54 protein-coding genes, 1 tRNA gene and 4 pseudogenes (2 of these 59 running past the window's edge) are annotated in these 55,172 nt (G+C 70.0%); 27 read left to right on the top strand and 32 right to left on the bottom strand.

Annotated features, from left to right (window positions below):
- A protein-coding gene (locus IG78_RS0110470; RefSeq protein ID WP_030561495.1) for a fibronectin type III domain-containing protein crosses the window boundary here: on the top strand, positions 1-211 show its end. It extends 509 nt beyond the left edge of the window; only the last 211 of its 720 coding nucleotides appear in the window; the start codon falls outside the window, past its left edge; the stop codon is at positions 209-211.
- 117 nt (positions 212-328) lie between these two features.
- Here the strand turns inward: IG78_RS0110470 and IG78_RS0110475 are convergent, their stop codons facing one another.
- From IG78_RS0110475 to dnaK, 4 genes are all read right to left on the bottom strand, one after another.
- Positions 329-784, bottom strand: coding sequence for a heat shock protein transcriptional repressor HspR (locus tag IG78_RS0110475; protein ID WP_030561497.1), 456 nt, complete (start codon positions 782-784; stop codon positions 329-331).
- 4 nt (positions 785-788) lie between these two features.
- Positions 789-1,979, bottom strand: coding sequence for a molecular chaperone DnaJ (gene dnaJ, locus IG78_RS0110480; RefSeq protein WP_030561499.1), 1,191 nt, complete (start codon positions 1,977-1,979; stop codon positions 789-791).
- Positions 1,980-2,063: 84 nt separating this feature from the next.
- Complete coding sequence (gene grpE, locus IG78_RS0110490; protein WP_030561501.1) at positions 2,064-2,795, bottom strand: nucleotide exchange factor GrpE; 732 nt, start codon at positions 2,793-2,795, stop codon at positions 2,064-2,066.
- The gene (gene dnaK, locus IG78_RS0110495; RefSeq protein WP_030561503.1) at positions 2,795-4,666 is read right to left on the bottom strand and encodes a molecular chaperone DnaK; all 1,872 of its coding nucleotides are present in this window, start codon (positions 4,664-4,666) and stop codon (positions 2,795-2,797) included. Before dnaK ends, grpE begins: the two co-directional genes overlap by 1 nt.
- A 317-nt stretch (positions 4,667-4,983) precedes the next feature.
- Between dnaK and IG78_RS0110500 the strand changes: the two genes are divergently transcribed.
- Positions 4,984-7,266 carry a (Fe-S)-binding protein gene (locus IG78_RS0110500; protein WP_030561505.1) on the top strand — a complete coding sequence of 761 codons (2,283 nt, stop codon included), beginning with the start codon at positions 4,984-4,986 and terminating at the stop codon, positions 7,264-7,266.
- Between the two features lie 424 nt (positions 7,267-7,690).
- Here IG78_RS0110500 and IG78_RS43950 read toward each other — a convergent pair whose 3' ends face one another.
- Together IG78_RS43950 and IG78_RS47845 are read right to left on the bottom strand one after the other, a co-directional pair.
- Positions 7,691-8,164, bottom strand: coding sequence for a hypothetical protein (locus IG78_RS43950; RefSeq protein WP_051852509.1), 474 nt, complete (start codon positions 8,162-8,164; stop codon positions 7,691-7,693).
- A 240-nt stretch (positions 8,165-8,404) separates the two neighbouring features.
- Positions 8,405-9,064 (bottom strand): sensor domain-containing protein, encoded by a 660-nt coding sequence (locus IG78_RS47845; RefSeq protein WP_107054856.1) that lies wholly within the window; start codon positions 9,062-9,064, stop codon positions 8,405-8,407.
- A 587-nt stretch (positions 9,065-9,651) separates the two neighbouring features.
- On the opposite strand from IG78_RS47845, the gene IG78_RS0110515 reads away from it, so the two are divergent.
- Entirely contained in the window at positions 9,652-10,761 is a 1,110-nt protein-coding gene (locus tag IG78_RS0110515; RefSeq protein ID WP_030561512.1) for a Yip1 family protein, read from the top strand.
- Positions 10,762-10,885: 124 nt separating this feature from the next.
- Here the strand turns inward: IG78_RS0110515 and IG78_RS0110520 are convergent, their stop codons facing one another.
- Both IG78_RS0110520 and dcd read right to left on the bottom strand, forming a co-directional pair.
- The gene (locus tag IG78_RS0110520) at positions 10,886-11,383 is read right to left on the bottom strand and encodes a phosphoribosyltransferase (protein ID WP_030561514.1); all 498 of its coding nucleotides are present in this window, start codon (positions 11,381-11,383) and stop codon (positions 10,886-10,888) included.
- A gap of 8 nt (positions 11,384-11,391) precedes the next feature.
- On the bottom strand, positions 11,392-11,967 hold the full coding sequence (dcd, locus tag IG78_RS0110525; RefSeq protein WP_030561515.1) for a dCTP deaminase: 576 nt from the start codon (positions 11,965-11,967) through the stop codon (positions 11,392-11,394).
- Positions 11,968-12,664: 697 nt separating this feature from the next.
- Between dcd and IG78_RS0110535 the strand changes: the two genes are divergently transcribed.
- Positions 12,665-12,738: transfer RNA gene (locus IG78_RS0110535), tRNA-Gly, on the top strand.
- 49 nt (positions 12,739-12,787) lie between these two features.
- On the opposite strand, the pseudogene IG78_RS41890 reads toward IG78_RS0110535, so the two are convergent.
- The 10 genes and pseudogenes from IG78_RS41890 to IG78_RS0110580 form a co-directional block, all read right to left on the bottom strand.
- A pseudogene (locus IG78_RS41890) lies at positions 12,788-13,971 on the bottom strand (tyrosine-type recombinase/integrase).
- Positions 13,972-14,007: 36 nt separating this feature from the next.
- Positions 14,008-14,178, bottom strand: a pseudogene (locus tag IG78_RS45540) (excisionase family DNA-binding protein); the annotation flags it as partial.
- Positions 14,171-15,465: pseudogene (locus IG78_RS41895) on the bottom strand (replication initiator). The pseudogenes IG78_RS45540 and IG78_RS41895, both read right to left, overlap by 8 nt.
- A gap of 162 nt (positions 15,466-15,627) precedes the next feature.
- On the bottom strand, positions 15,628-15,873 hold the full coding sequence (locus tag IG78_RS0110550; protein ID WP_030561517.1) for a hypothetical protein: 246 nt from the start codon (positions 15,871-15,873) through the stop codon (positions 15,628-15,630).
- Between the two features lie 25 nt (positions 15,874-15,898).
- A complete protein-coding gene (locus IG78_RS0110555; RefSeq protein WP_030561518.1) occupies positions 15,899-16,093 on the bottom strand; it encodes a hypothetical protein in 195 nt (64 codons plus the stop codon).
- 14 nt (positions 16,094-16,107) lie between these two features.
- A complete protein-coding gene (locus IG78_RS0110560) occupies positions 16,108-16,299 on the bottom strand; it encodes a mobile element transfer protein (protein WP_030561519.1) in 192 nt (63 codons plus the stop codon).
- 30 nt (positions 16,300-16,329) lie between these two features.
- A complete protein-coding gene (locus IG78_RS0110565) occupies positions 16,330-16,986 on the bottom strand; it encodes a DUF2637 domain-containing protein (protein ID WP_030561520.1) in 657 nt (218 codons plus the stop codon).
- 85 nt (positions 16,987-17,071) lie between these two features.
- Positions 17,072-18,448, bottom strand: coding sequence for an FtsK/SpoIIIE domain-containing protein (locus IG78_RS0110570; protein ID WP_030561521.1), 1,377 nt, complete (start codon positions 18,446-18,448; stop codon positions 17,072-17,074).
- Entirely contained in the window at positions 18,448-18,804 is a 357-nt protein-coding gene (locus IG78_RS0110575) for an SCO3933 family regulatory protein (RefSeq protein WP_030561522.1), read from the bottom strand. Before IG78_RS0110575 ends, IG78_RS0110570 begins: the two co-directional genes overlap by 1 nt.
- Before the next feature lie 164 nt (positions 18,805-18,968).
- On the bottom strand, positions 18,969-19,751 hold the full coding sequence (locus IG78_RS0110580) for a GntR family transcriptional regulator (RefSeq protein ID WP_030561524.1): 783 nt from the start codon (positions 19,749-19,751) through the stop codon (positions 18,969-18,971).
- 110 nt (positions 19,752-19,861) lie between these two features.
- Here IG78_RS0110580 and IG78_RS0110585 point away from each other — a divergent pair, with 110 nt between their 5' ends.
- Genes IG78_RS0110585 through IG78_RS51180 form a run of 3 tightly spaced genes read left to right on the top strand, consistent with a single transcriptional unit; the run spans position 19,862 to position 21,127 of the window.
- Positions 19,862-20,269, top strand: a complete 408-nt coding sequence (locus IG78_RS0110585) for an NUDIX hydrolase (RefSeq protein ID WP_030561526.1) — start codon at positions 19,862-19,864, stop codon at positions 20,267-20,269.
- Between the two features lie 46 nt (positions 20,270-20,315).
- Entirely contained in the window at positions 20,316-20,747 is a 432-nt protein-coding gene (locus IG78_RS0110590; RefSeq protein ID WP_030561528.1) for an ATP-binding protein, read from the top strand.
- Positions 20,738-21,127: a hypothetical protein gene (locus tag IG78_RS51180; RefSeq protein WP_078965001.1), complete on the top strand. Its 390-nt coding sequence runs from the start codon at positions 20,738-20,740 to the stop codon at positions 21,125-21,127. The genes IG78_RS0110590 and IG78_RS51180 overlap by 10 nt, the downstream gene beginning before the upstream one ends.
- A gap of 486 nt (positions 21,128-21,613) precedes the next feature.
- Here the strand turns inward: IG78_RS51180 and IG78_RS45550 are convergent, their stop codons facing one another.
- The 3 genes from IG78_RS45550 to IG78_RS0110605 all read right to left on the bottom strand — a co-directional run bounded on the left by IG78_RS45550 (position 21,614) and on the right by IG78_RS0110605 (position 26,043).
- On the bottom strand, positions 21,614-23,566 hold the full coding sequence (locus IG78_RS45550; protein ID WP_159398250.1) for an SEL1-like repeat protein: 1,953 nt from the start codon (positions 23,564-23,566) through the stop codon (positions 21,614-21,616).
- Positions 23,567-25,102: 1,536 nt separating this feature from the next.
- Positions 25,103-25,771: a hypothetical protein gene (locus tag IG78_RS0110600; protein WP_030561532.1), complete on the bottom strand. Its 669-nt coding sequence runs from the start codon at positions 25,769-25,771 to the stop codon at positions 25,103-25,105.
- On the bottom strand, positions 25,768-26,043 hold the full coding sequence (locus tag IG78_RS0110605) for a hypothetical protein (protein ID WP_030561534.1): 276 nt from the start codon (positions 26,041-26,043) through the stop codon (positions 25,768-25,770). The genes IG78_RS0110600 and IG78_RS0110605 overlap by 4 nt, the downstream gene beginning before the upstream one ends.
- Before the next feature lie 342 nt (positions 26,044-26,385).
- Between IG78_RS0110605 and IG78_RS0110610 the strand changes: the two genes are divergently transcribed.
- The 4 genes from IG78_RS0110610 to IG78_RS0110625 all read left to right on the top strand — a co-directional run bounded on the left by IG78_RS0110610 (position 26,386) and on the right by IG78_RS0110625 (position 30,318).
- Positions 26,386-26,808, top strand: coding sequence for a DUF5994 family protein (locus IG78_RS0110610; RefSeq protein WP_030561536.1), 423 nt, complete (start codon positions 26,386-26,388; stop codon positions 26,806-26,808).
- Between the two features lie 48 nt (positions 26,809-26,856).
- A complete protein-coding gene (locus IG78_RS0110615; protein WP_030561538.1) occupies positions 26,857-27,513 on the top strand; it encodes an asparagine synthase-related protein in 657 nt (218 codons plus the stop codon).
- 220 nt (positions 27,514-27,733) lie between these two features.
- A complete protein-coding gene (gene phoA / locus IG78_RS0110620; RefSeq protein ID WP_030561539.1) occupies positions 27,734-29,116 on the top strand; it encodes an alkaline phosphatase in 1,383 nt (460 codons plus the stop codon).
- Between the two features lie 80 nt (positions 29,117-29,196).
- A complete protein-coding gene (locus IG78_RS0110625; RefSeq protein ID WP_030561541.1) occupies positions 29,197-30,318 on the top strand; it encodes an EstA family serine hydrolase in 1,122 nt (373 codons plus the stop codon).
- Between the two features lie 63 nt (positions 30,319-30,381).
- Here the strand turns inward: IG78_RS0110625 and IG78_RS0110630 are convergent, their stop codons facing one another.
- Complete coding sequence (locus tag IG78_RS0110630) at positions 30,382-31,680, bottom strand: PucR family transcriptional regulator (RefSeq protein WP_030561543.1); 1,299 nt, start codon at positions 31,678-31,680, stop codon at positions 30,382-30,384.
- Between the two features lie 294 nt (positions 31,681-31,974).
- On the opposite strand from IG78_RS0110630, the gene IG78_RS0110635 reads away from it, so the two are divergent.
- Entirely contained in the window at positions 31,975-32,874 is a 900-nt protein-coding gene (locus IG78_RS0110635) for a DUF4394 domain-containing protein (protein WP_078964999.1), read from the top strand.
- Positions 32,875-32,992: 118 nt separating this feature from the next.
- Positions 32,993-33,583, top strand: a complete 591-nt coding sequence (locus tag IG78_RS0110640; protein ID WP_030561546.1) for a tellurite resistance TerB family protein — start codon at positions 32,993-32,995, stop codon at positions 33,581-33,583.
- A 556-nt stretch (positions 33,584-34,139) separates the two neighbouring features.
- Here IG78_RS0110640 and IG78_RS41900 read toward each other — a convergent pair.
- Positions 34,140-34,373: pseudogene (locus IG78_RS41900) on the bottom strand (hypothetical protein); the annotation flags it as partial.
- 109 nt (positions 34,374-34,482) lie between these two features.
- Between IG78_RS41900 and IG78_RS0110655 the strand changes: the two are divergent.
- The 4 genes from IG78_RS0110655 to IG78_RS41905 all read left to right on the top strand — a co-directional run bounded on the left by IG78_RS0110655 (position 34,483) and on the right by IG78_RS41905 (position 39,728).
- Positions 34,483-35,340, top strand: coding sequence for a DUF72 domain-containing protein (locus tag IG78_RS0110655; protein ID WP_030561548.1), 858 nt, complete (start codon positions 34,483-34,485; stop codon positions 35,338-35,340).
- 151 nt (positions 35,341-35,491) lie between these two features.
- Entirely contained in the window at positions 35,492-37,090 is a 1,599-nt protein-coding gene (locus IG78_RS0110660) for an outer membrane protein assembly factor BamB family protein (RefSeq protein ID WP_078964998.1), read from the top strand.
- 143 nt (positions 37,091-37,233) lie between these two features.
- Positions 37,234-38,895 carry an outer membrane protein assembly factor BamB family protein gene (locus IG78_RS0110665; protein ID WP_225882032.1) on the top strand — a complete coding sequence of 554 codons (1,662 nt, stop codon included), beginning with the start codon at positions 37,234-37,236 and terminating at the stop codon, positions 38,893-38,895.
- Positions 38,896-38,969: 74 nt separating this feature from the next.
- Positions 38,970-39,728 (top strand): hypothetical protein, encoded by a 759-nt coding sequence (locus IG78_RS41905; RefSeq protein WP_051852512.1) that lies wholly within the window; start codon positions 38,970-38,972, stop codon positions 39,726-39,728.
- Here the strand turns inward: IG78_RS41905 and IG78_RS0110680 are convergent.
- Entirely contained in the window at positions 39,685-40,116 is a 432-nt protein-coding gene (locus tag IG78_RS0110680; RefSeq protein ID WP_030561552.1) for a pyridoxamine 5'-phosphate oxidase family protein, read from the bottom strand. The genes IG78_RS41905 and IG78_RS0110680 overlap by 44 nt on opposite strands.
- A 148-nt stretch (positions 40,117-40,264) precedes the next feature.
- On the opposite strand from IG78_RS0110680, the gene IG78_RS0110685 reads away from it, so the two are divergent.
- Both IG78_RS0110685 and IG78_RS0110690 read left to right on the top strand, forming a co-directional pair.
- Entirely contained in the window at positions 40,265-40,630 is a 366-nt protein-coding gene (locus tag IG78_RS0110685) for a PH domain-containing protein (protein ID WP_030561553.1), read from the top strand.
- A gap of 76 nt (positions 40,631-40,706) precedes the next feature.
- Positions 40,707-41,039 (top strand): putative quinol monooxygenase, encoded by a 333-nt coding sequence (locus tag IG78_RS0110690; RefSeq protein ID WP_030561555.1) that lies wholly within the window; start codon positions 40,707-40,709, stop codon positions 41,037-41,039.
- Between the two features lie 70 nt (positions 41,040-41,109).
- Here the strand turns inward: IG78_RS0110690 and IG78_RS0110695 are convergent, their stop codons facing one another.
- Positions 41,110-41,487: a nuclear transport factor 2 family protein gene (locus tag IG78_RS0110695; protein ID WP_030561557.1), complete on the bottom strand. Its 378-nt coding sequence runs from the start codon at positions 41,485-41,487 to the stop codon at positions 41,110-41,112.
- Positions 41,488-41,885: 398 nt separating this feature from the next.
- Between IG78_RS0110695 and IG78_RS0110700 the strand changes: the two genes are divergently transcribed.
- Positions 41,886-42,887 carry an SGNH/GDSL hydrolase family protein gene (locus IG78_RS0110700; RefSeq protein ID WP_030561559.1) on the top strand — a complete coding sequence of 334 codons (1,002 nt, stop codon included), beginning with the start codon at positions 41,886-41,888 and terminating at the stop codon, positions 42,885-42,887.
- An 18-nt stretch (positions 42,888-42,905) separates the two neighbouring features.
- Here IG78_RS0110700 and IG78_RS0110705 read toward each other — a convergent pair whose 3' ends face one another.
- The gene (locus tag IG78_RS0110705; RefSeq protein ID WP_225882031.1) at positions 42,906-43,859 is read right to left on the bottom strand and encodes a CU044_5270 family protein; all 954 of its coding nucleotides are present in this window, start codon (positions 43,857-43,859) and stop codon (positions 42,906-42,908) included.
- Positions 43,852-44,478, bottom strand: a complete 627-nt coding sequence (locus tag IG78_RS0110710; protein WP_078964997.1) for an RNA polymerase sigma factor — start codon at positions 44,476-44,478, stop codon at positions 43,852-43,854. Before IG78_RS0110710 ends, IG78_RS0110705 begins: the two co-directional genes overlap by 8 nt.
- Positions 44,479-44,594: 116 nt before the next feature.
- Here IG78_RS0110710 and ctaD point away from each other — a divergent pair, with 116 nt between their 5' ends.
- Positions 44,595-46,229, top strand: a complete 1,635-nt coding sequence (gene ctaD / locus IG78_RS0110715; RefSeq protein WP_169749685.1) for an aa3-type cytochrome oxidase subunit I — start codon at positions 44,595-44,597, stop codon at positions 46,227-46,229.
- Positions 46,226-46,570: a hypothetical protein gene (locus IG78_RS0110720; RefSeq protein WP_030561570.1), complete on the top strand. Its 345-nt coding sequence runs from the start codon at positions 46,226-46,228 to the stop codon at positions 46,568-46,570. Before ctaD ends, IG78_RS0110720 begins: the two co-directional genes overlap by 4 nt.
- Here the strand turns inward: IG78_RS0110720 and IG78_RS0110725 are convergent.
- Positions 46,567-47,553 (bottom strand): esterase/lipase family protein, encoded by a 987-nt coding sequence (locus IG78_RS0110725; protein ID WP_051852514.1) that lies wholly within the window; start codon positions 47,551-47,553, stop codon positions 46,567-46,569. The two genes, IG78_RS0110720 and IG78_RS0110725, sit on opposite strands and share 4 nt — an antisense overlap.
- Before the next feature lie 203 nt (positions 47,554-47,756).
- Here IG78_RS0110725 and IG78_RS0110730 point away from each other — a divergent pair, with 203 nt between their 5' ends.
- Positions 47,757-48,419, top strand: coding sequence for a TetR/AcrR family transcriptional regulator (locus IG78_RS0110730; RefSeq protein ID WP_030561574.1), 663 nt, complete (start codon positions 47,757-47,759; stop codon positions 48,417-48,419).
- 138 nt (positions 48,420-48,557) lie between these two features.
- Here IG78_RS0110730 and IG78_RS0110735 read toward each other — a convergent pair whose 3' ends face one another.
- Together IG78_RS0110735 and IG78_RS0110740 are read right to left on the bottom strand one after the other, a co-directional pair.
- A complete protein-coding gene (locus IG78_RS0110735; RefSeq protein ID WP_030561576.1) occupies positions 48,558-49,430 on the bottom strand; it encodes an LLM class flavin-dependent oxidoreductase in 873 nt (290 codons plus the stop codon).
- Positions 49,431-49,536: 106 nt separating this feature from the next.
- Entirely contained in the window at positions 49,537-49,956 is a 420-nt protein-coding gene (locus IG78_RS0110740) for an ankyrin repeat domain-containing protein (protein ID WP_030561578.1), read from the bottom strand.
- Between the two features lie 220 nt (positions 49,957-50,176).
- Between IG78_RS0110740 and IG78_RS0110745 the strand changes: the two genes are divergently transcribed.
- Entirely contained in the window at positions 50,177-50,665 is a 489-nt protein-coding gene (locus IG78_RS0110745) for a cupin domain-containing protein (protein ID WP_030561580.1), read from the top strand.
- A complete protein-coding gene (locus IG78_RS0110750) occupies positions 50,658-51,434 on the top strand; it encodes an SDR family NAD(P)-dependent oxidoreductase (RefSeq protein ID WP_030561582.1) in 777 nt (258 codons plus the stop codon). Before IG78_RS0110745 ends, IG78_RS0110750 begins: the two co-directional genes overlap by 8 nt.
- A gap of 254 nt (positions 51,435-51,688) precedes the next feature.
- Here the strand turns inward: IG78_RS0110750 and IG78_RS0110755 are convergent, their stop codons facing one another.
- Positions 51,689-53,278 carry an MFS transporter gene (locus IG78_RS0110755; RefSeq protein WP_051852515.1) on the bottom strand — a complete coding sequence of 530 codons (1,590 nt, stop codon included), beginning with the start codon at positions 53,276-53,278 and terminating at the stop codon, positions 51,689-51,691.
- A 156-nt stretch (positions 53,279-53,434) separates the two neighbouring features.
- On the opposite strand from IG78_RS0110755, the gene IG78_RS0110760 reads away from it, so the two are divergent.
- Together IG78_RS0110760 and IG78_RS41910 are read left to right on the top strand one after the other, a co-directional pair.
- Positions 53,435-54,247 carry a TetR/AcrR family transcriptional regulator gene (locus tag IG78_RS0110760; protein WP_078964995.1) on the top strand — a complete coding sequence of 271 codons (813 nt, stop codon included), beginning with the start codon at positions 53,435-53,437 and terminating at the stop codon, positions 54,245-54,247.
- A 131-nt stretch (positions 54,248-54,378) separates the two neighbouring features.
- Positions 54,379-54,864, top strand: coding sequence for a DUF7144 family membrane protein (locus IG78_RS41910; protein ID WP_063760722.1), 486 nt, complete (start codon positions 54,379-54,381; stop codon positions 54,862-54,864).
- Here IG78_RS41910 and IG78_RS0110770 read toward each other — a convergent pair.
- On the bottom strand, positions 54,861-55,172 hold the 3' end of the coding sequence (locus tag IG78_RS0110770) for a LysR family transcriptional regulator (RefSeq protein ID WP_030561589.1). It continues 597 nt past the right edge of the window; the window shows 312 of its 909 coding nt (coding positions 598-909); the start codon falls outside the window, past its right edge; the stop codon is at positions 54,861-54,863. The genes IG78_RS41910 and IG78_RS0110770 overlap by 4 nt on opposite strands.

The following is a 55,172-nucleotide window of genomic DNA, read 5'->3' on the forward strand; positions in this document are numbered from 1 at the left end:
GCGCGGCGGCGGCACGGACGCCGTGTCGTACACGGTGTACCGGTCCACGTCCCCCACCAACCCGGCGACGAAGGTGGGTACGACCGGCACGACGTCGTTCCGCGACCTCGGGCCGCTGGAGGAGGACCGGCCCTACATGTACTACGTGACCGGTACCGACGCTGCCGGGAACGAGTCCGAGGCGTCGCAGATCGAGACCGTGCACAACTAGTCCGCACGCGACAGGGCCGGGAGCTCCCGCGAGGGATCTCCCGGCCCGTGCGTCATCGCCTCAGGGGGTGCGCCGCCTCAGGGGCTGCGCCGCCTCAGGAGCGCGCGCCCGCTCCGCTCACGGCTCCGTCGATCTCTTCGGCCGCCACACCACGAGCGCGCTCGCCTGCTGGACGTCCTGATAGGGCACCAGGTCCCTGCGGTACGAGGCGTGCACCGCGGCCTCGCGCTGCTGCATCGCCGCCGCGGCGCCCTCGACGGCCGACGACAGCTCGGCCACCCTGGACTGCAGCGCCGCGACCTGGTTCTCCAGCTCGATGATGCGCTTGATGCCCGCCAGGTTGATGCCTTCCTCCTGCGACAACTGCTGCACGGTGCGCAGCAGTTCGATGTCGCGGGCGGAATACCGCCGGCCCCGGCCCGCGGTGCGGTCGGGCGAGACCAGGCCCAGGCGGTCGTACTGCCTGAGGGTCTGCGGATGCAGGCCGGAGAGCTGGGCCGCCACCGAGATGACGTACACCGGGGTCTCGTCCGTCAGTTGATACGGGTTGCGTCGGCGGCCGTCCCGCTCCATGAGGTCACGCTCCCTTCGCGGCCTTGAACAGTTCTGCCCGCGGATCGGTGTCCGCAGTCGCGTCGCGGTACGCCTCAAGGGCTTCCTGCGCGGCGGGCGACAGCGTGGTCGGCACCGCGACCTCCACCGTCACGAGCAGGTCGCCGCGGGTGCCGTCCTTGCGGATCGCGCCCTTGCCGCGAGCGCGCATGGTGCGGCCGTTGGGCGTGCCCGGGGGCAGCTTCAGGGTGACGGAGGGGCCGCCCAGGGTGGGCACCTTGACCTCGCCGCCGAGCGCCGCTTCCGCGTACGTCACCGGCACGGTCACCGTCAGGTTGTCGCCCTTGCGGCCGAAGACCGGGTGGGCGTCGACGTGCACGACCACGTACAGGTCACCGGCCGGGCCGCCCCGCTCGCCGGGTCCGCCCTTGCCGCGCAGCCGGATCCGCTGGCTGTCGGAGACGCCCGCGGGGATGCGCACCTGCATCGTGCGCGAGGACTTCGCGCGGCCCGAGCCCTTGCACACCTCGCAGGGGTCCTGCGCGATGAGGCCGCGGCCCTTGCAGTCCACGCAGGGGTCGGTCAGCGAGAAGCCGCCGCCACCGCCGCGCGAGACCTGGCCCGTGCCCACGCACGTCGGGCAGACGCGCGGCGTGCCGTTCTTGTCGCCGGTGCCCGAGCACGCCTTGCACGGGGCCTGCGACGACATGCGCAGCGGAACCGTCGCGCCGTCCACCGCCTCCGTGAAGCTCAGGGTGACCTCGGACTCGACGTCCTGGCCGCGGCGCGGCTGGGTGCGGCTCCCCGCGGTCGCGCCGCCGCGGTTGAACAGGCCCCCGAAGACGTCACCGAGGCCGCCCCCGAAGCCGCCCGCGCCGGCCGTACCCCCGCCCGGGGCGCCGCCTCCGAAGAGGTCCCCCAGGTCGAAGTTGAACGATCCGCCGCCGGCGCCTCCGGGGCCCGGCCTGAATCCGCCGTTGCCGAAGAGCGCGCGCGCCTCGTCGTACTCCTTGCGCTTCTTCGGGTCGCCGAGGATGTCGTTCGCCTCGGAGATCTCCTTGAAGCGCTCCTCGGCCTTGGCGTTGCCCGTGTTGGCGTCCGGGTGGTTCTCGCGGGCGAGCTTCCGGTACGCCTTCTTGATCTCGGCTTCGGTGGCGTCCTTGGGGACGCCGAGGACCTTGTAGTAGTCCTTCTCGATGAAGTCCTTGGTGCTCATCCCCGACGCCCCTCCTTCCTTGTCATCCGGCGGGCGCCGGCGCCGAGGTCGCCCTCGGCGCCGGAGCCGCCGTCCGTCTCGGCGTCAGCCCTCGTCCGGGCCACCGCTCTCCTTGCCGTCCTTGCCGTCCGTGCTCTCGGGGGCGCCGTCGGCCTTGTCCTCCGGCTCCGCGGGCGTGCTCTCGCCGTCCTCGGACGCCTCGGACTTCACCGTCTGCGCACCGGGCTGCGGCTCGGCGACCGCGACCCGCGCGGGACGCACGATCCGCTCGCCGATGCGATACCCCGGCTGGAGAATCGCGACGCACGTCGTCTCCGTGACGTCCGGCGCATAGCTGTGCATCAGCGCTTCGTGGATCGTCGGGTCGAAGGGCTCGCCCTCCTTGCCGAACTGCTGCAGACCCATCTTGGCGACGACGGTCTCGAGCGACTCGGCGACCGACTTGAAGCCACCGACCAGCTCGCCGTGCTCCCTCGCGCGGCCGACGTCGTCGAGCGTGGGGAGCAGCTCGGTCAGGAGGTTCGCCGCGGCGATCTCCTTGACCGTCACCTTGTCGCGCTCGACGCGCCGACGGTAGTTCTGGTACTCGGCCTGCAGCCGCTGGAGGTCTGCGGTGCGCTCGTTGAGCGCCGTGCGGACCTGGTCCAACTGGGCGGTCAGGCCCGCTGCCTGGCTTGCGTCCCCGGCCGGGGCCGCCGGGCCCTCCTCGGTGGAGGGCCCGTCGGCCTGCGCCGCCTTCTCGTCAGGGGTGGCGCCGGCGGAGGGGACGTCGGGCTGCTCGGCGCCGTCGCCGAAACCCGGGGTCTCCTCCGTCATCAGGCAGCGCCGCCCTTCGCGTCACCGGGCTTCTCGTCGTCGACGATCTCGGCGTCGACGACGTCGTCGTCCTTGGACATGTTCGGGGCCTCGGCGCCGGGAGCGGCACCCTCGGCACCGGCGGCGCCCTGCGCGGCCTGGGCGTCGGCGTACATGGCCTGGCCCAGCTTCTGGGAGACGGCCGCGACCTTCTCCGTGGCCGTGCGGATCTCCGCGGTGTCCTCGCCCTTGAGCTTCTCCTTCAGCTCGCCGACGGCGGTCTCGACCTCGGTCTTGACGTCGGCAGGGACCTTGTCCTCGTTGTCCTTGAGGAACTTCTCCGTCTGGTAGACGAGCTGCTCGCCCTGGTTGCGGGACTCGGCGGCCTCGCGGCGGGCGTGGTCCTCGTCCGCGTACTTCTCGGCCTCTTCGCGCATCCGGTTGACCTCGTCCTTCGGCAGCGAGGAGCCACCGGTGACGGTCATCTTCTGCTCCTTGCCCGTGCCGAGGTCCTTCGCGGTCACGTGCATGATGCCGTTGGCGTCGATGTCGAAGGAGACCTCGATCTGCGGGACGCCGCGGGGCGCCGGGGGCAGACCGGTCAGCTCGAACATGCCGAGCTTCTTGTTGTACGCCGCGATCTCGCGCTCGCCCTGGTAGACCTGGATCTGGACGGACGGCTGGTTGTCCTCGGCCGTCGTGAAGATCTCGGAGCGCTTCGTCGGAATCGTGGTGTTCCGCTCGATCAGCTTGGTCATGATGCCGCCCTTGGTCTCGATGCCGAGGGACAGCGGGGTCACGTCGAGGAGCAGGACGTCCTTGACCTCACCCTTGAGGACACCGGCCTGGAGCGAGGCGCCGATGGCGACGACCTCGTCCGGGTTCACACCCTTGTTGGCCTCCTTGCCGCCGGTCAGCTCCTTGACGAGCTCGGCGACGGCCGGCATGCGGGTGGAGCCACCGACGAGAACGACGTGGTCGATCTCGGAGAGGGCGATGCCCGCGTCCTTGATGACGTTGTGGAACGGCGTCTTGCAGCGCTCCAGGAGGTCGGACGTGAGCTGCTGGAACTGGGCGCGCGTGAGCTTCTCGTCCAGGTGCAGCGGGCCCTCGGCGGAGGCCGTGATGTAGGGCAGGTTGATCGTGGTCTCGGTCGAGGACGAGAGCTCGATCTTCGCCTTCTCGGCGGCCTCGCGCAGGCGCTGGAGCGCCATCTTGTCCTTGCCCAGGTCCACGCCGTGGCCGTTGTTGAACTGCTTGACCAGGTAGTCGACGACGCGCTGGTCCCAGTCGTCACCACCGAGGTGGTTGTCGCCGTTGGTGGCCTTCACCTCGACGACGCCGTCGCCGATCTCCAGGAGCGAGACGTCGAAGGTGCCGCCACCGAGGTCGAAGACGAGAATCGTCTGGTCGTCCTTGTCGAGGCCGTAGGCCAGGGCGGCGGCGGTGGGCTCGTTGACGATGCGCAGGACGTTCAGACCCGCGATCTCACCGGCCTCCTTGGTGGCCTGGCGCTCGGAGTCGTTGAAGTACGCCGGGACGGTGATGACGGCGTCCGCGACCTTCTCACCCAGATACGACTCGGCGTCGCGCTTCAGCTTCTGCAGGATGAAGGCGCTGATCTGCTGGGGGTTGAAGTTCTTGTCATCGATGTCCACCTTCCAGTCAGTGCCCATGTGGCGCTTGACGGAGCGGATGGTCCTGTCGACGTTGGTGACCGCCTGGCGCTTGGCCACCTCGCCGACAAGCACCTCACCGTTCTTCGCGAAGGCGACGACGGACGGCGTGGTCCTGGCACCCTCGGCGTTGGTGATGACGGTGGGCTCGCCGCCCTCCAGAACGCTGACGACGGAGTTAGTCGTGCCCAGGTCGATGCCGACCGCACGTGCCATTTCGATGCCTCCAGATAACTTCTTGAGTGGAACTGACTCAAGGGTGCCTCACTCGTCCCGCCGAGTCAACAGAGCTGAGTCACCTCGACTCAACTCTTATCCGCTCCTTACGCGCAAGGCCGGGGCGCGCCCGTGCATCGCCCGCACATCGCCCACGTAATCCCACCTGCCAGGGCCCTGAGCGACGCAGATCACCGCTCGGCTGGCTACAGTGCGGCGAGGTAAGTGGGTAGTCTCGGACGGACTGCATAAGTTACCGCTTAGTAATAGCCTGACCGCTTGGATTGCCCACCCTCGCAGGCCCGAGGAGCCCCGAAATGCAACTCGCCGCGATCATCGTGTCGCTGGTCCTCATCGCAGTCGGCGTCGCCCTGTTCGGGCGTGCCATCGTGCAGATCTTCCGCTTCATGATGCTCGGCAGGCCGGTGCCCGCCGGGACGAGGAGCAACGATCCCGTACTGCGGACCCTCACCGTGGCCAGGGAGTTCCTGGGCCATACGCGGATGAACAAGTGGGGTGTCGTCGGCGTCGCGCACTGGTTCGTGGCGGTGGGCTTCTTCTCCCTGCTGCTCACGATCGTGAACGCCATCGGCCAGCTCTTCAAGGCCGACTGGATGCTGCCGCTCATCGGCGACTGGGCGCCCTACAACGTCTTCGTCGAGTTCCTCGGCACGATGACCGTGCTCGGCATCCTGACGCTCATCGTCATCCGCCAGTTGAACAGGCCGGACCGGCCGGGCCGCAAGTCCCGCTTCGCGGGTTCCAACACCGGCCAGGCGTACTTCGTCGAGTCGGTCATCCTCGTCGTCGGCGTCTGCATCTTCACACTGCACGCCCTGGAGGGCGCCCAGCACCATGTGGACGGCTACGAGGCCTCGTTCTTCCTCTCGTACCCCCTGGTCTCGGCGTTCCAGGACCTGGACGTCTCCACCCTGCAGAACCTGACCTACTTCTTCGCGGGCCTGAAGATCGCCACGTCCTTCATCTGGATGATCACGGTGGCCCTGAAGACCGACATGGGCGTGGCCTGGCACCGCTTCCTGGCGTTCCCCAACATCTGGTTCAAGCGCAAGGCCGACGGCTCCGCCTCGCTCGGCGCGCTGCTCCCGATGACGTCAGAGGGCAAGGAGATCGACTGGGAGGACCCGGACGAGGACACCGTCTTCGGCGTCAGCCAGGTCGAGCAGTTCTCCTGGAAGGGCCTCCTTGACTTCTCCACCTGCACCGAGTGCGGCCGCTGCCAGTCGCAGTGCCCCGCCTGGAACACCGGCAAGCCGCTCTCCCCGAAGCTCCTGATCATGTCGCTGCGCGACCACGCGCACGCCAAGGCCCCGTACCTGCTCGCGGGCGGCGGCAAGTCGATGGAGGGCGAGGAGAAGGCGACGGCCGAACAGCTCGCCGACGTCCCCGCCACCGCCCTCGCGGAGGCCGAGCGCCCCCTCGTCGGCACCCTCGAAGAGGGCGGTGTCATCGACCCGGACGTCCTGTGGTCCTGCACCACCTGCGGCGCCTGCGTCGAGCAGTGCCCGGTCGACATCGAGCACATCGACCACATCGTCGACATGCGCCGCTACCAGGTGATGATCGAGAGTGCCTTCCCCTCCGAGGCGGGCACGATGCTCAAGAACCTGGAGAAGAAGGGCAACCCCTGGGGTCTGGCGAAGAAGCAGCGCCTGGAGTGGACGAAGGAAGTCGACTTCGAGGTGCCGGTCGTCGGCAAGGACATCGAGGATCTCACCGAGGTCGAGTACCTCTACTGGGTCGGCTGCGCGGGCGCCCTTGAGGACCGCGCGAAGAAGACGACGAAGGCCTTCGCGGAACTCCTGCACATGGCGGGCGTCACGTTCGCCATCATGGGCGGCGACGAGAAGTGCACCGGTGACTCGGCCCGCCGCCTCGGCAACGAGCCGCTGTTCCAGCAGTTGGGCGCGGAGAACGTGATGTCCCTCAACGCCGCCTTCGGCGAGGAGACGGACGACGACGGCAAGGTCACCGACGAGTCGAGGAAGCCGAAGTCCGCGAAGAAGATCGTCGCGACCTGCCCGCACTGCCTCAACACCCTCGGCAACGAGTATCCGCAGCTCGGCGGCGACTACGAGGTCATCCACCACACCCAGTTGCTCCAGCACCTCATCGACGAGGGCAAGCTGGTCCCGGTGACCCCGGTCGAGGGCCTCATCACCTACCACGACCCGTGCTACCTGGGCCGCCACAACAAGATCTACACGCCCCCGCGCGAGATCATGGACAAGGTCCCCGGCCTGCGCCAGCAGGAGATGCACCGCCACAAGGAGCGCGGCTTCTGCTGCGGTGCCGGTGGCGCGCGGATGTGGATGGAGGAGCGCATCGGCAAGCGCATCAACACGGAGCGGGTCGACGAGGCGCTGTCCCTCAACCCGGACATCGTGTCGACTGCCTGCCCGTTCTGCCTCGTCATGCTCACCGACTCCGTCAACGGCAAGAAGAACGAAGGCGCCGCCAAGGAGTCCCTCCAGGTCGTCGACGTCGCCCAGCTCCTGCTGGACTCCGTCAAGACGCCGGTGGACCCGGCGGGCCAGGAGGAGCCGGCGGACGCGCCGGAGCCGGAACCGGCGAAGTAACCCGCCGGTGCGTAAGCGTTCGGGGGCCGGTTCCGCCTGGGGGCGGCACCGGCCCTTCGCGTTCGGTTTCTCGGCTGCGGGTCTCACCGTGGCGGCGCTCAGGTGAGTTCCAGCCCGTCCGGCGCTTGAGGACGAGCGCGCAGCGCGAAGAGCAGCACCCCGAGCAGCACAATCCCAGCCCGTCCGGCGCTTGAGGACGAGCGCACAGCGCGAAGAGCAGCACCCCGAGCAGCACAATCCCAGCCCGTCCGGCGCTTGAGGACGAGCGCGCAGCGCGAAGAGCAGCACCCCGAGCAGCACAATTCCAGCCCGTCCGGCGTTTGAGGACGAGCGCGCAGCGCGATGGGCGGCACCCCGTTTCCCCGGACGGAAAAGTCACCCGTGACGGGGCCCAGGGCGGAGCTCCCCCGGGCGCAGCCAAGGCTCACGGCTCCACCACCCGGAGGGCCTCGGCCGTGCGGAGCAGCGCGCTCAGGTGCGCGGTGTCGCACAGGACGCCGGGAGCCGACGGCGGCACCACCCACCGGGTGAGCATCGACACCGGGCGCCCGAGCCGCGGCACACCGAGGAAGGTGTTGGTGCTGAGCCGCTCCTCGGCCCCGTTCCAGGGGGAGCCGGTGCCGATGAGGACGTAGTAGGGCCCGAGCCCGCTGCGGATGTCACGGATGACAGGACCGGCGAGCCAACCCCCGAGGAACTCGGCCACGGTCCGGGGTTCGCTGCTGTTGACGGCGGCGTGTATGCGCTCGGCGGGTACGCGGATGGCGTCGAAGCGGCGCCCCAGGGGAAGCAGGGCCATGCCCCGTTCCGCCCACGCGGCATGCACCGCGTCCGGCAGCGGGTCGGCTCCCGCGAGCCAGGCGGTGAGCAGTTGCTTGTTCTCGTTGAGCGTGGTCATCGAGGAGCCCCCGGCTTCATGGTGATCGCTGTCACACCCATGACGGTAGAGGAGACGTGGCGCACGCCCGACCACGCCGCCGCCCCCGCGTGCGAACGGACCACAGGCCCGCCCTCCCGGAACGGACCACGGGCCCGCGCCTGCCCGGCGCGGGCCCGTACCCATATCCCCCGTGCTTCCCCCGTGTTCCCCCGTGCCCCCGTGCTCCCCCGTAACCGCCCGGCGAAGCCGAGCGGGGCCTCAGTACAGCTTGTTCACCGCCGTACGCGTCGTCTCCTTGAAGGCGGCCACCGGCGGGGAGCCCCAGTTGCTCTCCCAGGTCACGATGGTGACCACGGCACCGTCGCGTCCCACCGATGACAGGATGTTCTGGTACCCGTGGAAGCCCTGGTACCCGGCGCCGTGCACATGGGCGCCCTCCTCGACGTCGACCCGGCCGTGGTCCCAGTACGTCACGTCCCTATCGGGATACTCCGCCTCCAGGGTGGCCTCGCAGCGGGCGAGCGCCGCGTCGACGCGCTCCGCGAAGGCGGCGGCCTCGGCCTCGCTCGGCAGGACGACGACCACCTGCTCCGCGCTCGCGGTCTCGGGAGTGCTGTACGAGGCCGACCAGAGATCGTTCTCCGGGAACGGGAAGGAGCCGTCCACGCAGCGCGGGGAGCCCGGCATGCCCGCGGCCGGGCCGCCCGTCCCGTACCACGCCGAGAACGGGTCCGGCGGCATGTCGGACGGCTCCAGGAACCCGGGCTGCTCGGCCCGCGCTCCCGCACCCCCGCCCGCGGACACCTCTCCCGCGAGAGCTGACGGCGCCCCAAGTGCCGCCACCGCCGCCACCGCCACCGCCACCAGGACGGTTCCCCCTGTCACGGCCCGTCGGCGGCCCCGGCGTCCCTTGTCCATCGTGATCCCCCCTGTTAGCTGCACTCGACGCCCGCCCCCGGGCAAACGCTCTTGCCCAGAGCATGTGCCGCAGCGCCTCCGTCACTCGCCGACCTGCCTCATCCGGCCGGATTTCAACGGAAGTTACGCCGAATACGCCCCCTTGCAGATCTCGGCGCCCTCAAGGTCACAACACGCAAACTCCCCACCTCCACCACGCAACCTTCACACCCCGCCCCGGCAAGCTCCGCCTCGCGGGGGCGACCAGGGTGGCCGCCCCCCGTCCGCAGCCGTCACCTACGTGAGCGGCAAGAAGCACGCGGGCGCCGTCGTCGTCACGTACGGCAAGGCGGGTGGGGCCGGTCGCAGCGTGGCGTCGCCGACCGACCCCTGCCGCCCCCAAGGACCGCCGCCCCCGCGACACCCCCGCGCGGGGGCCGGCCCACACCCCCGAGGCCGACCGTGCGCCTGCGCGGCGGCGACAGCGGACGCTGACCTGGGGCTGTCCCCTCCGGGTCCCCCTAGGGGTTGTCACAGGTCGGCCGCAAAGCCGCTCTCCTCCACAGGAGGGACGACCCCGCCCCGCCAGACCGGGTACGTTCGATTCCGTGGCTGGATTCAGGAGCGGACGCGGCGGCCGGGACAACCGCGCACAGCAAGGACCCCGACAGGGACCGCACCAGGGAGGGCACCCGGGCCAGGGCGGCGGTCAGCAGGGACCCCGGCAGGACCCGTACGGGCAGCAGGCCCCCCAGGGCGGCCAGGCCCCGTACGGGTACCCGCCCGTGTACGGGGGCCCGGGCCCCGGCCAGTACGGCGGCGGCCCGCAGAGGAACCCCCAGGGCGGCGGTCAGCACTACGGGAGCGCCCAGCAGTGGCCCCAGCCTCCGGGCGGCCACGGCGAACCGGAGTACTTCGGTCCCCAGGGCGGCCAGGGTGGTCAGGGAGGTCAGGGAGGTCACCCCGGCGGCCACGCGGGTCCCGGAGGTCCCGGCGGCCACGGAGGCCACGGTGGTCCCGTCGGCGGTCACGGCGGCCCCGGTCATGGCCACGGCGGCGGGCACGACCCGTACGCCGCCAACAACCCCGGCAACACCCAGGCCTTCTCCCTGGGCGAGGACCCGTACAACGACGGGGACACCTACCACGCGGGCCAGGCCCCGCCAGGACCCATCGGCCCGAAGCTGCACTGGAAGGACCTGCTGCGCGGCATCGTGCTGCGCCCGGTACCGACCTTCATGCAGATGCGGGACTACGCGATGTGGGTCCCGGCCGTCGTCGTCACGTTCCTCTACGGCCTGCTCGCCGTCTTCGGCTTCGACGAGGCCCGCGAGGACGTACTGAACGCCACGCTGTCCACGGCGGTCCCCTACGTCCTCACCACGGGCGTCGCGATCTCCCTCAGCGCGTTCATCCTCGGCATCGTCACGCACTCGCTCGCCCGGCAGTTCGGCGGCAACGGCGCCTGGCAGCCGACGGTCGGCCTCTCCATGCTGATCATGGCGATCACGGACGCGCCGCGCGTCATCGTCGCCCTGTTCCTCGGCGGCGGCAACAGCTTCGTCCAGCTCCTCGGCTGGGCCACCTGGCTGGCCGCGGGCGCGCTGCTCACCCTCATGGTGAGCAAGTCGCACGACCTGCCGTGGCCGCGGGCGCTCGGCGCGTCGGCGATCCAGCTCCTGGCGATCCTGTCGATCATCAAGCTCGGTACGTTCTGAGGCACGCGGGCGGCGCGCACGCTCCCGTGCACGAGCCTCCCGTACACGAGCCTCCCGTACACGAGTAGGGCCCCGGCGAGCACAAGCTCACCGGGGCCCGACGCATGAACGCGTCGATGTACGGTCAGGCGTCGAGAACCTGTCCCTGCCGCCGTACGACGGGCGGTTCGACGCTCCATGGGAAGTTGATCCACTCATCGGTGCGCTTCCACACGTACTCGCACTTCACGAGCGAGTGGGACTTCTCATAGATGACGGCGGAGCGCACCTCGGCGACGGCGTCGAGGCAGAAGTCGTGCACCAGCTTCAGCGTCTTGCCGGTGTCGGCGACGTCGTCGGCGATGAGCACCTTCTTGTCGGTGAAGTCGATGGCGTTGGGCACCGGGGCGAGCATGACGGGCATGTCCAGGGTGGTCCCGACCCCGGTGTAGAACTCCACGTTCACCAGGTGGATGTTCTTGCAGTCGAGGGCGTACGCGAGTCCGCCCGCGACGAAGACACCGCCGCGCGCGATGCTGAGCACGACGTCGGGCTCGTACCCGTCGTCGGCGATGGTCTGCGCCAGCTCGCGGATCGCACCGCCGAACTTCTCGTACGTCAGGTTCTCGCGCACGTCACTCATGGGGGATGTCACACCTGGGTCCGATGGAAGTTGAGGAAGGAACGGGAGGCGGTGGGGCCGCGCTGGTTCTGGTAGCGGGACCCGTACCGCTCGGACCCGTAGGGGGCCTCGGCGGCGGAGGTCAGCCGGAACATGCAGAGCTGCCCGATCTTCATCCCCGGCCACAGCTTGATGGGCAGGGTGGCGAGGTTGGACAGCTCAAGGGTCACGTGGCCACTGAACCCCGGGTCGATGAATCCGGCGGTGGAGTGGGTCACGAGCCCGAGCCTGCCGAGGCTCGACTTGCCTTCGAGGCGGCTGGCGAGGTCGTCGGGGAGCGTGATGACCTCGTACGTGGAGGCGAGCACGAACTCCCCCGGGTGGAGGATGAACGGCTCGTCCCCCTCCGGCTCGACGAGCCGGGTCAGATCCGCCTGTTCGACGGACGGATCGATATGCGGGTAGCGGTGGTTCTCGAACACCCGGAAGTAGCGGTCGAGGCGCACGTCGATGCTCGACGGCTGCACCATGGATTCGTCGTACGGATCGATCCGCACCCGTCCGGCGTCGATCTCGGCCCGGATGTCCTTGTCTGAGAGAAGCACGCACCGAGGATACGCAGAGCGCGCGGGACCGCCCCAATCGGACGGTCCCCGCGCGCCCCGGCCACGGCGCGCCGCACGCGCCGCGCTTTCCTCAATCGTCCGCTACAGACTTCTGCTACCGCTTCGCCAAGGTCACCGGCACGGCGTGCCGGAGCCGGGCGCAGCGGGGACACCGGATGAGCCGGCCGGGGCCGAGCCGGTCGGCCTGCTGCATCGGGAACGAAGCGGTGCTGAACACGTGCCCTTCGGCACAACGGACGACGGTGCGCTCCATCAAGTCCACGATTCCCTTTCCCCAGAGCCGTAAAGAGAGCCGTCCACCCGCGAACGGGGGCCGCATCCGACCGACGGCGAAAGCCACATTACGGGATGAAAGGGACGCCATTCCAGGCGGCACTCCGTCCACGCGAACCCCCCGCACGAGCCTCGCGCGAGCCCCTCACGAAACCCCCACGCGGCACCCGGACACCCCCGGACACGCACACCGGGCACGCACCCCGGGCACACCGGGCAGCCCCCGAGTCACCCCCGAGGCGGCCCCCACCGTACGCCCCAACTCCCTTCGCCCGCAGTCACCCAGACCCCACGCAGCGCAGCCGGGCGCGGGGGCGGGGGCGGGGGCGGGGGCGGGGGCGGCCTGGGCCTGCGATGGGGTAGAGTGTGCGGCGGTACGAAACCGGTTCAACCGGGGTACTGCGCGGGTGTAGTTTAATGGTAGAACATCAGCTTCCCAAGCTGAGAGCGCGAGTTCGATTCTCGTCACCCGCTCCACAGTTAAGGCCCAGGTCAACGACCCGGGCCTTTTTGCTGTCCTCGTTGATCACTCGCTGCGTGCCAGATCCGTGCCAGAAGGGTGCTCGCCCGCTTGGTCGGGGTCGTCGACGGAGGCCGCTCGTCGGACCCGACGCACGGTGTCGTCCAGCCCTGCGGCGACCTCCCGCTGTCGGTCGTCGTCGGAGTGCTGATAGATCAACGCGGCTTTCTCGGACGACTGTCCGGCGCGGACCATGGTGTCTTTGAGCGTGGCCCCCGACCTGGTCGACAGCGTGTGCCCGGTGTGACGAAGGTCGTAGAACCGGAACCCCTCCGGCAGACCGTCGACAAGCTGCCGAGCCTTGCGCCACTTCCGCCCGAAGGTACTGCGCCGGAACGGGGCCCCGCGCTCGCCGACGAAGACCAGCCCATTGGGGCCCGGCTCGACGTACGACTCCATATGCCAGCGCAGCTAACGCCGGAGGAACGCGGGCAGGACCACGGTCCGCACCCCGGCCTCGGACTTGGTGTCGCCCTGAACACGTCGCCCGTTCATGCGCTCCGGCTCCGCCGCACGCACACGAATTCGCAGGGTGTCGAGGTCGATGTCCTTTCGCCGGAGGCCGGCCAGCTCCTCCGGCCGCAGCGGACCGTACGCCCCGAGATAGACCATGAGCCGCCACCGCATCCCCATGGCTTCGGCGAGCGCGTCGACCTGGCCGACGGTGGCGATGCGCCGCTCAGCGGCCTTCTCCTTACCGGCACCCTTGATCCGGCAGGGGTTCCGGGTGACCAGCTCGTCATCGACCGCCGTCTCCATGACGGCCTTGAGGAGTCGGTACGCCTTGGCGGTCATCGTCTTCGCCCCCGTGCTCCGCAGCCGTTCAGCCCGCCACTCGCGTACGCGCGGCGCGGTGATCTCGTCCAGGTCGAGGTCAGCGAAGGCCGTGAGGTGCTTGTCGAGGAGGTACCGGTAGAGGTCCTGCGTGAGCGGCGCGAGTTCCCGTTCCTCCACCCACTTATCGGCGTAGACGCGGAAGCCCACCGCCCCCGCGTCCGGTCCCTCCACTCGCCCCGGCGGATCTCCGTCTGTTTCTCGGCAAGCCAGTCATCGGCGTCCACTGTCGTCTCGAAAGTGAAAGGAGCTGGACGCATCACACCGTCCGGCCCCGGATAGCGCGCCTGGAAACGGCCGGACGGCAACCGCCTGATCGCACCGAAGCGGCGGCGCCTCCCTCTGCTGTTGGCCACTAGGCCGCCCTCCCGTAGCGAGCGCGAGGCCGCCTGCTGCACCGTGTGCGACGTGATGAACTCCTCGACCGCGCTTTCCGGGATGCGCACGTGGCGGCCGACCTTCACGTACCGGATGCGGCGCTCCTCGATGAGCCGACGCGGGAAGCAGGGCGTCGTGCCCAGCAGCTCGGCGACCTGATCGACGGATAGATGGCGCTCAGCCACGGGTGGGCTCCCCTTCCGTTCCGGGGGCGGGTGCGAGGGTTTCGGCAAGCCAGGCTTCGGCGTCGGTGAGGCCGGTTCCGGCGTAGATCCAGTGGGTGAGGACGAGGGTCGAGTCCGGGGCGGCCTGGTCGTCGGTGACGGCTTGAGCTCGGCGCCATTCGGCTCGGGCGTCGCGGAGTGCGCCGAGGGTGGTGGAGTAGCGGCGGGACTTGGTGGAGAAGTGGCCGCGGAAGCCGAGCATGTGGGCCCAGGCGCGGAGCCGGAGTTCTTCCAGGTCCTTGCGGGCGCCGAGGGTCACGCGGTGCGGATCAGGCGGCGGGCGTGATCGCTGATGTCGAGCTGGGCGAGTTCGGCGAGGAACTTGAGGGGCCGGTCCAGCGCTCCCGTGGCGGTCTCGGCGCCCTTGGTGGCGTACTTGGCGATGTAGGCGGCGACGGCTCGTTCGGTCAGCTCCTGGCCGCCGTCGAAGTCGGCGGAACGGATGGTGCGTACGTCGAGTTGGCGGCCGAGGGCAAAGACGTGCGCGCGTCCGTCGATGACCGGGCCGTCCACGCGGACAGCGGTCGCGGCGGCTCGGATGGCGTCGGTCAGCAGCTCGGCGGTGGCCCACCCGGGAGGCGGGGTGTCCCCGCCGTCGGGGCCGTCGATGCGGATGACGGCGTGGAAGTGGACGGCGCCGCGCTTCTGGTACTCGGCGACCTTGGCGAAGGAGACGCGGGCGTAGTCGCGGAAGGCTCGCTGTGTCAGTCCGGCGCGCTTGGCGACTTCCCGGCGGAGGTAGGTGGAGAAGCGCCGCCAGAGCGCGCCCGCGTGTGCGTTCCAGAGCACGGCCGCTTCGTAGTCGTAGGTCTCCGGGTTCAGCGGGGCGCCGAGGGCGGCGTCGTCCTGGTCGTGGAGGACGCCGCAGCGGCAGGGCCGGACGCTCCGGGTCGGGCCGGTGGGGCGGTTGTGGACCGGGCCGAAGCCGGGGGCGGTGAAGGTGGCGAAGACGCGGGGGTGGGCGGCGACGCGTTCGGGGACGCCCTTGCCGCCGCGCAGGCCGGAGGTGATCAGGTGGAAGGTGTCGCGGCGGTAGACCTCCGCGCAGGCCGCACAGCGGGTCGTACGGCGGTTGTTGCAGCGGACCAGGAGGTGACCGGCCGGCAGGGTGGTCGAGTCGAGGTGGTGGAGGACGTTACCGATCTCGCCCGTCCGGGTGTCGACGGTGTGCTCGGTGCGGTGGCCGTCGAGACGGATCGGGTGCGTGCAGCCGCCCAGGGCGGAGAGCTGACGCAGGAGCGCGGGCATGGTGCCGGTTGCGGCCAGTTGACCGAGATCGCGAAGCGGGGGCGGGGTGGTGCGGGTAATGATGGCTTCTCCTTCTGGCTTCGGTAAGGAGGGACAGGGCCTCCGGGGCGGCGGATGCTTGGCGGTATCAGGGCCGCCCCGGGGGTCTGGCAGTGCTGGCGACTAGCGCCGCCGCTGGTCGCGGAGCATCGAGCGGATGACGACGGCGCACACCGCGACGGAAATGGACGACACGGCGACGGCGGCCAGGAGCGCGGTCAGCACGACCCCGCCGACGAGGACGGCCACGACCGCCCCGCTCGTGATGGAGATCTGAGGCGCGGACCGCCGCACGGGAGCCGGGTCGGCCACGGTGTGGTGGTGGACGGGCGGCGGCGTCGGGCTGTCGGGGTACTTGGGCAGGAACATGGCGAGGTTCTCCTTACCTACTCGTCTAGTCATGTGAGCCGTTTACGACGTCCACGCCGGAGCGCGTGCCGGATTCGATGGCGGGGGCCATGAAGGTGTGCGAGAGCCAGAACCCGAAGAGGGCGATCACTACGACGATCCACGTGCGGACGCCGAGGAACTTGACCGCTCCCCAGGCGACGAGGCCGAGGACGAACACGAGCGGCAGGCTGACGGTCACGGGGACGGGTCCTTTCAGCGGACGGGGCAGCGGTGGGTACGGGCGGCCAGCTCGGCGGCGGCGCGGCTGTCGTAGTCGGCGGAGAAGCCGCAGCGCGGGGCCGTGCACGCGGCGGTGTGCTTCTCGCGGCCACGGCCGTTGTACGCCGTGCCGACCTGTACGGGACCGATACGGGTGACGGAGCGGAAGCGACGGTTGGCGCTCATGTGGATCTCCCTTCAGGACGTTCCGGGCTTTCAGAGCTGAGCGGCGATGGCGTCGGCCAGTGGCATCGGGACGCCGAGGCGGGCGCGCAGGGTCGTGGTGTCGATGGCAGTGCCGGTGCGGGCGTGGTGTTCGGTGGCGACTTTGCGGGCATGGTCGACCAGGGCAGCCGGGACCGAGACGGGAGTCGGAGGAGTCGAGGCGGACGCCGTGGCCGATGGTGACGGGAGCTCAGGCACGGGATCGGGCGCGTCCTCCTGGTCGCCCTCTTGCTCGTCGACGGGCACGGACTCTCGACCGTTCTCCTGGGCCAACTCGCGCCGAGGTGGCGCCGAGTGAGCAAGGAGCGTCCCGCCGAGGAAGGCGACCGCAGGCCACCCCGCGACGAGGATGCGGAGCCAGGCCGGCACATGGTTCAGGTCGAGCAGGCCGGCGGTGGCGATGTTCGCGCCGAGGGAGGCCGCGAGCGCGATGACGAACCAGCACCAGCCCGCGGCTTTGCTGTCACCGGTCCGCAGTCGGCGCCAGGCGGCGACGAGCAACAGGTCCACCGAGACCGGATAGGCCCACGCCTTCCACCCGTCCTGTCCAGCCGCCGAAGCGACGTCGTGCAGGTGGGCGAAGGACAGGGCAGCGGCGATGACGGCCTGGACGAGTACCGCGTCGATACGGGCCAGTTGGGCGCGCATGCTGCGGCTCCTTCCGGATTCAGGCATGGCAGGGGTAGGGACGTGGCGCGAGACGGTCACGCGGACCGGGGTGGGAGGGTGCGGCTCAGCCGGTGACCGGTCGCGGCTGCACGGCCAGGGTCGGGGACTCGACTGGCTGCACGGGCACGGAGGGCCGGAAAGGCTTCAGCGCGGGCAGATCCGGGACCAGGTGGGCCGAGGTGCGGCACGTCTCAGCGGCATCGGCCAGGGAGAGATACGGCGTACGGATACGGGACCAGCCGCCGGAGGTGTCACCGACGACGGCGAGGCCGGGCCGTTCGGCAGGGATGGCGCAGGCGGCGGAGACCGCTTCGGGGGCGATGTCACCGAGCGCCATTTTCGCAGAGGCTTCGTCGTTCACGCGGTGGCAGACCCGCCCGGTGAGCTGGGCCCGCAGCATGGTCGCGCCCTTGCCGAGCTCAGCACCGAAACGCTGCCCGCAGACCTCCAGATAGATACCGGCGGCGCGGCCGAGCTGGGCGAGACGGATGAGTTGGGTGACCATCTCGTCCCGCCGCTCCTCCTCCTTCTTCGTGGCGACGAGGAAGAGTTCCGCGACTTCATCGACGAACAGCACCACGGGCACGGGCCGTTCGTGCTCCGGAAGTCCCCAGATGTCAGAGGTGATCGTTTCGTCGGGCGTGCGCGGGGCGATCCCTTGCCGGGCCTTGATCGGGTCGTACCGGTCCTCCATCTCCTTGACGAGCACGGGCCGCAGCTCAGCGGGCTGCTCGGGGTCGGTGGCGAGAGCTGAGAGCCGAGGGGCGAAGGGGGCCAGCTCCACGCCGCGCTTGCAGTCGATGCCGATCAGGGCGACGCTCTGCCGCGCGAGCCCGGTGACGAGGTGCCGCAGGTACATGGATTTGCCCGACAGAGTGGCGCCGAGGCAGAGACCGTGCGGCACGGTCCGGTAGTCACGTACGAAAGGCGTCGCGTCCTCCCGCAGCGCTACGGACACTTGCAATGTGCCGCCCGCGACTTTGCGCGGCATGCGGACCTTGCTCAGTACGTCGTAACCGACGAGCCGTAATTCGACCACGCCAGGCTTGACCGTGGTGACGTAGACGGCGTGCACCCCCCACGCATGCCGCAGTCGTTCGGCCGAGGCGGCGACGTCGGCGGGTTCCTGCCCCGGAGCGAGCCGCAGGCGGAGCCGAAGGCCGGTCGCGGTCGGGCGGATGATCCCGCGCCGAGGCGGGACGGGCCGGATCTCCCGGCGGCTCGTGACCCTGGTCGCCAGAACCCGCAGTCGAGAGGGCGCGACGGTCAGGCCACAAGCCTCCATGACCGAGCCGTACGAGCTGAGCAGCCGGGCCGTGGACATCGGCAGGCCGACGGCGGACCAGTAGACCCCGGGGTGGTTGGCCCGGGTGTAGGCAGCCCCGCCGCCGAGCGCGGCGACAGGACCACCCACCTCCAGAAGCGTCATCAGGTCCGTCATCAGGCCGAGGCCCCCATGGCGGCCGGGAAGGCGGACGGAGTGACGGCGGCGCAGCGGTAGGCGATGCCGTGCCGCTGCTGGCCGTTGAAGACGCTTTCCCACGGCCGGGCCACGAGCCCCGGCAGCGAGACCGGCGCACCGAGCATCAGCCCCTCGGACACTCCGCTCTCCGGGACGGTCACCTTGATCAAGGACGACTCTCCCTCCTCGATGTAGACGACGCCGATCGTCATCAGCGCTTCACCGCTGGTGGCGTCCTTGGCGATCTCGCCGGTTTGACGGTCGCGGACCTTGGGCTCGGGCGCCTCAGTGAGCAGGATCGTCGCGGCCGAGGTCTCCACACGAATGGTTCGCAAGGTTCTTCCCGTCTACTCGTCTATACAAGATGCAGCGTTCGAACCCGATCTCCGGGAACGCCGACCACTGTGCCACACAACTTGCCAACTCGTCTATACGAGTAGCCCTGTTGGCGTATACGAGTTCGGGGTGCGGATCACCGCGCGCCACGGCCGTCAGGCCGTCACGTGGCCGGGAGCTGGTACGACAGGACGTAGGCGTCCGCCGCCATGACGGTGTCGCAGACCTCCACGGCCCGCCCTTCGGTGTCGTACGCGGTGCGGATCAGATGGATCACGGGCACGCCGGAGGCCAGCCGCAGCGTCTTGACCTCGGATGGCGCGGGCATCCGCGCCCGGATCTCCTCCTCGAAGTGGTCGAGGTGGTGGCCCAGCTCTTCGAGGCGGGCGTAGATGCCGCCGGGGCCGGGGTTGGGCTCGGCGATCTGCGTACCGCGCGCAATGTCGAGCGGAAGGTACGAAGTGGCGAACTCGACCGGCCGGCCATCCAGCAGATACCGACGCCGACGAGCGAGCACGCGCCGCACAGACCCAAGGCGGGTGGCGATGTCCTGCGTGGCCTTCTCCTCCTTGACCTCCAGGCTGTCGACCTGAGGGTGACTGCCCGCAGCGTCGGCCTCCACGATGAAGGCGGACTTGCCCTGTTCACGATGGCGCCGGGCGAAGCGGTCGGAGGCCAGACGCCGCACTGGTGGCCGTGGCCGCACGAAGACGCCCTTGCCATGCTCGGCATGGACCAGGCCCTCGCCTTGCAAAATCGAGAAGGAATTCCGAACGGTCATCCTGGAGACGCCGTAGTGCTCGACGAGTTCCGCCTCGGAAGGCAGCTTCTCGCCCTCCTTGAATCGCCCGCGGTCGATGGACTCGCGCAGCTGGTCAGCGATCTGCCGGAAGACCGCACGATCACTCGTGGGGTCAACAGCGCCAAGCAGGCCGGGAAGGGACATCACGTGTACTCCTTTAGGTATCTAGACGAGTGGGCGAGTGTTATTGCTACGGTGGAGAGCCTAGCCATCCGAGAGGGTCGAGGACCTTGAGCACTGACCGTCCGCACTCCGTGAGCGTCGCCGGAGTCATCGTCGACGACCATGGCCGGGCCCTCCTGATCAAGCGCCGCGACAACGGCAAGTGGGAACCCCCGGGCGGCATCCTCGAACGCGAGGAGACCATCCCCGAGGCCCTGCAACGCGAAGTCCTGGAAGAGACCGGACTCAAGATCGCGCTTCCGGCGACCCTCACCGGCGTCTACAAGAACATGACGGGCTTGATCGTCTCCATGGTCTTCCGCTGCGAGGCCGCCGACGGCACGCCCACCACCGGCGACGAAACCCGAGCTCTGCGCTGGGCCACCCGCGACGAAGTGACCGAACTCGCCGATGAGGCTTACGCGATCCGCGTCCTGGACGCACTCGACGCGGTTTCCCCGCCGGCCATCCGCGCCCACGACGGCATCAAACTCGTCTAGCTCGAACCCGCTGCACATGGCGGCCTACCAGCACGAAGGAACTTGTATGCACGAGTATACGAGCACCGCCCGAGTCTGGGGCCTCACTTGCCCAGGATTCCCCGAAGAGATCAGCCGGGCCCGCCGCTGGACGCGGGACATCCTGCGCGGCTCACCACTCGCGGACGCCGCCGAACTCATCGTGAGCGAGCTGAGCACGAACGCGATCCTGCACACGGCCAGCGGGCGCCAGTCGGGCAGCTTCTCCCTGGCCATCGAGGTATCCCCGCAGATGGTCACCCTGTCGGTCACCGACGGCGGAGGCACGGGAACCGCCCCCAAGGTCGAGCACCAGGACGAGGAGGCGGAACACGGCCGGGGCCTGGACATGGTCAGCGCCATCGCACACCGCGTCGTCGTCAACGACAGCGACCACGGCCACACGGTCACCGCGGCTTTCTTCACCGAGGCCGGCAGGGGAGGCCAACTATGCGGATGAGCGGGCCCCGACGCGGCTACTGGTGTGAGTGCTGGACGGAGTCCACCGCCACGGACGGCCAGGCGGGGCCGCAGCTACGAGCGTCGTTCGATGCCTACTCGGCGCCACAGGCGGATCGGTGGGTAGCGGTGACACTCCGCACGATCTCCCCGGCACTGAACACTCAGGCTTCAGTCGAAGCCTGGGAGTGGCTATACGAGGGCCGCGTCCGCACCCGCAGAGCCCTTCTCCAGATGCAGCCCTGCACGGTCTCAGTGACTCACACGGATACACGCATCACCTGGACGATACGACCAGTCCTCTTCCTGCCGCTCGCACACCGTCAGGCGGCAGAATCACCAGCCTGTGCCCACGACTTCACGCCTCGCCAGACAGACTGAGTTACAACTTTCTCTACTGGTTCAAGGCGGCTCGCTCCGCTCACCGCGCGCGGCCCGCCCCCCGGCCGGGTCTGCGCTCCTGTCTCCGCCCCGCTCCAGCCCGGCCGGCGACCGTGCCGCGCGCGTGAACGAGCCGAGGGCCACAAGGTGAGCACCGTGGGTGAGCCGCCAAGGCCAGAACGGTGCCTCCGGCGGGGGATCGGCCGGCACCGGGATGGGACGGGGCGCCGTCGCCGACTGCGGGTTCGTCGTGGCGTGCGCGGGGGCTTCCATCCCGTACGCCGTCGACCCAGGCAGAGCCGAGCAGACGCGGCCCCTGGCGTCCAGGTCGTTCGTACAGTGGCGCGCTCCACCTGGACGCCAGGAACCACGCCTGCTCCACGGTGTGTGGGTCGACGGCGTACGGGAGGGAAGCTGGGGCGGCGGGTGGGGGCTTAGGTTCTGTCCGGCTGCCTGTCGGCGCACCGAAGCACTAGACCTAGGCAGCTACCAAGATTCAGCCGTCGACGTGCCATCCGGATCGAGCCCGTACGGCCAAGGGTCATCGAACCCTTCGCGGCTTGCTCTCTCCTTCGAGAGCGCACGTACGGCACCTGCGTCCCCGGCATTAGCAGCCTGTAGCGCAATCTCGACCGCACCAGCGTGATCTCCCGTATACTCTTTGAGCTCACTGAGTCGACACATGGCATATGTATTTCCTGCCTCGATCGCTCGCCAATAAAGAGACTCAGCCTCTTTAAGATTTCCGGCCTTTTTCATCAAGTCGGCGAGGGATGCTAACGGAGCATTATCACCCGACCCGATGAGCGCTCTATACAGAGCTTCCGATTCCTTTAGTTTACCGGCCTTCTCTCGATTGTTCGCAAGCTCGATTAAGGCGTACGTATTCCCATCTCGCCCGGCGCGCTCCAGCATCTTTTCAGCTTGATCACGATCTTCTGAATTAAACAACAAATAGTGACACATGATTCCATAAGTGTCACCATTGCGGCTGGCATCTGCTACAGCTTCGAAAAATCCTCTATAATCCCCTGCATCCCCCTTCTCTTCGATCCCAAAAATTGGATGCGCTACCCTTTTTCTTGAGTCCCACGGCCCAATAGATGAGTGCTGTGCTCCCGTCACTCTGTCCAGACGCCCTATCGTTACGCGTGCGGCCTGGCGCACCATGAGACAGATCGAGCGAGTGAACAAAGATATTGCCTCGACATCGTCTCCACCTCTGTCGGATATGATGCGCCCCAGGGAGCCCAGAGCTTCGGTATCCCCTAAATCTAGAGCTTGCCGGTACAACCTCTCTGCTTTTTCCACATCCCCCAAATTCTCGTAAATCTCAGCGAGACGATAAGTGGCCTCCCCGTCGCCGGCTCCAGAAGCCTTCCGGTACCACTCTTCGGCCCCATCTCTGTCACCGGCGTCTTCACGAAGATATCCCATACTATTCATGGCGCGAGCATTTCCCATTTCGGCTGACCGTCGATATAGAGACTCGGCCAACGCGGGGTGCTCTTCCATCCACATATCCGCTAGCCCAATCACCGCAGAGGCATCCCCTTGTTCCTCAACCCGTCTGGTTAGGCGATGAGCCCAGTAGAGTCGGTGCCGATCGTGAGCAGCGACGGCCAGATTTGCGAGTTCTACGGAATCCGTTAGGTATTCATGAGCCGCCTCCCAGAACGAAGCTGGCGGGCAAAATTGGCTACGCTCGAGTCGCCCCAGTTGTTCGAGCGAGTCAGCCAGTCGGTATTTACGGGATCCGATATCGTTTATCTGGTGCGGTTGGTGCCTATAAGGCGCGCCGCGAATATGAACGGGCACCAGGGGCGCCAAGTTCCCATGGACTGGCCTATTAGATTCACAAAAGGCTTCGTCAAGCCAGTTAGGCCCAAGGGTCAAGTATTCGGTATCTGTGAGATAGTCCTCTGCCGCATGAGCAAGAAAATTCCCCGCTATGTGATTCCCGACATCGAAGCGACGTCCGTCCATGGCGGCCTGGATCAATGCTCTCACGGCAGGGGCGGCCATTCTGTACCGCTCGGACAAGGCTGGAGCTCCTGCGAGATATTGAGTCAGACGCCCGTCTTGCGCTTGCTTCAATGCTTGAGCCAGTTGCGGGTCGCCTGCGCTTGCCATGATCCGGGCATCTCTGATTGCGACTGCGTCAAAATTATCGGGAACTGAGATCAAGCGCCCCGCCAAGAGTTCCCGCGTTTGCGGGTATAGATCCGGCTTCCCCGGTGCGGGAAGAGTCGTGTATTCAGTCGCGTAGTTGTTCCACAACGTACCCAAAATCAGGATTGGGCTAGCCTGTCGATTAAGTAGGAGAGATCGAAGGGCAGCCGCAATGTGCTCTCCCACCCCTTGACCGGCACCAATGTAATGCTGGGCTTCGTTTAGCCATACCACAGTGCGCGGCCCCACACGCTTGAGATCGTTCAAGGCGGCCTCAGCTCGTGTGGGGTCGAATGGGTGCCAGAGGCACCATCCCCGAGGCGCTAGGGGTTGAATAGCCTCCCAACACGCGCGGGTCTTCCCTGTCGAGGACGGACCGACCAGCACGACCATCCCGCTTTGGCCGTCGGCTGCCGCTTTAACAAGATCCTTCAGATCTCGATCGTGGTTACGACGTACATAGCCAGGCAGCCGGCGAGCCTGCATGCTCTTCGGTTCACTCAAAGCGGGTACGACGTCAATGGCCGGATGCACTTCAAGGACGTGGGGGTCAAACTCAGCGATCGGCCGCCCAATGCCCGCCTCTAGGGAGGTCCCGCTCCGCTCTGGAGACCTGTGTTGAACACCAGCAGCGGTCGTCCGAAGCTTCAGGAGAGCCTGCACGTCGAGGCGCAGTGCTCGGGCAAGCGCGCCAACGGTTCGGGCGGAGGGAGCAGGAGCGGACCTGTTGAACGCTTCGCTGACAGCAGTTCGTCCCAACTCCGAGCGCCGTGCAAGGGCAGTCTTCGTTATACCCAGCTCCGCCAAGCCGCACTCCAGACGAGCACGTAGTTCAGCCAGGGCCGCCTCAGACGACGAATCATCCTCCATGGCCATGCCATCTCCCGTGGTCGTTCGCTCCTGTTCGTCTTCGACCAGTTCTACCGTCGCGGACCACAACGAACAGCAACTTGACGAGATTGAGCGGCACAGGTTGACGCACCGATAGGAGATCGATCGTGTCTGACCACTCTGCTGTTGTTGTTCTTGGCTGCGCCGTGGCCGTGTTGCTCGCTGTGCTTGTCGCGATTGCTGCCGCAGTCTTTGCACGCCGAGATGGCGCCACCTACCCCGCAGCTTGCTCGAAGGCAGCCGCAGCATTCGGAACGGCCCTGACACTGGCTTGCAGTGTCACTACGGCATTGATGGCCGTCACACGCTGATCAAGGGTCTCCAACCCACCGGAGCCCTCTCATTGATCGCCTCCACCGACCTCGGCAAGCAGATTCGCGACGCGACTGACTGACTCGGCTGAACCCGCTGCCGTGCCAGATGCGTGCCAGGTAGTGCGGGGAACCACGGGGAACAGCAGTCACCCACTAAGCACGCCCACAGGTCATGACACCGCTTCTCAGCAGGCCAACAAGCCTACCGGCCGCGCAGAGCCCAAGCTTCCCAAGCTGAGAGCGCGAGTTCGATTCTCGTCACCCGCTCCACGCGAAACCCCCTGGCCATAGGCCCGGGGGTTCTTTGTTGCCCGGGCGCTCCGAGCCAGCGGGCGGGGCGCGCACCGAATCGGCACCACAAGTGCTCCGCCCGCCTTCTCCCTGACGGCGGCCCGAGCCCTCCGGATGGCGGCGTCGAACCCGGCGGCATCCTCTTCCCGCCACACCTCGTCGGAGTGTTGAAGGGACAAAGCCGCCGTCTTTGACCACTGTCCGGCACGGACCATCGTGCCCTTGAGCGTGGTCCGGACCGCTTGCGCGGCCGCCGCCGGGTGTGACCACTGTCCGCCGTTTCCTTCGGTAGCCGAAGCGTGGAGGTTCAGTCCCCGAGGACCAGGACGCGACGGGGCCCAAGGGGAAGTCTGCGTGGGGTGTCGCCCTCCAGGTAGTGCCAGCCCCAGGACCGTAAGGTCTCGACGGTCTCCAGGTCGGTGGGGTTCACCAGCGTGACGCCGGCCGTCGCGCCGTGGTCGGTGAGGAGGCGGCGCTGGAGGCGGCGGGCGAGGTTCCAGGCGCGGTGCTGGTTCCGGGTGCGTGTCCGGGACGGCACGAGGATCTCGGAGACCGCGAAGAGGTGTCCGGAGGCGGCGAGGCGGTGGAGTTCTGCCGGGACGTAGCCGTCGAAGCCCTCCCACCGGGGGGTGCCACGGCGTACGGGGTAGCCGTGGGCGCACCCGGCGAGCGCGGTGGTCTCCGCGATCACCAGCTCGAACCCCGGTCGCCGTACGCCGTCGGCCAGCCGCCGCAGGAAGGCCTCGCGGGCCTCGTCGCAGGTTCGGGGGGAGCCGCCGCAGAACCCGGCTGCGAGAGCCCCGAGTTCGCCGACGCGGTCCTGTAGCTGGCTCCGGGACAGACGGCGAAGGCGTGCCCCTTCGTGCGGCGAGGGCCCTCTGTCAGGACGTCGTTTCCCGGACCCTCCCCGGTGGGCGCCGGTGTCCTGCCCGGTGAGGCTGGTGATCGTCGGCCGAACCGGCCCGTTCGCGGTCATGGGGCGAGCCCTGCCTGGGCCTTGGTGGGACCGGCCCGGCGTCGTCGGTCGCCGAGAACGGCACGGGTGTCGGAGCCGGTGCGCGACGTGCCCTCGGTGTGCCCACGGTACTCCCGCGCCGCCGTGGTCGGCCCGGCCGCGCCGGTCACCAGCGGCAGGGGCGGCCGGTTGCGTCCGCTCCGCTCCGCCGGGGGCAGGAGTACGGTGGGCCTACCGAGGGCATGTCGTACACCGGCTTCCACGCCGGTCTCGTTCTCGGTGAGACACCTCACCGGAAGAGCCGCGCAGCCGGCCTCCGGAGACAGGTCGGCATGATGGCCTCGGCCTTGGAAAAGTTCCCCGCCCGTACGCGTCGCACTTCCCGTACGCAGCGCATTTCCCGTACGCGGCGCACTTCGGCGCCCGGTCCTTCCCGCCCCTCCTGCCCTCGCCCCGGCGGGCGGCCCCGCGCGGCCGACGGACTCTCCGGCGACGCCAGGCCCGAGCAGGACCCGTGCCGTGCCGTGCTGTTGTTCTTCACGACGGGTCGCACGGGCCCGTCGGTGCTTCCTCTCCAGCCGCAGCGCCGCGCCTGACGCCTCCTCTGCCCGGCACGACTCACCGAAGGAAGCATTGTGACCACCGTGACCACCACGACACCGCCCGCCCCGCCCCTCCTGCGGCTGCGCCTCGCGGCCCCGGGAGTGCTGCCGCGCCGCCTCGACGGCGCTTGGTGGCCGCGCTCCCGCGACCTCCTGGCGGAACTGCCGCTGCTGCTCGCCGCGTTGCCGCGCGTCTGGGGCCACATCGCCAGCATCACCGTCGACCCGGGGGCATGGACCGCGGCACCGGGCCGGATGTTCGTCGCCAACCAGGTCGTACGGCTGCACAGGGCCACCGCGCTGCACCCCCCGAGCACCGTCGTCCTGCTCGCGCCCGGCCACGGCCGCTGGGACCTGTTCGTCGTCCCACCGGACACCGCCGATGCGGACGCCGAGCCGTTGATGGCCGCCGCGCTGAGCGATTACGGGGCCCGGACCCGGGCCGTTCCCCGCTGATCCCGGGCGGCGCGGCCCCGGGGCCCGGTCAGCCCCGTACCGGCACCCGTGCGGGCGGTCCGAAGACCGGCGTACTCCAGGCTGCGCGAGCAAGGCGTTCTGTGGGTCCTGACCGGAACAGGTGGCGATGAGCTGTGTTTCCAGCGGCCCGAGGAGCGGGCGGCCGTCGGCGACGGCTGGAAACTCCACCGCGTCCCCGACCACCTCGGTCCACGGGCCCGCGCCCACGTGGAATTCCTGGCCGAGGGGCTCGCCCCGGCCTCTGCCCTGCACGCTTCCACGCTCCTGGCACTGAGCACCCACAGTGCGACAGCCATGCGTCACGGGCTCTGGCCCATCAGCCCCTTGGCAGCTCCGCCTGTCCTGCGGTTCGTCCAATCCCTGCCGCACAAGTGGCGCCGGGACAAGTTCCTGCTGCGCGAACTACTGCGGCAGGCCGGATATCCGCAGGACGTGGTGCGCCCTCCTGTACCGGAGAACTTCAGGGAGATCTGCGACTCCGCCATGCACCGGCACGGCGTCCCCCTCCTGGAACGGCTCCTGCCGGACCTGCTGCTGGCCGAGGCCGGACTCATCGCCCCGGAGTCGCTTGCCGAGGCGTGCGCGGCGGTCGCTGCCACCGGGCTCGACGGCAGGGAGCTGTATCGGCCCCTCGCCCTTGAAGTGAGCCTGAGGAGCCTCGTGGCGGCCCGCGCCGCCACCTGACCACGCCCGGCGCTGCCCCCAGATGACGCAGAGGGAGAGCGGCCACGAAACCGCACGTCGCGTAGCCCAGGACACCAAAGTCGCCCCCAAGACACCTAAAAGCCCCCCACACGCCCCACCCGGTTCAATTCACCCTGGTGAAGTGGCTGCACCGTACAAACACCGGTGCGGACACCCGTACCGGTACGCGCGTCAGCGCCAGCACGTCCAAGGAGTCCCCATGCCCCGCCGCCCCCGTCTGTCCCGACGCCGACTCATAGCCGCCGCATCCGTGGGTGCCGCCACCGCGGCGGCGGTGACCCTCACCGCCACCGCCGGGGCCACCGACACCAAGGACCAGGCCCGGCGGGCGATCCAGGGCGGCAAGGCCAAGAACGTCATCCTGCTCGTCGGTGACGGCATGGGCGACTCCGAGATCACCCTCGCCCGGGACTACACCGTGGGCGCCAACGGGCGGCTGAACATGGACAAGTTCCCGCTCACCGGCGCCTACACGACGTACGCGGTGCACAAGGACGGCTCCCCCGACTACGTCACCGACTCCGCCGCCAGCGGCTCCGGCTGGGCCACCGGTGTGAAGACCGTCAACGGGCGGATCTCGAAGACCCCGGGCGGCGACAAGGCCGTGCCCACGATCCTGGAGCTCGCGCAGAAGAAGGGGTACGCCACCGGCTCCGTCACCACCGCCGAGCTCACCGACGCCACCCCCGCCGTCCTCGCCGCGCACGCCACCGACCGCAGTTGCCAGGGCCCGGCCGACATGGCCAAGTGCCCCGCCGACACCATCGCCGAGGGCGGGCCCGGCTCCATCGCCGAGCAGAGCGTCAACCACAAGGTCGACGTCCTCCTCGGCGGCGGCAAGCAGCGCTTCGACCAGAAGGTCACCGACGGGAAGTACAAGGGGCGTACGGTCACCGAGCAAGCGAGGAAGCTCGGGTATCAAGTTGTCACCAACGAGCGTGAACTGAAGAAGGTCAAGTCCGTCAAGGGCGGCAAGCCCGTCCTCGGACTCTTCGCCCCCGGCAACGTTCCCGTCGAGTGGACCGGCAAGGCCGCCGCCAAGGGCGGCACCGACCCGCAGCGCTGCACCACCTCCAACCCGGGCCGCCCGGCCGGCACGCCCGAGCTCAAGGACCAGGCACGCAAGGCCATCGAGCTCCTTGAGGCCAAGCAGAAGAACACCAAGAGCAAGCAGGGCTTCTTCCTGCAGATCGAGGGTGCCTCGATCGACAAGCAGGACCACGCCGCCGACCCGTGCGGCCAGATCGGCGAGACCGCCGCCTTCGACCGTGCCGTGAAGGTCGCCCGCGACTACGCCGCCAAGCACCCGGACACCCTCGTCGTCACCACCGCCGACCACGCGCACACCAGCCAGATCGTGCCCCTGGACGCACAGCCGCCCGGCCTGTCCTCCACGCTCGTCACCGACGAGGGCCAGCAGCTCAAGGTCAACTACTCGACCAACACCCCCGGCAAGGCCCAGGAGCACACCGGCACCCAGGTGCGCATCGCCGCGCAGGGCCCGCAAGCCTACCGCGTCCAGGGCGTCACCAACCAGACCGACCTGTTCCACACCGTCCGCGAGGCCCTCAGGCTCCGCTGACCGGCGTAGAGGCGCCGTACCGATGACTTCCCGCACCCCCCGCGGTCAGTACTCCACAGGCTTCGGGAGAGGACGGCATCGTGAGCAGTGTGCAGCGGCGGGTGCAGGAGGTCATCGACGGGATGGTGGCGTCGGGGGACGAGCGGGGGGTGCAGGTGGCCGTCTATCAGGGTGGGCGGCTGGTGGTCGATGCCGTGGCCGGGGTCGCCGATCCGGGGTCGGGGCGGCTCGTGGAGTCCGGGACGCCGTTCTATACGTACTCGATGGTCAAGGGGGCGGCCGCCACGCTCGCGCACATCGTGGGCGGGCGCGGGCTGTTCGGGCCCGACACCTTCGTCGCGGAGCTGTGGCCCGAGTTCGGTGTCCGCGGCAAGGAGAAGGTGACCGTCCGGCACGTTCTGAACCACACCGCGGGTGTGCCCGGCATTCCGCTCGACACCCGGGTCGAGGACCTCTGCGACTGGGACACGATGTGTGCCGCGATCGCCGACGCCGAGCTGTGGTGGGAGCCCGGGACGAAGGTCGGCTATCACGCCTACACCTTCGGCTACATCATCGGCGAGATCCTGCGGCGCGCCACGGGCAAGCCCATCTCGCAGTTGCTGCGCGAGGAGATCGGCGTTCCGCTGGGCATCGCCGACGAGATCTACTTCGGGATGCCGGTCGAGCAGCACGCGCGGTTGGCCCAACTGGAGGACGCGCCCGCCCCCGCGGGCGGGCAGGCGGGCGGGGCACTCGACGTGGACCCCGATCTCCCCATGTTCCGGTCCGCCCCGATGGCCGCGTTCCCCACGGCCGCCCTCGGCAACCGCACCGACATCCTGGCCGCCGACATCCCCGCCGGAGGCAAGACCACCGCCCGCGCCATGGCCCGCATGTACGCGGCCCTGCTGGGTGAGGTCGACGGCGTGCGGCTCATCGGCTCCGAGCAGTTGGACGCGGCCACCGCCCCCTCCTCCAGCGGCACCGACGAGATCTTCGGGGTGCCGAGCACCTGGGGTCTCGGCTATGCCATCGGCGGTCTGACGGGCGAGCTCACCGAAGCGGGGCGGGCCGTCTTCGGCGTCGGCGGCGCCGGCGGAACCTTCGCCTACGGCGACCGCGCCCGCGGCATCGGTTTCGCCCTCGCCAAGAACCGGCTCACCGATGACTTCGCCAGTTCCCAGAAGGTCATGGATGTCGTCGAGGAGGAGTTGGGGTGATGGCCCGTCCCCCTTTTGCCCTGCCCCCCGGTCCCTCCTTGGTCCCCTGACCCGCCGTCCCCGTCAGCCCCATGCCCCCGACCGGCTTCGCGTCACCACCGCGCTCAGTGCCCGTACCCCCTGCGTCGACGCGGGCGCGACGCCCGTGAGTTCGCGTACGCGGCGCAGGCGGTAGTCCAGGGTGCGGGGGTGGACGTTGAGGGCCGTCGCCGTCGCCGTGCGGTTCATGTCGTGGTGGTAGTACGCGTCCAGGGTGACCAGGAGGTCCGGGCCCGGGGCCAGGCGGCGCGCCAGGGTGCGCAGCCAGTCGTCGACGAACGGCACGTCCGCGACCGCCAGTTCGACGAAGACGTCCGCCATGGTGTGCGTGCCGGGACGCCGTGGGGCGCGGTGCAGCGGGGCCGCCCTGCTGACGCGGCGGGCGCGGTCGAGTGCCGCGGCCAGCTCCGGGCCCGACGCCATGGCGGTGCCCGCGGCGCAAGGGAGGCCCAGGGCCCCGGCGAAGTCCCGTACGAGGTCACCGACCGACGGCGGTGGTGGCAGCGGCGCGAAAGCCGCGGTGGGCGGCGCGCACGGGGTGAGGGCGATCAGTTCGCCGCCCCCACCCCCCGACGCCTCCGCGCACCGCCACACCAGCGGCACCTGGTACGCCTTCACCAACGACTCCAGATCGCCGTCGAGTTCGCGGTCGCGGCTCCGCTCACCAGGCCGGTCGTGGGCGTGGCCGTGGTGGCGGCCGCGGTCATGGTCGTGGCCGTGACCGTTCGTCGAAGGGCGCCGACCCGGCACCCGTACCACCGTCACCGCCCAGTGCTCCGCCTCCCACAGGAGCCCCACCGCCGACGCCAGTTCGCAGGCCATGGGGTCGCCGGTCAGCAGTGCCCTGGCGAGCAGGGCGACCTGGTCCACGTACGGCAGGCCGTGGCGCAGGCCCGTCACGAAACCCCGGCAGTACGCCCCGATGCCGCGCTCGCCCTGAGCGGCGAACCAGCTCATCATGCGGATGAGTTCGCCGACGCCTTTGCCGCGGAGCGCGTCGGTCGCCTCATTGATCTCGCGGAGCATCAGCGCGGTGTGCAGTCCGAGGACCCGCTGCCGGGATTCGAGGGACATTCCCGCCCGGCCGCGGGATTCCCCCATCGACGCTATGTGGTCGAGATCGTTCTTCGTCAGCGCGAGCTGGGACGGGGAGAGTTCGATTGTGCGGCGCCGCAACCACACCGCGTACTCCATCGTCTCGGCCCGCGCCCGGGGATCCGCTTCGAGCACCCCGAACTCCGGTATCTCACTCGCGTACGTCTCCACTTCCCGGCGTGCGGAGGCCGGTGCCCGCCGGGCCAGCTCCGCGAAGAGGCTGCCCATGGGCGTGAGGATGCCAGCGGGGGCGGACGGGCCGACAGATGAAATCCGGACGGGGTTTATCACTTCGCGTAAAGCGGGGTGGTTTTTCTCCGACGTCGCCGGGAGTTTATTTGTCACGGGGTGCAAAGTTTGCAGGATTGGCAGGCCCTTGTCGTTCCGGCCGCTTGTGGGGATCTCGACCCACTGGGCTAATGGGAATTCTTCTTCAGCAGCCAGCAGCCAGCAGCAAGTAGCCAGCAGCGAGCAGTTCAGCGTTCCGCGTTCCGCGTTCAGCAGCCAGGAGGGTTTCGCGTCATGAACAGAACTATCCGGAAGAGAATCATGGCGGCGGTAGCGGCCACCTCCGCGTCCGTCGCGCTCCTCGTGGCCGTTCCGGGCAGCAGCGCGGCTGTTCCCGACGCCCCCGCCGCCCCCGGCACTCCCGCCGCCCCCAGCCTGCGGGCATTCGGCATCACCGGCGACGGCACCCTGATGGCCACCTTCACCACCGACCGGCCGAACGTCCTCGACTGGGTACGGACCGTCAACGGGCTCAGCGGGGACCAGCGCCTCGTCGGCATCGACTTCCGTGTCCAGAACGGGCTGCTGTACGGCGTCGGCGACAAGGGCGGCATCTATACGATCAAGACCCCGCCGGAGGTTCCCGACGTGGTCGTCACCAAGGTCTCCCAGCTCCAGGTGGACCTGTACGGCACCAACTTCGGCGTCGACTTCAACCCCGCGGCCGACCGGCTTCGCGTGGTCGGCGACCGGGGGCAGAACCTGCGGCACAACCTCGCTGATCACAGCACCGTCGAGGACACCGTCCTGACCACCCCGCCCCTCACCGGGCCGACCCGTGGCGTCACCGCCGCCGCCTACACCAACAACGACCACAACGGGACCACCGCGACCACTCTCTTCGACATCAACACCACGGCCGACCAGGTCGTCATCCAGTCCCCGGCCAACAGCGGCTTCCTCGCCCCGACCGGCTCCCTCACCCTCGACGCGGGCGCGGACTCCGGCCTGGACGTCTTCAGCCATCTGACGAACGGCAAGACGACCGCGAACAGCGCCTTCGCCTCCCTCACGCCCTCCGGCGCGCGCACCCCGTCCCTCTACGGAGTGAACCTCTTCACCGGCGAGGCGACGTCCATAGCCCAGTTCCCGCTGAACATCACCGATCTGGCGATCACCCTCACGGGGAACTGAAGCAAGTCGGGCGTTCCGGGGCTGGAACTTACCGGCGGGGGAAGGCGTTGGCAGGAATACACGCGGGAGCCCCCGCGGACGAGCGAACGTCAATGACATGGCAGCCGAGGTGGCACGCATGGCGATGTGGGACCGGATCAAGGACCAGGCAAAGGGTCTGCAGCAGTCGCAGGGTTCCCGGAGCTCCGGCGGTCACGGGCAGTCGGGCCCGATGGGGTCCTCGGGGTCGGCGGGGCCGGCGGGGTCGGGGTCGTCGGGCTCCCGAGGATCGAAGGCCCAGCTCGTGGGCATGCTCAAGTCGCAGCTCACGTCCCTCAAGACGGAGCTGAAGAGCGGCGCCTACCGCGACGCCAGCATGGCCATGTGCGCCCTGGTCGCCGCCGCCGACGGGAACGTCGACCCGGCCGAGCGCCAGCACGTGGAAACGCTGATCCTGCAGAACGACGTCCTGCAGAACTTCCCGCCCGAGCAACTGCGGCAGCGCTTCAACAAGCACGTCGACAAGCTGTCGACGAACTTCCAGCAGGGCAAGGCCGAGGCCATGCAGGAGATCGTCAAGGCGTCCAAGAAGCAGACGGAGGCCAAGGCGGTCGTCCAGACCGGCTTCGTCGTCGCCGGGGCCGACGGGTACATCGCACCGGCCGAGGAGCAGGTGCTGCGCGAGGTCTGCCAGGCGCTCGGCGTGTCCCCGCAGGAGTTCGGTCTCTGACAGGTCCGTTGTCCGTCAGGGTCCGTTCCCTGACAGGTCCGTTCCCTGACGCGGGTGCGGCCGACCTCACTGGGTCGGCCGCCACCGGCTGGCCCCCGAGCCCCTGGCCCCTGGCTCCTGGGCCCCTGGCCCCTGACCCCTACTGGTCCGAGTAGCTGAAGTCGCCCACGGTCCAGGCGCTGACATCCGCGATCGCGACGCGGTACATGCCGCCGGTCTCGGGGATGCCCACGTTGCCCTGGAGGATGCGGGCGAGGTGGAAGTGCAGATGCGTGGGCGCCACGCCCGCCCCGCCGGCCTGTTCCGGCGGACCCTCGCCCCGCCTCCCCGAAGAGCCCTCCGCCCGGCCCTCGGACGGGCTTTCCGTCCGGCCGTCCGACGGACCCTCCGCCAGGCCGTCCGACGGACCTTCCGCCAGGCTTGCCGACGGACCCTCCGCCAGGCCGTCCAGCGGACCCTCCGCCAGGCCGTCCAGCGGACCCTCCGCCAGGCCGTCCAGCGGACCTTCCGCCAGGCCTGCCGACGGACCCTCCGCCAGGCCGTCCGGCGGACCTTCCGCGCGGCCGTCCGGCGGCCCCTCACCCCGGCTCCCCCCGAAGACGTCCGCGAACGGGCCGAGGCGGGACGAGTCCTTCAGGACCTCCGACACCCGTTCACGCCACACCCTTTCGGGGGCCAGGCGACCGGTGATGACCGTGCCTCCGACGACGACGGTCAGCGACATCTGATTCGTGTTCTCCGACTCCACCTTGGCGGAGATGTTGACGAGCAGCTCGTCGGGCTTCGACATGACAGAGGATTCTATTCGGCGCCCGGGCCCCACCGGCATGCCGCCGTCACACAGGAGCCGCGCGGCGCGGTGCCCGCTGGAACCACCGGACGCGGGTACCCGCCCGTACATGGGTGAGATTCTCGTCGGCTCCTGTTCGTGGACGGACCCCGCACTGGTGCGCAGCGGTTGGTATCCACGGGGGCAACGCGACGCGGAGGGCAGGCTGCGGTACTACTCCGGACGCTTCCCGGTGGTCGAGGTCGACTCGGGCTACTACGCGCTGCCGAGCGCGCGGAACAGCGAGCTGTGGGTCGAGCGGACCCCGCAGGGGTTCATGTTCGACGTGAAGGCCTTCTCCCTGCTGACCGGCCACCCGACGAAGCGGGCAGCGCTCCCCGCCGACCTGCGGGACCGGCCCCGCGGCCGCGGCCTGGTGACGGAGGTGTGGGCGCGGTTCGCGGCGGGGATCGAGCCGCTGCGGGCGGCCGGGCGGCTCGGCAGTGTGCTGTTCCAGTTCCCGCCCTGGCTCGAACCCGGGGCGCGGGGCGAGGGGCTCGTCGAGGAGTGCGCCCGGCTCACCGCGGGATGGCCGGTCGCCGTCGAGTTCCGGCACCCCGCGTGGTGGCGGCAGGGGCAGGAGCGGGAGACCGCGGCGCTCCTCGCCCACCACGGCTTCGCCGCCGTGGCCGTCGACATGGCGCAGGACCTGCCCTCGTCCGTGCCCCCGGTCACGGCTGTCACTTCGCCCCGGCTCTCCGTCGTACGGTTCCACGGCCGCAGCAGGTCCTGGGGGACCGGCAGCAAGGAGTACCGCTTCCGGTACGCGTACGGGGAGGACGAACTGGCGGAGTGGGCGCCGCGGCTGCGGGCCCTCGCCGAGCGGGCGGAGCGGGTGCACGTGCTGTTCAACAACTGCTGCGCCGACGCGGCCGTACGGGCCGCGGAGACGATGGGGCGGCTGCTGCGGGTGCCGCAACCCGCCTGACCCGGCGGGGGGGGAACCTCCCCGTCCGGGCGGCGCGGCGGCCGCCGCATCCTGTCCGGCAGGACACGCGCCGCCTCACCCCAGGTCCACCTTGCTCGTAGGAAGGCCAAATCTCTCTGAAAAACGGCCTCTTTGAGCCACACTCTCCCTCATGGTCAGTCGCGATCACGGGCCCGGTCCGGTCCCGCCCCCTCAGCCCGAGCACCGGCCCGTGCCCGGCAATCCCTACGCCCAGCCGCCGTCCGCCCCCGGCCCTGCCCGTGCGGGACGCGGGCGGGCCTTCGGCATCGGCGCCGGAGCCCTCGCCCTGTTGCTCGTCGGCGCCGGTGCCTTCGTCCTCACGCAGGGGGACGACGACGGCAGCGGTTCGCGCAAGGCCGCCGCGTCGGAGAGTCCACGTACGCCCCGTCAGTCGGAGAAGCCGGAGAAGTCCGGGCGGAGCGACGACAAGGACCGGGGCGACGACAAGGGCCGGGGCGACCCCGGTGTCGTCGACGTCAACGCCGGACGCGGACCCGGGGACGCCGAGGCCTGGGTCGCCGTCAACGACATCGAGCTGCCCGGCAAGGGCGCCATGCTGTTCGACCTCTGGCACGCCGACGGCATCGTGGCGCAGGCCGAGTACGACGAGGTCACCGGTTTCAGCGCCGACGACGGCACGAAGAAGTGGTCCGTGCGGGTGCCCGGCGAGGTGTGCGACACCCCCGTGAACGCCTCCCCCGACGGCAAGGTGGCCGTGCTCTACACCAAGAGCAAGGCCAAACAGACCGGCAAATGCAACCAGCTCCAGGTCATCGATCTGAGAACCGGCGAGAAGGGCTGGCACAAGCAGCTCGTCGAGCACGGCCTGTCCGACTCCACCAGCATGGCGCACGTCGCCGTCAGCGGCTCCACGGTCATGGTCGACCAGGACTCCACCGCGCACGCCTACCGCCTGCGTGACGGCAAGCGGCTCTACACCACCAAGATGGAGCGCGAGGGCGCCTGCTTCCTGCGCGGGGTCGCCGGTGGCAGCGGTCTGCTCCAGGTGCAGTCCTGCGCGGCCGGGAGCGAGAGCACCCACGGCCGCCTGAAGAGGCTCGATCCCCGTACCGGCAAGGTCAAGTGGGTCTACCGCAGCAAGAAGGGGTGGACCATCGACAAGGTGTACTCCGTGGATCCGGCGGTCGTCACCTTGCGCAATCGCGAGAGCACGGACAAGTGGGCCGTGGCCGCCGTCGGCGCGCGGGGCGAGCAGCGCTCCTGGATCGAGTTCGCCGACCGGGAGAAGTTCGAGATGTGCACCGGCGCGGGTGACTCCGGCGAGGGCGTGCAGAACTGTCCGGGCGGTGTCGTCTCCGGCGACACCCTGTACCTCGCCGGTTCGCCGAAGGACGGCATCCTCGGCCCCAGCAGGATCGCCGCCTTCGATCTGGCCACGGGCAGCCGCAAGTGGTCCGCGGGGGCGAACGGCCGCCAGCTCGTCCCCGTCGCCGCGAGCGGTGGCGACCGGGGCGGGGTGATCGTCTACGCCCGCGCCTCCCTCGGGAAGACCGGTCAGACCCTGCGCTTCGGCCCCGGGGGCGGCAAGCCCAAGGTGCTGCTGCGGCACACCGCCGCCGCCGAGGAGATCGAGTCCGGCATGTTCGCGGGCATCACGCTCTACGCCGAAGGCCGGTTCTATGTCAGCCCGACCCGGCTCGACGGCAAGGCCCACGGCGGCAAGGGCGAGGAGGGGAACGGGCGGCTGCTCTCCTTCGGCAAGCCGTAAGCCCGGCCCCTCCCGCAAGCCTCCGTGCCTCCCCCGCCCCTGACTCACCCGCCTCACCTGCCTCACCCGCCTGCCCCTTGTCTGCCTCGCCCTCTGACTTGCCAGCCTCGCCCGCCGCGCGCCCTTCTCTTCACGGAGCCCCGATGACCCAGCCGCCCCCGCTTGGCCCCGCGCCCGAGCAGCCCCCGCACGGCTCCGCAGCCGAGCAGCCCCCGCACGGCCCTGCTCCCGGGCAGCCCCACCCCGGCGGCGCCTTCGGCCCGCCCCCGCCGGATCACCCCGCCGGTTTCGGGCCGCCCATACCCCCGGGCCCGGGAGGCTTCGGCCCGCCGGTGCCGCCGCCCCCGGACGGCTTCGGGACGCCCGCGCCCGCGCGGGAACCGGGGGGCGGCCGGGGGTCCCGGAGGCGCACGGCCGTCGTCGGCGCCGCCGTCCTCGCCGTCGCGCTGATCGTCGGCGGTGGCGTCTGGTACGCCGTGGGCAAGGACGACAAGGGTGACAAGGACGGCAAGAACCGTGCGGCGGCCAAGCCGGTCGACGACGGTGCCGGGCCCGCGTACGAGAAGCCGCGGGAGAAGGTGCCCGCCGACCCCAAGGCCTTCTACAAGGGGGCGGGCGGACAGCCCGAGCCGCCCAAGGGCGAGAGCACCTATCGGGTGCGCGGGTCCTGGCTGACGGACAAGGTGTACGCCAAGGCCTCCGTCGGCAGGATCAGCGGGCTCGACGCGGCCACCGGCTCCCGCGTGTGGGTCCTGCCCAAGCCGGGCATGTCGTGCGCGGGCTCACCGAACCTCGGCGAGGGCAACATCGCCGTGGTGGTCACCCAGCCGCCGGGCGAGGACGAGCGCGGCACCGGCGCCCCCTGCACCGAGGTCACCGCGTTCGACGTCGACAACGGCAAGAAGCTGTGGACCAAGTCGGTCACCATCGGCTACCAGAAGGAGAAGACGGCCTTCGACCAGGCCACCATCAGCGGTGACACGGTCGCCGTCGGCGGTCTGTACGGCGGTGCGGCCTTCGATCTGCGCAGCGGAAGGCTGCTGTGGAAGCCGAAGCAGGGCGAGACGTGCCGGGACGTCGGCTACGGCGGCGGCGATCAGCTCGTCGCCGTCCGCTCGTGCGGCGACTACGGTTCCGCGCGGATCAAGGTGGAGGTGCTCGACGCGGCCTCGGGCAAGCCGCGGTGGAGCAGCAGACTGCCCGCGGGCGTCCGCACCCCGAGCGTCATCTCCTCCCGCCCCGTGGTGGTCGCGGCCGACTCGGGCGAGATCACGTCGTCCGGCGCGTCGGACGTCTTCTCGTTCGACGCCCGCGGAAAACTCCGCACGAAGATCGCGCTCCCGCCCGAGCGGTACATGCACGAGTGCGGCACCCAGTCGGTCGTCGAGGACTGCCGGGGCGTCACCGCGGGCAACGACAAGCTGTACGTCGCGACCGCGCGGCGCGACACCGCGGACGGCATCACCTCGACCAACGACATCGTGGCGTTCTCGCTGGCCACCGGCAAGACCACCGGGGAGAAGCTGACCGGCGGCGACAACTATCCGGTCTTCCCGATCCGCATGGACGGCGGGAACCTCCTCGTGTACAAGAGCGCGCCCTTCACCCGGGTCTACTCCGTCCACGGCCGCACCCTGAAGCAGACCCTGCTCCTCGACGCCGGCACCCGGCCGAGCAGCCTGGCCCCCCTGCGGTCCGAGCTGCGCTTCACCCACAGCAAGCTGTACATCAGCGGCGATCTGATCTCCCGGCCCACCTCCAAGCGCTCCAAGCCGACGATGGTGTTCGGTTTCGCCGCCAAGTAGCCTTGCCCCCGACGGACATATGGGTGCGAAGTGCCGACGGTGCGACGCGGTGGGCGAAAGAGGACGGTCGACCGATGCCGCGGATCGTGCGGAAGGTCCGGGGCGCGCTGCGGGCGGAGTGGCAGTGTCTGGCGCTCGCGGCCTGGCGGGAGCTGCGGGAGCGGCGCCCGCGCGCTGCCCTGCTCGGCGTTTCGCTCGGTGTCTCGCTGGCCCTGACGGCGAGCCTCGCCATGATCACTCTGCATGAGCTGCAGGAGATCCCGGCGAGCGACCGCGTCGTACGTTTCGCCGGAGAGGTGCGCGCCGATCAGCCGCTGTGGGTGTCGCTCCTGCGCACGCCCCTCTCCGTGCTCGTCCCCACCCGGGACCAGTTGGTGTGGGGCGGCCTGCCGCGCCTGATCCTGTCCCTCGGCCTGGCCCAGCTCCTCATCGGACCCCGGCGGGCGCTGCTCGTCGGGTACGGCGCGACGCTGGCCGGCACCCTCGGCGCGCGGGTCATGGTGGCCATCGGGCCCGACCACTTCGCGGGGGTGCCGGCCGCGTACGCCCACGACGTGGACACCGGGGCGTCCGCCGCCGTCGTGGGCCTCTTCACCTATCTCTCGGTGCGGCTGCGGGCGCCCGTGCTGTGCCTGGCGTTCGTCGTACCGACGGTCGTGGGCTCGGTCCTTGAACCGAACCTCGCCGGGCGCGAACACCTGGTCGCCGTCGCCTGCGTCACCGCCGTCGCCGTGCTCCAGGAGCGACGCAGGCCCGGCGAGTTCAGGGCGACCGGACCTGCGGGGTCGCTCAGACCGAGCCGAGGTCCGAGGACACCCACCGCTCGGGGCTGAGCCGTATGACCACCTGCTCGCCGTGCTCCTTCCAGGACGTCTCCACATAGCCGTCGACCTTCTCGGCCGGGAGATAGCGGGAGGCCATCTCGTGGAGCTGCTCGCGGGTCGCGGCCTCGGTGGCGACGACGGGGCCCTCGACGGAGACGTAACGGACCGTCGGCTCAAGGCGTTCCACCATGAGCGAGAAGCGGCCCGCCGCACCGATCAGCTTCGCCTTGCGCGAGTCGCGCTCCGTCATGATCCACACATCGCCGCCGGGTTCGTACTGGTACCAGATGGGGACGGTGAGCGGCGCCCGCCGCCCGCCCTCCCCGGAGTCCACGGCGAGCGCCGCGATGTGCGGCTCGGCCAGGAACTGTTCGCGTTCTGCGCGGTTGAGAGCCATCGTCGATCTCCTCAGGAGTACGTGAACCTCCTGCATACCCGTCGAATGCCGTGCCGTACACAGCGCATCGCGGTTCACCGCCGGGGTCACGTACGGTGAAAGTCCGGCTGAAGGAGCCGGAGGAGTCGTCACACTTGGGGGGCCTGACATGGCGCTGTTCGGAAACGCTCACACCGTCGACCCGGCGTCGGCGCAGCAGGACTACGCACGCCTCATGGGGCACGGCGAGCAGGTGTACGCGGCGTACCGGCTCATCCGCGACACGATCCTGCTCACCGACCGTCGCATGATCTTCATCGACAAGCAGGGCATGACCGGCAAGAAGGTCGAGTACCACTCGGTGCCCTACCGCAGCATCACCCACTTCTCGGTGGAGACCGCCGGTCACTTCGACCTCGACGCGGAGCTGAAGATATGGATCTCCAGCAACCCCGTGCCGATCGAGAAGACCTTCACCAAGGGTGTGGACATCTACGAGGTGCAGGCGATCCTCACCCAGTTCGTGGCCAGGTAGTCCCGAGTAGTCCAGATCCGGACCTGGGGGTACGTTCATAGGTGCACTGCACAGCGATACACAGGGAACAACCCCCATGATCTTCATCACCGTCAAGTTCACCGTCCGCCCCGAGCGGAGCGACGAGTGGCTCGACCTCGTCGACGACTTCACCCGCGCCACCCGTGAGGAGCCGGGCAACCTGTTCTTCGAGTGGTCCCGCAGCGTCGACGACCCGCACACGTTCGTGCTGGTCGAGGGCTTCCGCGACGGCGAGGCCGGCGCGGCGCACGTGGAGTCCGCGCACTTCAAGGCCGCCATGGACACCATGTCGTACGCCATCGCCGACGTCCCGCAGATCGTCAGCACCGAGATCCCCGGCATGACCGGGTGGGGCGAGATGGGCGAGGTCGCGCCGCGCGAGGCCTGATCGCGTACGCGCCACAGGTGCCCCGGACCGTGGTGGTCCGGGGCACCTGTGCGAGCGGGGTCCGGTGGCCTCAGGCGGTGGGCAGCCGGTCGAGGAAGCCGTGCACCGTGCGGATGCGGCCGTCGTCGGCCAGCTCGACCACGTCGAATCCGGCGACCGGGGCGGAGCCGTCCGCGTCGGACACCAGCTCCCAGGTGAAGCGGGCGAGGTTGTGGTGGCCGTCGACCTCCCCCGTGTGGCGGAACGAGAAGCCGGGGAACTGCTCCCTGGCTCCGGCGATGACGGCGGCGATGCCCTCGTGGCCCGCGACGTCGGCCAGCGGGTCGGTGTACGTGCCGTCCTCGGTCCACGCGGCGGCGATGGCCTTGGGCAGATCGGCGGTGTCGGCGGTGTTCCAGGCCTCGAAGTAGCGGGCAACGGCGGTCTCGTGAACGTACTGTGCGGGCATGGTGTTCGCCTCCTGCGTGGTCGTGGACCGGGCTTCTGCCCCGGAGCCCGGGCGGAGGGCGCCGCCCGGGTTCCGGTGACGCCAAGACTGCCGGGCGGGCGCCGGGGGGTCGATTACGCGGGAGGTAATGCCCGCCCAGCCACCCTGCGGACGGCTGCTCCGCCCGCGCCCTGCGGACGGCTCCTCCGCCCGCGCCCTGTGGGCGGCTGGTCCGCCCGCGCCCTGTGGGCGGCTGGTCCGCCCAGGGGGCGGAACGGGCGGGCACAGGGCGGAACCCCGCCGCCGGGCAACCACCCCCCCCGACCTCAGCCACCTCCGACCCCCGAGAACCTTCCGCCGCGCCCCCCGACTGTGCTTGCCTAAGACCCGATCCCGCCCCCCAGGAGAGGAAGTCGCGGATGCGCAAGGCGTGGTGGGCGACGCCCCTGCTGGTCGCGCTACTGCTGGGCGGCTGCGGAGACCCCGGTTCCGGGTCCCAGGACGCACCCCCCGCCCCCACCCCGGCCGACAGCACCCCCTCCCAGACCACCCGCCAGCGCGCGGGAGCCGACACCTCCGACAAGACCGACACCTCCGGCGGGGAGCGGAGCGGGAGCCGGGACAAGGGCCGGGAGAGAGCCAGGGACAGGGCACGCAAGCCCTCGGGGCAGCCGCCCGAGGTCCTCTACCTGGGCGACTCCCTGGCCATGGAGAACCAGGACGTCCTCGGCGAACTCCTCCGCGAGAACCTCGGCGCCCGCTACACCAGCGCCCCCTACTCGGGCACCACCCTCTGCGACTACCTGGAGAACACCGGCAAGGACTCCCTCGTACCGGACAAGCACAAGGCGGCGACCCTGGTGCGCGAGACCCGGCCCGACTATGTGGTGCTGCAGTTCTGGGGCAACGCCTGGGGCTACACGCCGTGCATGGACGGCATCACGTACGACAAGGCACGGCAGACGTACTTCTCGCGGTACGCGGCCGACGCGCGCCGCCTGACCCGGCAGATCGAGGAGGCCGCGCGGGACACCGGCGGCAAGCGGCCCAAGGTGGTGTGGGTGTCCCAGGGCCCGGACGCGATGACCCCCGACCGGGTCCGCCGCGTGAACGGGATCTACCGCCAACAGGCCGCCACCGCAAGCGATGTGGTCTCCGACGCGGGCAAGGCCGTCAGCCCGGCCGCCGACCGCTACACCTGGGCGGAGCACCTGCCCTGCACCGCGTACGAGCGCGCGCACCCCGCGTACTGCACCGAGCCGGAGAGCGGCCGCACCGCCCTGCACCGCCCCAAGGACTTCCTGCACTTCTGCCTGGCCCCGACGACGCCCAAGTCACGCCCCTGCCCGGTGCGTTCACCGGGCATCCGACGCATCGGCCAGGCGATCACCGACACGGTGCGCGCCCACCACGGCGGCTAGCGCCCCGCGCCCGGACGGCTAACGGCGCCAGGCGTCGTACGACATCACGTCCCCGGCGCGGACGGCGAAGTCCGGCTGGTCCCTGGTGAAGAGGACCTCAAGGCCGAGCACCTCGCCGCTGTCCGGGTCGAGGATCAGCATGTACCGCAGGTGCTCGTCCGGGGTGTCGTGCACATACGCCTGCCCGGTGCGGCCGAGGCGGTCGGTGACGGTGCCCTCGGCGCGCAGGCCGCCGGTGCCCGCGAGTACCCGGGCGAGCGCGGCCCTCTCGCGGGCGCCGAGCGTCCAGTTGTCCAGGAGCTGGGGCAGGGTGTCGAGGAGCTGCTGGGTGGTGACGGGGGCGGTGCGGCGCGGGAACCCGGGCTCGTGGACCTCGGTGAGGTAGTCGCGCAGGGCGGCGGGGGTACCCGGCGGGCGGGCCCAGGGCGGCGCGTCGGACCGGCTCGGCGGGTAGACGCGTTCGCCCACTAGCTTGCCGTCGGACTCGACGCGCTCGGTGCGGCTGCCGTCGGACCGCCAGCGGACCTCGCGCTCCTCGGGCAGGGTGACGGGGCGTTCGGCGTCGGGGCCCGAGTCCATGGCCAGACTCCAGCTCTGTACGTGGCCGCCCTCGCGCAGTCGCGGTCCGCCGTCGCGGGCGAGGGCCTCGGCGCGGTCGGCGATCCGGTCGAGCGGCAACGCGGCGGAACCGGCGCGCGGGTGCAGGGCGCTCGGCGCCGCGGTGGCGGACCCGGCGCCGAGGCCCGGCACGGTCAGGGCGAGCACGGCGGCGAGGGCGACGGCGGCGGCCTCCGCCCAGAACACGACGCGGCGGCGGGCACGTACGCGGGTGGTGTGCAGGAGCTGGTTGAGGCCCCGCTCGGCGACGGCGTTCAGGGGGCGGTCGCGCCAGGGCCCCGAGGTCGCGGACACGGGGTTGGCGGCGCGCAGCAGGTCCAGGTCGCGGCGGTCGTCGTCCAGGTGGTCAGTCACGGCTGTCAACTCCCGCTCGTCCCGCTCGCCCTGCTTGCTCTGCTCGTGCCGCTTGCTCTGCTAGCGCTTCTTGCTCTGTCGGCGCTGCTTGCTCTGCTCGTCCTGCTCGTACGTTCATCTGCATCCGGTCGATCTGCGCGCGGAGTCTGCGCCGGGCCCGGTGCAGGCGCATCGCGGCGGCGCCGGGGCTGCACTCCAGGGCCACCGCGAGCTCGTCGACGCCGAGCTCCTCCCAGGTGGTCAGGCGCAGGGCCTCCTGGTCGGCGGGGGAGAGCCGGGCAAGGGCGTCGTGCACCCAGGAGCCGGGGCGTTCGGTGTCCGGGCTGTCCATGATCTGGCGGCCGCCCACGGTCTCGTGGTGGCTGAGGCGGTGCAGCAGGCGTCGGCGGCGGCCGAGTCCGCGCACCGTGTTGGCCAGGCAGTTGCGGGCCACGGCGTACAGCCAGGGCAGCGGCGCCTCGGGGAGTTCCGCGCGGCGCCGCCAGGCTATGGAGAACACGTCCGCCACGACCTCCTCGACCTCGTGCTCCTCCCCCGCGTCGAGCCGGCGCGCGACGAACCGGCTCACCGCCCAGTAGTGCTCGCGGTAGGCGGCCGCGAAGGAATCGTCCGTGCTCATGGACCGTAGGTGTCCGGCATGTCCTCGATCCTCACACCCGGACGGTGTGACTTTTGCGGCGGGGGTCGACGGGTGTGCGCGGTGATGCCGGAGCGGCTGCCGGACACCTACGGGGCATGAGGGAAATCGTGAAGTGGCTGACGACCACGGACCACAAGAGGATCGGCACGCTGTATCTGGTCACGTCGTTCGCGTTCTTCTGCATCGGCGGGGTGATGGCGCTCTTCATGCGCGCCGAGCTGGCCCGTCCGGGCACGCAGATCATGTCGAACGAGCAGTTCAACCAGGCGTTCACGATGCATGGCACGATCATGCTGCTGATGTTCGCGACGCCGCTGTTCGCGGGCTTCGCGAACTGGATCATGCCGCTCCAGATCGGCGCCCCCGACGTGGCCTTCCCGCGCCTGAACATGTTCGCCTACTGGCTGTACCTGTTCGGCTCGCTGATCGCGGTGGGCGGCTTCCTGACCCCGCAGGGGGCGGCCGACTTCGGCTGGACCGCGTACGTACCGCTGTCCGGGGCGGTGCACTCACCGGGCATCGGCAGCGACATGTGGATCATGGGGCTCGCGTTCTCCGGCTTCGGCACGATCCTCGGCTCGGTCAACTTCATCACCACCATCATCTGCATGCGCGCCCCCGGCATGACGATGTTCCGCATGCCGATCTTCACCTGGAACGTGCTGCTCACGGCCGTGCTCGCGCTGCTCGCCTTCCCGGTCCTTGCCGCCGCGCTGTTCGCCCTGGAGATGGACCGCAAGTTCGGTTCCCACATCTTCGACGCGGCGAACGGCGGGGGACTGCTGTGGCAGCACCTCTTCTGGTTCTTCGGCCACCCCGAGGTGTACATCATCGCGCTGCCGTTCTTCGGCATCATCTCCGAGGTCATCCCGGTCTTCTCGCGCAAGCCGATGTTCGGCTACATGGGTCTGATCGGCGCGACCATCGCGATCGCCGGTCTCTCGGTGACGGTGTGGGCGCACCACATGTATGTGACGGGCGGGGTGCTGCTGCCCTTCTTCTCCTTCATGACGTTCCTCATCGCCGTGCCGACGGGCGTGAAGTTCTTCAACTGGATCGGCACCATGTGGAAGGGCTCGTTGTCCTTCGAGACACCGATGCTGTGGGCGGTCGGTTTCCTCATCACGTTCGTCTTCGGCGGTCTGACCGGCGTCATCCTGGCCTCACCGGCGATGGACTTCCACTCGTCCGACACGTACTTCGTGGTCGCGCACTTCCACTACGTCATCTTCGGCACCGTCGTGTTCGCGATGTTCGCGGGATTCCACTTCTGGTGGCCCAAGTTCACCGGCAAGATGCTCGACGAACGCCTCGGCAAGATCACCTTCTGGACGTTGTTCGTGGGCTTCCACGGCACCTTCCTCGTCCAGCACTGGCTCGGTACGGCGGGCATGCAGCGCCGCATCCCGGACTATCTGGCGGTGGAGGGCTTCACCGCCCTGAACACGGTCTCGACGATCTTCTCCTTCCTGCTCGGCATGTCGCTGCTGCCGTTCTTCTACAACATCTGGAAGACCGCCAAGTACGGCAAGAAGATCGAGGTCGACGATCCATGGGGCTACGGCCGCTCCCTGGAGTGGGCCACGTCCTGTCCGCCGCCACGGCACAACTTCCGCACGCTGCCCCGCATCCGCAGCGAGTCGCCCGCCTTCGACCTGCACCATCCCGAGGTCGAGTCCGACAGCGCCCCCGTCGAGCCGGGGAAGCAGGCCGCGGAGGTGCCGGCGTGACCGCCATGGACGAACGCGGGGCCGACGCGCAGGCCCTGGTACGTGACCTGGAGGGGCTGCTGCTCGTCGAGGCCGCGCGGTCCGAGTCCCGCGCGGCTGCCGAGCGTTTCACCCACCGCCTGCCCTGGCTCACCGAGAGCCAGCGCGAGGAGGTGGAGCGCCAGTACACCGAGGAGCACATGGTGCTCGTCCGCCGGGCCTGGGACCGCACCGCGTCCCGGGCGATCGAGCTGCGCACCGAGTACGAGGAGGCCTACCGGGTGCTCCAGCGGCGGACGTTCGCTTGGTGCCTGGTGGGGGCGGCGGTGTTCGTCGGGGCGGTGCTCGCCCTCCGGCCCTAGAAGGGCGGCCCGTACCCCTTGCACACAGGCTTGAAGTCGGGCTTGTCGGGGCCCAGGGCGTTGACGACGTTCTGGGTCGTGGGGCCGTCGGTGAACAGGCCCACATGGCCGACCGGGTTCTTCGGACACTGGTCCTGCACCGCGATGTTGCGGACGTTGTCGCCCTTCAGGAAGTTGTTGGTGTACGGGCTCGCCACGACGTCGTACTTGCTCGCGATGACCGTGTAGCGCACGCCGGGCACGGTGTCGCCGTCCGCCCACAGGGCCCGCTGGAAGTCGGAGCCCTCCTCCTGGTCCTTGAGCCCCTGAAGGTTCAGGTGGTCGAAGGCGTCGTTGACGACGCCGAGCAGGCCGAGCGCCCTGCCGAGGTTGACCAGACCGCTGAGGGTGGTGCCGTGGTTGGTGGGCGCGAGCGCGACGAGCCGGTCGACCTTCTGCGCGCCGCCGAGCCGCTTGATGTAGTGGTTCGGCAGCATGCCGCCCTGTGAGTGCCCGAGGACGTTCACCTTCTTCGCGCCGGTGGCCGCGAGCACCTTGTCCACGAACGCGCTCATCGTCTCGGACGACTTGGCGACGCCGGTCATGCCGCCGACCCGCCCGCCGAGGTTGAGCGGGCTTCCCATGCCGTAGTTGAAGGCGTAGACGCAGTGCCCCTCGTTGGCGAGGGTCGGGCCCATCGTGACCCAGTTCGCCCCGAGGTTCACCCCGGTGCCGTGGACGAGGACGACCGGGTTCGGGTGCTCGGCGGTCGGCTTGCAACTCCAGTCGTTCACACCGGCCACGGCGTTCGGGCTGAACAGGAAGTTGCTCACGCCCTCGGCGACACCGCCGACGGGGTAGCGCGCACGCGGCTGCTCGGTGGCCTGCGCCGGGGCCGCCGTGGCGGTGAGCGCCGTGGCCGCGAGGGCGGCGGGGGTGACGACGGCGGCGATCCGGCGGCGTGTGGTGCCTGGCCGACGGGCGGGTGCGGACGGTCTGTTCACGGTTCCGGTCCTCTCGGTCGGCCAGCCTCGCCTGTCTTGTCATAGGCATGACATAGCAAGTCCCAGGAATCTGAAACGGCAGCGCTTCAGATTGGTTACCTGAAAGTAGGGCGAGGTCGGGACCGGCGCAAGAGTCGTGCGCGGGACAATTCCCGTGCAGGATGCGGGAGTTGGCGTACGTCCAGGTGGGAGGGGTGGGGGCGGTGAGGTCCGAGGAGGCGCGGGGCACGCGCGGGCCGGCGAGGGCGTACGGGGGCAAGTCCGCCGAGCAGCGCAGGTCCGAGCGGCGACGGCGGCTCCTTCAGGCGGGCATCGAGTTGTTCGGCGCCGGGCCCGGCGCCTACCGGGCCGCGTCGGTGGCGTCACTGTGTGCCCGCGCCGATCTCTCGACGCGCCAGTTCTACGAGGAGTTCCGCAATCTGGAGGAGGTCCTGGCCGCCCTGCACGGGCAGGTGCAGCACTTCGCGCAGGCGGCGATCACCAAGGCTCTCGCCGAGGCCGCGGAGGGTGGTGTCCGCGAGCGCGCCGACGCCGCGTTCCGCGCGTACGCACGCGTGCTCACGGCCAATCCGCATCTGGTGCGGATCGCCTTCGTGGAGGTCACGGGCGTCAGCCCCGAGCTGGAGCAGCAGCGCCTGGAGGCCCGCAAGGGCTGGGTGGACCTCGTGGTCGCCGCCCTCGACGAAGCCGTGGCACGCGGCGAGATCGGTGCGCGGGACTATCGCATCGCCGCGCTCGGCTTCGTCGCCGCGGTCAACGGGCTGCTGTACGACTGGACGGCCGGGTACGTCGACGCGAGCCTCGACACGATCGTGGACGAGCTGATGCTGATGTTCATGGGGCTGCTGCGACCGCCGCCCGTGTGACCAGTGCTGACGCCGGGTGGCGTCTGCGCGGGCGCCGGGTGGCGGCAGAGGTGAGGGCCGGGCGCTGTCTGTCAGAGCTGGCGCCGGGTGACGTCAGTGCTGACGCCGGGTGCTGTCAGTGCTGACGCCCGGGTGGCGTCAGAGCTGTGGCGGGCCCTGCTCGATGCGGCGCAGGACCGGGTCGAGTCGGTCCAGGGACGTCGACGTCTGGAGCTGTCGTTCGTCCCACCAGGTGGCGCCCGCGTCGCGCAGGGGGCCGAGCAGGTCCCTGGCCTTGGCGGGGTCGGCGGCGCTCGCGCCGCCGACGACGAAGTCGAAGGGGGCACCCGCTTCGCCGTCCTCGCGGTGCGCGCGCACGTACGCGACGAGTTCGCGGAACTCCTCCAGGGGCGGGATCTCGCCGTGCGCGGCCGACTTGAACAGCGGTACGGCGCCGTCCCAGCGGGCCGCGCGGCGCATCGGCGGGCGGTTGGGCCAGAAGCCCGCGACCCACACCGGCGGCCGGGGCCGCTGCGCGGTGGCGGGAAGGAGCTGCACGTCGTCGACGTGGAAGTGCTTGCCGCGGTGTGTCACGGGATCGCCGGACCAGTAGCGGTCGAGGAGGTCGAGGCCCTCGTCGAGGCGTTCGGCGAGGACCCGCGGCTCGGTGGGTTCGCCGAAGCTCGCGTACTCGTCGTCGATCGGCCCGCCGAGCCCGGTGCCGAAAACCACCCGGCCCGCGCTCACGTCGTCGAGGGTGGCCACCTGCCGCGCCAACTGGTGCGGGCGTCGCCTGGCCACCGGCGTGACCAGGGTGCCGAGCTTGATCCTCTCGGTCGCGAGCGCCGCCGCCGTGAGGAGCATCCACGGGTCCCCGAACGGCTTGCCGCGCTGGGCCCGTTTGTCGTGCACCACGTGGTCCCATACGAACAGGCCGTCCCAGCCCGCGAGTTCGGCCGCGGCCGCGACCCGGGCGATGGTCCTGGCGTCCGCGAAGTCCCCGAAGTTCGGAATGTTGATCGAGAAGCGCATGACGGCATCGTGACGCCGGGGCCCACCACCGGGCAATGCACTTGGCACGGTTCGTCAATCGCCGTCCACCGTACGGCCGGATCGGGCGCCCGCCGTCGGGCCCCGGTCAGGCCGTGGCGCCCGCGGCGGTGAGGAGCGCGGCCGTTTCGGGGTGCGGGCCCTGGTTGGCCCAGTGCAACGGGGTCCAGCCGGTGCCGTCGTCCTCGCGGAGGCCCGGTGCCGCGCCGTGGTCGAGGAGGGCGCGCACCGTCTCGGTGTGGCCCCAGCAGGCGGCCGCGCACAGCGGGGTGCCGTCCGCGCCGAGTCCCCTGCTCTCGGTGTCGGGGGCGGCCCCGGCGGCAAGGAGCAGGCGGGCCACCTCCGCCCTGCCGTTCACGGACGCCTCGTACAGCGGCGTGACGCCCTCCCGATCCGGTTGGGACGGGTCGGCGCCCGCGCGCAGGAGTGCCCGCACCCGGGTGGAGTCACCCGACCAGATCACCTCGAAAAGACGCCCGTTGAGTTTCTTCTGCTTCCGCCGGTTCATGATCGTTGAGACTAGGCACCGGGTGGGTGGCCGGGCCAGCGATATTCCTCGCCGCGGCGCCGGGGGTTACCGTGCTGCCGGAACGCGGGCACCGCCACCGGTTCGACCGCTGACGCGCCCGCTGGTTCGGCTGCTGGTTCGACTGCTGGTTCGGCTGCTGGTTCGACTGCTGGTTCGACTGCTGGTCGGGCTGCGACGACGGAGAGGATGTGGGCAGCGCATGGCGAAGCGCCCTGTCACCGCCGAGGAACTGATCGCCCGGCACGGCCTGGAGCCCCTGCCCTTCGAGGGGGGCCGTTTCCGCCAGACCTGGGCGGGGCCGCCGGACGCCACGGGGCACCCCGCGGGGACGGCGATCGTCATGCTGCTGACCTCCGCGGCGGACGACTTCTCGGCGCTGCACCGACTGCCCACGGACGAGGTGTGGCACTTCTACCAGGGTGATCCGCTCGACCTGCTGCTCCTGGCCCCGGACGGCACGGACGAGCTGCGCATACTCGGCGACGGGGACGGTGAGGAGTTCCAGTTGGTCGTGCGCGCGGGTACGTGGATGGGCGCACGGGTGCGGGACGGCGGCGAGTGGTCGCTGTTCGGTACGACGATGGCTCCGGGGTTCCTGGAGTCCGACTACGAGGGCGGCGACCCGGACGTACTGGCCGCCCGCTATCCGCAGCAGGCCGAACTGATCCGGAGGCTGTGCCGTGACTGACCCCCGCCTTCCCACCCTGGAGGGGCGCGTGGCGCTCGTGACCGGCGCCAGCGGGATCGTCGGCGGTGGCATCGCCCGGCGGTTCGCGCAGGCGGGCGCCGCCGTGGTGGTGCACTGCCACCGGAACACGGAGCGGGCGCGTGAGGTCGCTGCCGGGATCGGGGCGGACGGCGGTGCCGCCCTCGTCGTCGCCGCGGACCTGGGGCGGGAGAGCGAGTGCGGGCGGCTCGTCGAGGAGGCGTACGCCTGGCGCGGGCGCCTCGACGCCCTCGTCAACAACGCGGGGATCCAGCCCGTGCAGGAGCTGTCCGCGATGGGGGCAGAGGACTGGCGGCGGCTCCAGGACGCCAATGTGACCAGCGCGTTCTGCTGCACACAGGCCGCCGCCGAGGTGATGTCCGGCCAGGAGCACGGCGGCAGCGTCACCCATATCGCGTCCATCGAGGGGCATCAGCCCGCGGTGGGGCACGCGCACTACAGCGCGTCCAAGGCCGCCCTGATCATGCACGCGCGTGCCGCGGCCGTGGAGTACGGGCCGCGCGGGGTCCGGGTCAACAGCGTGTCCCCGGGCCTCATCGAGCACCCCGGCCTCGCCGAGGCGTGGCCCGAGGGCGTGCGGCGGTGGACGCGGGCCGCGCCGCTCACCCGCCTGGGGCGGCCCGAGGACATCGGTTCCGCCTGTGTGTTCCTCGCGTCCGACGCGGCGGAGTGGATCACGGGGACGGACCTCCTCGTGGACGGCGGGGTCAGCGCACGCTCCACCTGGTGACCAGGGCCCCGCAAGGGCCGCGGGGGGGGGCGCCCCGCCAGGGGCGCGGGGAACTGCGCGAGCAACCCACGAAAAGCCGCGGACGCGTCTGCCGGGCGACCACGCAGACGCGTCTGCGGCTTGTCGCGCGCTGGGCGCGCAGTTCCCCGCGCCCCTGGCGGGGCACGGCAACGGCCGCCCGGCCCCCCGTAAGGGGGAACCGAGCGGCCGTCGGTGCCGCGTACCGCCGTACCCGCGGGTCGTACCGCTGTACTTCAGTGACCGGTCTTGACGTCCGCCGAAGTCTCGGCGGACTCGCTGCCGTCCGGCTGCGCCGCGCCCGGCACCGCGGCCGCTGGCGGCGCGTCGTCGCCGCGGGTCCGCATCAGCAGCAGGGACAGGGCGGCCGCGACCAGGACACCGATCGCACCGACCACGAAGGCCGAGGACATCGCTTCGGTGAAGGCGTCGCGGGCCGTGTGGACCAGGCCCTCGTCGCCGATGCGTGCGGCCTCCGAGAAGGCCTCGACGATGGACTCGTCGGACTTGCCGGGGGCGTCGTCGGGCATCTTGTTGCCGTAGGTGCTCGACAGGATGGAGCCGAGTACGGCGACACCGAGGGCGGCGCCCGCCTGCTGCACCGTGTCGTTCATGGCGGAGCCGACACCGGCGTGCTCGTGCGGTACGGCGCCCATCATGGCGGCCTGCGCGGCCGGCATGGCCAGACCGCCACCGGCACCCATGAGGACCATGGCCGTGGTCACGATGCCGAAGCCGTCACCGGGCTCCAGCGTGGCGAGGGTGAAGAAGCCGGACGCGATGACCGCGAGACCGAGCGCCGCCATGAAGCGGTTGCCGATCTTCGGGCCGAGCACGGCGCTGAGTGCGTTGAAGACGAGCGAGGCGAGGGCGAGGGGCGCGAAGGCCCAGCCCGTTTTCGTCGGCGTGTACTCCAGGACGAACTGGAGGTACTGGCTCAGGACCAGCATCAGACCGCCGTTGGCGAACGTCAGGAGGACGATGGAGAAGCTCGCGCCGGTGAAGACGCGGTTGCGGAACAGGGCGAGCGGCACCATCGGCTCGCCGACCCGGGTCTCCCAGACGCCGAAGCCCACGAGGCAGAACACCGACACGATCGCGGCCACATAGACCTTCGGGTCCCCGAAGCCCTCCTTGGGCCACTCGGTGATCGTCCAGACCAGCGAGACCATGCCGACCATCGACAGGACCATGCCGACCGGGTCGGCCTTGCGCCAGGGGCCCTTCGACTCCTTCATCAGGACGATCGCGGCGAGGAAGGCGACCGCGGCGATCGGCACGTTGATCAGGAAGATCGAGCCCCACCAGAAGTGGTCGAGCAGCACGCCGCCGAAGAGGGGGCCGCCGACGAGACCGACCATGGTCACGCCGGACCAGGCGGCGATCGCCTTGGGGCGCTCCTCGTCGTCGAAGACGGTGATCACGATGGACAGGGTGCTCGGCATGATCAGCGCGCCGCCGACACCCATCAGGATGCGGGCGCCGATGAGCTGCTCGGGGCTTTCCGCGATGGTCCCGATGAGGGAGGCCGCGCCGAAGAGCAGCAACCCGATGAGCATCACCTTGCGGCGGCCGAACCGGTCGGAGAGCGATCCGGTGGTGAGCAGCAGACCGGCGAACACCAGCATGTACGAGTCGAGGATCCACTGGAGATCCGACGCGCTCGCGTTCAGGTCCTCGGCGATCGGGGGGACCGCGACGGTGAGGACCATGTTGTCGATCACCAGGACGAGCGTGCTGAGACAGAGCACGATCAGAATCAGCCAGCGCTTCGGATCGCGCTCCGTCGGCTCCCCGGCCGCTGTCTTCGTTCCCACATCGTCCATGACGGACCTCCAGAGCAAGTGCAACGGTACGGCGTTCGCTTCCACCGAACACTGTACGCCCGCCGTACACTGATCGCAAACCCCGAACGGCGTGCGCCCCTGCGGTAGGCTGGAAACGACCACAACGCGAACGGCGAGCAGAAAAGGGGTGGCCGCATGCCACGCGCCGCGCAGCCGACCAATCCGTCGACCGGGCCGTCGACCGGCCCGTCGGCCAGGCCGTCGAAATCCTCGCGCAAGGAAACAGCCCTCGACGCGATCGGCTCGGTGTGGACCCGGCCCCAGCGCCCGCGCCGGGACCAGCCCACGCTCAGCCGCGACCAGATCGTGGCCGAAGCCGTCGCCCTGCTCGACACGGACGGCATCGAGGCCCTGAGCATGCGCAAGCTCGGCACCCGACTGAACGCCGGCGCCACCTCGCTCTACACCCATGTGTCCAACAAGGACGAACTGATCGAGCTCGTCGTCGACGAGGTGTATGGCGAGATTCGAGTGCCGCGGCCCGAGTCCGGCACCGAGTGGCGTGCGGCCGCCGTGGAGTGCGGGAACAACGTGCGCGCCGCGATCCTGCGGCACCCCTGGATCGCCTCCGTCCTCGGCGAGGTCGGCATGGCCCACCTCGGGCCGAACATGATGCGGCTCACCGAGGACACCCTTGAGCTCTTCGAGAGCGGCGGCTTCACCCCCTCGCGGGCGGAGGTCGCCCTCAAGACGATCTGGGCGTACGTCATCGGCACGGCCGCCACCGAGGCCGCGTGGCTGACCATGCTGGCCCGCAGCGGCCAGGAGGAGCAGGAGTGGGCGGAGCGGGTCGCCGCCATCTCCGAGCAGGCCATGGAGCCCTTCCCGCGGCTGCGGCAGTTGTACGCGGAGCAGGGCGCGGGCGCCGCGGACCAGACCCGCCGCAGCAACTTCGACGTGGGCCTCGACGTCATCCTGGACGGCCTGGAGGCCCAGCGCGGCGCCTGAGCCGCACCCCGTCCCTCCCCTGGACGTGCCGCCCTCCGGTCCCCCCTCCCGAGCGTCCGACCGGCCGGCCGGACGCACCCGAACGGCCCACCCCGTTCGCCGTGCCGCCCCGCCGGTCGGACGCTCGGTCCATGGACTCCACACAGCACGGCCACCACAGCCGGCACGGCCAGCACGCCCAGCACGGACGCGGCGTCCGGGTCTCCGGCAGCACGGTGTTCGCCGGTGTCCTGATGCTGGTGAACGGCGTTCTGGGCATCCTGGCGGGCATCGCGGGCATCGCGAAGGACGACGTGTACGCCCGGCTCGGCGACTACGTCTACAAGTTCGACCTCACCACCTGGGGCTGGATCCACCTCGTGCTCGGCCTGCTCATCGCCGTGACCGGCCTGGGCATCCTCAAGGGCGCCGAGTGGGCGCGGGGCGCGGGCGTCGCGCTCGCCGCCCTCGGCATGGTCGCGCAGTTCATGTGGCTGCCGTACACCCCCCTGTGGGCCCTCATCTCGCTCGCGCTCGGCGCGTTCGTGATCTGGGCGCTGTGCACGGACCCGGGCGCGGCGGCCGACAAGGGCCGGGGCACGTCGGACGGGACCTGGAACGCCGCGGGCAGGCCCTAGAACGCCGCGGGGCCGCCGTTGGCGGCCAGGACGTCCCGTACGGCACGGATGAATGCCTCCGTGCGGGGGTTGGTGCCGCCGGTGCGCCAGATCAGGCCTACGTCCGCCGTCGGCAGGTCGTGCACGGGGACGAAGGTGACGTCCGGGCGGGCGTAGTACGCCTCCACGGAGGCGATGACCGGGGACACGCCCTGGCCCGTGGCGATCAGGGTCATGAGTTCCTGGAACGTCGCCACGTCCTGCCCGCGCCGGATCTCGGCCCCGCTCGGCGTGCGCGGCGGCACGTGGAAGTCCCACCAGTACGCGGG

It is taken from the genome of Streptomyces aureocirculatus (assembly GCF_000720475.1).
GTDB lineage: Bacteria > Actinomycetota > Actinomycetes > Streptomycetales > Streptomycetaceae > Streptomyces > Streptomyces aureocirculatus.

Excerpts from the sequence above, each read along its gene's own strand:
- IG78_RS0110475 (WP_030561497.1), bottom strand. The coding sequence starts at position 784 with ATGGAGCGGGACGGCCGCCGACGCAACCCGTATCAACTGACGGACGAG.
- dnaJ (WP_030561499.1), bottom strand. The coding sequence starts at position 1,979 with ATGAGCACCAAGGACTTCATCGAGAAGGACTACTACAAGGTCCTCGGC.
- grpE (WP_030561501.1), bottom strand. The coding sequence starts at position 2,795 with ATGACGGAGGAGACCCCGGGTTTCGGCGACGGCGCCGAGCAGCCCGAC.
- dnaK (WP_030561503.1), bottom strand. The coding sequence starts at position 4,666 with ATGGCACGTGCGGTCGGCATCGACCTGGGCACGACTAACTCCGTCGTC.
- IG78_RS0110500 (WP_030561505.1), top strand. The coding sequence starts at position 4,984 with ATGCAACTCGCCGCGATCATCGTGTCGCTGGTCCTCATCGCAGTCGGC.
- IG78_RS43950 (WP_051852509.1), bottom strand. The coding sequence starts at position 8,164 with ATGACCACGCTCAACGAGAACAAGCAACTGCTCACCGCCTGGCTCGCG.
- IG78_RS47845 (WP_107054856.1), bottom strand. The coding sequence starts at position 9,064 with ATGGACAAGGGACGCCGGGGCCGCCGACGGGCCGTGACAGGGGGAACC.
- IG78_RS0110520 (WP_030561514.1), bottom strand. The coding sequence starts at position 11,383 with ATGAGTGACGTGCGCGAGAACCTGACGTACGAGAAGTTCGGCGGTGCG.
- IG78_RS0110550 (WP_030561517.1), bottom strand. The coding sequence starts at position 15,873 with ATGTTCCTGCCCAAGTACCCCGACAGCCCGACGCCGCCGCCCGTCCAC.
- IG78_RS0110560 (WP_030561519.1), bottom strand. The coding sequence starts at position 16,299 with ATGAGCGCCAACCGTCGCTTCCGCTCCGTCACCCGTATCGGTCCCGTA.
- IG78_RS0110565 (WP_030561520.1), bottom strand. The coding sequence starts at position 16,986 with ATGCGCGCCCAACTGGCCCGTATCGACGCGGTACTCGTCCAGGCCGTC.
- IG78_RS0110570 (WP_030561521.1), bottom strand. The coding sequence starts at position 18,448 with ATGACGGACCTGATGACGCTTCTGGAGGTGGGTGGTCCTGTCGCCGCG.
- IG78_RS0110580 (WP_030561524.1), bottom strand. The coding sequence starts at position 19,751 with ATGTCCCTTCCCGGCCTGCTTGGCGCTGTTGACCCCACGAGTGATCGT.
- IG78_RS0110590 (WP_030561528.1), top strand. The coding sequence starts at position 20,316 with ATGCACGAGTATACGAGCACCGCCCGAGTCTGGGGCCTCACTTGCCCA.
- IG78_RS51180 (WP_078965001.1), top strand. The coding sequence starts at position 20,738 with ATGCGGATGAGCGGGCCCCGACGCGGCTACTGGTGTGAGTGCTGGACG.
- IG78_RS0110600 (WP_030561532.1), bottom strand. The coding sequence starts at position 25,771 with ATGACCGCGAACGGGCCGGTTCGGCCGACGATCACCAGCCTCACCGGG.
- phoA (WP_030561539.1), top strand. The coding sequence starts at position 27,734 with ATGCCCCGCCGCCCCCGTCTGTCCCGACGCCGACTCATAGCCGCCGCA.
- IG78_RS0110630 (WP_030561543.1), bottom strand. The coding sequence starts at position 31,680 with ATGGGCAGCCTCTTCGCGGAGCTGGCCCGGCGGGCACCGGCCTCCGCA.
- IG78_RS0110635 (WP_078964999.1), top strand. The coding sequence starts at position 31,975 with ATGAACAGAACTATCCGGAAGAGAATCATGGCGGCGGTAGCGGCCACC.
- IG78_RS0110640 (WP_030561546.1), top strand. The coding sequence starts at position 32,993 with ATGGCGATGTGGGACCGGATCAAGGACCAGGCAAAGGGTCTGCAGCAG.
- IG78_RS0110655 (WP_030561548.1), top strand. The coding sequence starts at position 34,483 with ATGGGTGAGATTCTCGTCGGCTCCTGTTCGTGGACGGACCCCGCACTG.
- IG78_RS0110660 (WP_078964998.1), top strand. The coding sequence starts at position 35,492 with ATGGTCAGTCGCGATCACGGGCCCGGTCCGGTCCCGCCCCCTCAGCCC.
- IG78_RS0110665 (WP_225882032.1), top strand. The coding sequence starts at position 37,234 with ATGACCCAGCCGCCCCCGCTTGGCCCCGCGCCCGAGCAGCCCCCGCAC.
- IG78_RS41905 (WP_051852512.1), top strand. The coding sequence starts at position 38,970 with ATGCCGCGGATCGTGCGGAAGGTCCGGGGCGCGCTGCGGGCGGAGTGG.
- IG78_RS0110680 (WP_030561552.1), bottom strand. The coding sequence starts at position 40,116 with ATGGCTCTCAACCGCGCAGAACGCGAACAGTTCCTGGCCGAGCCGCAC.
- IG78_RS0110685 (WP_030561553.1), top strand. The coding sequence starts at position 40,265 with ATGGCGCTGTTCGGAAACGCTCACACCGTCGACCCGGCGTCGGCGCAG.
- IG78_RS0110690 (WP_030561555.1), top strand. The coding sequence starts at position 40,707 with ATGATCTTCATCACCGTCAAGTTCACCGTCCGCCCCGAGCGGAGCGAC.
- IG78_RS0110695 (WP_030561557.1), bottom strand. The coding sequence starts at position 41,487 with ATGCCCGCACAGTACGTTCACGAGACCGCCGTTGCCCGCTACTTCGAG.
- IG78_RS0110700 (WP_030561559.1), top strand. The coding sequence starts at position 41,886 with ATGCGCAAGGCGTGGTGGGCGACGCCCCTGCTGGTCGCGCTACTGCTG.
- IG78_RS0110710 (WP_078964997.1), bottom strand. The coding sequence starts at position 44,478 with ATGAGCACGGACGATTCCTTCGCGGCCGCCTACCGCGAGCACTACTGG.
- ctaD (WP_169749685.1), top strand. The coding sequence starts at position 44,595 with ATGAGGGAAATCGTGAAGTGGCTGACGACCACGGACCACAAGAGGATC.
- IG78_RS0110735 (WP_030561576.1), bottom strand. The coding sequence starts at position 49,430 with ATGCGCTTCTCGATCAACATTCCGAACTTCGGGGACTTCGCGGACGCC.
- IG78_RS0110740 (WP_030561578.1), bottom strand. The coding sequence starts at position 49,956 with ATGAACCGGCGGAAGCAGAAGAAACTCAACGGGCGTCTTTTCGAGGTG.
- IG78_RS0110745 (WP_030561580.1), top strand. The coding sequence starts at position 50,177 with ATGGCGAAGCGCCCTGTCACCGCCGAGGAACTGATCGCCCGGCACGGC.
- IG78_RS0110755 (WP_051852515.1), bottom strand. The coding sequence starts at position 53,278 with ATGGACGATGTGGGAACGAAGACAGCGGCCGGGGAGCCGACGGAGCGC.
- IG78_RS0110760 (WP_078964995.1), top strand. The coding sequence starts at position 53,435 with ATGCCACGCGCCGCGCAGCCGACCAATCCGTCGACCGGGCCGTCGACC.
- IG78_RS41910 (WP_063760722.1), top strand. The coding sequence starts at position 54,379 with ATGGACTCCACACAGCACGGCCACCACAGCCGGCACGGCCAGCACGCC.